Origin of the sequence: Paenibacillus xylanilyticus (assembly GCF_047246825.1) — a bacterium.
In the GTDB taxonomy this organism is placed as follows: domain Bacteria; phylum Bacillota; class Bacilli; order Paenibacillales; family Paenibacillaceae; genus Paenibacillus; species Paenibacillus xylanilyticus_B.
Genome location: NZ_JBFOLB010000009.1, coordinates 1 through 57,671, shown reverse-complemented (window position 1 = coordinate 57,671; position 57,671 = coordinate 1). Strand labels below are relative to the sequence as shown.

Below are 57,671 nucleotides of genomic sequence, written 5' to 3'. Positions count from 1 at the left end.
GGTTTGGCATAGAGAATGTGATCCCCGATGGCCAGGGATATTACATTAGCCAGGTGGCATTTCCGGAGGATAGCTGGCTGTACGGATTCATTCTTGGCTTTGGAGCAGATGCCGAAGTATTGGAGCCTCTTCATATTCGTGACGAGATCCGCCAAATCGCAGAACAAATCGTGCAAAATTATACAGCCCCTCCGCAAACCTGACAGACAGCTGTCCAGTTCCTCCCGTTATACTTCATCTATATTCAAGCTGTACATAACGAGGAGGAATTATTAATGAACGTCACTGTATGCCAGAGCTGCGGAATGCCGCTAACCACCCCTGCCCAATTCGGAACGGAAGCAGATGGAAATGCAACCCGTGAATACTGCATCTATTGTTATAAAGAAGGCGTGTTCCAACAGCCCAACATTACGCTGGAAGGCATGATTGAGATGTGCACCGCGATCCTCAAGGAAGAAGGTACGGACGAGGAATCGGCCCGCTCGATGCTGCGTAATCAGCTTCCTTTTTTGAAACGGTGGAATAGATCCACTTCTGAAAGGAATGAAAAAACGAACTCCGTTCAACCTGTTCGATATGTTACGCTTCCTGGGAAACGCCTGGCTGGTGTTTCGGCCAGAACGACAAATGCCATTGAGATGAGCGGTAAAGGCTGCATTCAGGGACTGTGGAACCGTTACTTCACGTCAGGGCCGCTCCCCGCTCCCGAGGCAGCCCGATATGGATGTTATGCGGATTATACCGATGGTATACACGGGGAATACACCATACTCGTAGGTCATGAGGTGGCTGCAGATGAAACGCTGCCTGAAGGTATGAACTCGGTCGAGCTGCCTCCTGCGACATACGCCGTGTTCACCTCCAGAAAGGGTCCAATGGCAGAAGTTGTAGGTGAAGCCTGGGGCGCCGTATGGGCCTGGAACCATCAGCACGAGCGAACGTTCACCGGTGATTTCGAGTTATACGATGAGCGGAGTATGGACCCTTCCAATGTCCAAGTAGATCTCTATATTGCAGTTAAACAAGCTAAACCAGGTGCAGATCAGTGATAAATATCATTTCTCTTCCTGTTTGATGAGCAATAAGCCGTCCGGTTTTCCGGGCGGCTTATTTGGTGTATCTTCCTTGTCTCACGTGTGAAAACGTGTAAAACATTCCCCTTTGCACCCAAGACAACCGACTATGGTACCAAGTTAGTTAGCTTCAATGATACCTACTCTCCCAGACAATTTGTCTTATTTGAGGGCACAATTGACATTCCTGAAACTGGGACTATTCACTTAACAACCGATTCCATCCTCCCATATCAGACCACTCATATACGGTTCTTTACTCCTGAATTTACCTCAAACCGTTTACATCTTCTCAATACGGGGTAAAATCACTACAATCCAATTGGAATTACGTCATAACTTCCCGATTTCGTCTAACAAGTCACATATACCTATTTGTGCACGGGGAACTGGGCCTATCCGAAATACATAACCTTAAATAAGAAAACAATAATGAGTGCATATTCGAACATGCACCAAAGGAGGAACCAAGATGATCCGCATGCCTATTCAGCAAATGATCCCGTACCACCACCAATATCCGCGCAACACGGCGACCACTGCTCCCAAAAAGGAGAATGAGAACACTCAAGGTCTATCCTTTCATGAGATTTTGCAGCAAAAAATGGCGCAAAAGAATGTATCGCCTTCCATGCGCTAAAATGTACATCTGATCATATTCGAACCTGATTATAGAACCGTCCTTCCGCCGTTTGGCGGGGAGACGGTTATTGGCGTTTGGCATAAACTTCTGTACAGTTTCCAATTGCATTTTTATAATGGGTTAAATATCTGTTGCACTCACAGGTTAAAAGCATTGATAAAGGGGATGTCACCATGATCACGATCGGCTGTTTTCACGCTCACTATTCCAACATCGCACTGATTGAAGAAGCGCTCGCTCCCTATGAAGTAGAACTTGTGCATTATGTCGATCCGGGTCTGGATCGCCGCAAACATGATGCCGACTTCTCTGAAGCTGTCACGCAAGAGAAGGTATCCCAGACGTTACAATGGATTGCCCAATGTCATGCAGATGCCATCCTGGTCACTTGTACCCTATTTGCTGCGGAACTGGCGCAGGCAGCACAGCATGTTTCCATACCCGTCATCGGCATCGATGATCCACTGTTGCAGAAGCTGCAGCAGACTTCCCAAGAATACATCCTTGCTTTTACCAACCCGGCAACCGTTGAAGGAACGATGACGCGGGTGAATAAAGCACTGCAGCAAGGTGAAGTAAACAGGCAGGAAAACGTTGCGGATACATCAAGAATAGAGGCCGTGTTAATTCCCGGTACATTTGAGTTGATCATGCGGGGCGATAAGGAAGGCTATCTTGAGGCAGTGAGTACCGGCTTGCAGCAACTGGCTGCTCAGTCGCCAGTCAAAACGGTAGTTGCCGCTCAGTTGTCCATGGCTCCCGCAGCAGCTCGCGCAACAGCAAATGCAGGTACGGAGATTTACAGTCCCCTGGCATCGCTTGCAACGTATTTGGAGCAGCACCTGAACATCGTTCATCGTTAGTTTTGACATGTAGAGCTTCAGCTGTGAAGTACTTTTATTTCATGATAAAAAGACTCTCGAATGAGAGTCTTTCGAATGGTATAATCCATATGTACAGCCAATTTGTGGTGGGGAATAGGCTTGCCTCCAGTGGGAGGTGATCCTATGAACTTCTCTTTCAACGACGTAATCGTGTTCGCAATGTTAATTATTGCGCTCCTGACATACATCGACCGGAAAAAGAAGTGACCCGCCACAGGTTGACAGGCCTGACGGGTCACTTCATCTGAGCTAAGCTGCACTCGGAGGAATACCTGCCGCAAATGCTGTGCAGGAGTAGCCATTGGCCTGGCTACTCTTATTTGTCTTTACTTATACTCATTTTATTAAACATCTGTGAGACAATCAACCTATAACGGATAGAAATATCCAGTATTTTGACCCTCTATCTACTTCTTCAGCGAAGCAAACTGGTTCCATAACTAAAAGCCGTTCTTCCCCCAATAGCGGAGAGAACGGCTTTTATACATTCTAGACCGCCCAGATTGCGCTGTAACGTCGCCTAGGATCGGGTTCGGTATTCCTCAGCCTTCTCCTGCATTCCAGCCGCCACAGCCTCATTCTCGGACAGCCCTTTGTCTGCGGCAAAGGCACGAATATCCTGGGTGATGCGCATGCTGCAAAACTTCGGACCACACATGGAACAGAAATGGGCTTCCTTGGCCCCTTCAGCTGGCAGCGTCTCATCATGGTAGGACAGCGCACGCTCCGGGTCCAGTGACAGGTTGAACTGGTCCCGCCAGCGGAACTCAAAGCGTGCCTTCGACAGCGCGTCATCCCGGCGCTGGGCACGTGGATGGCCTTTTGCCAGATCGGCTGCATGGGCTGCGATCTTATAGGCAATAACGCCCTCCCGCACATCATCCTTGTTCGGCAAACCCAGATGTTCCTTGGGCGTCACATAGCAGAGCATGGACGTTCCGAACCAGCCGATCATCGCCGCCCCAATGGCTGAGGTAATATGGTCATAGCCCGGTGCGATATCTGTCGTCAGCGGTCCGAGTGTATAGAACGGCGCCTCCTTGCAGATCTCCATCTGGAGGTCGACATTCTCCTTAATCTTGTGCATCGGCACATGTCCCGGCCCTTCAATCATCACCTGCACATCATGCTTCCACGCGATCTGCGTCAGTTCACCGAGCGTAGCAAGTTCAGCCATCTGAGCTTCGTCATTGGCATCATAAATGCTGCCTGGGCGGAGTCCATCTCCGAGAGAGAAGGCCACATCATACCTTTTCATGATTTCACAGATTTCTTCAAAATGGGTGTACAAAAAATTCTCCTGATGATGTGCAAGGCACCATGCCGCCATAATGGAGCCGCCCCTGGAAACAATCCCCGTCATCCGTTTGGCCGTCATCGGGATATAACGCAGCAGCACGCCTGCGTGGATCGTAAAGTAATCCACTCCCTGCTCTGCCTGCTCAATAAGCGTGTCACGATAAAGTTCCCAGGTCAGGGCCTCGGCTTCGCCATTCACCTTCTCCAGCGCCTGATAGAGCGGCACTGTTCCAATCGGTACAGGCGAATTGCGGATGATCCATTCCCGGGTGGTATGAATGTCCTTGCCCGTAGAGAGATCCATCACCGTGTCCGATCCCCAGCGCACCGCCCAGGTCATCTTCTCCACCTCTTCTTCGATCGAAGAAGAAACGGCCGAATTGCCGATATTCGCGTTGATCTTTACGTGAAAATGGCGCCCGATCAGCATCGGCTCACTCTCGGGATGATTAATATTTGACGGCAAAATGGCTCTGCCGCTCGCAAGCTCCTGCCGCACAAATTCCGGTTCGACACCCTCACGAATGGCTGCAAATTCCATCTCCGGTGTAATGATGCCCTTTCTCGCATAGTGCATCTGGGTGACACATCGTCCGGATTGTGCACGCAGCGGTTTGCCGCGCAAGCCCGGGTACTCTTCAGCTCCGGCTCTCTTCCCTCCAGGTTTCAAACCGTTATCCTCCGGTTTGACGGTGCGTCCCTGGTATGCCTCAACGTCACTCCGCTCTATAATCCAGCGTGTACGCAGAGCTGGCAGACCTGCCCGGATATCCGCATGGAATCCGGGATCGGTCATGGGGCCGCTCGTATCGTAGACACGCAGCGGCTCGTTATGCTCCACCCCTTGGGGAGTATTCGTGTCATGAAGGGCAATTTCACGCTCCGGTACAGCAATGTCCGGACGTGAGCCCTGAATGTACACTTTGCGGCTGCCGGGAAACGGCTGAACCCGTCGGGCCGCCCCTGTTTCCTTTTCCAACATATGCTCTGAATGTTTCTGTTCCGTTGTTCTGTTGTCCGTACTCATCGCTACCTTTTCCTCCTCATTGGTGGTCCCATGGATTGGTTAGTCCGTTTGTTTGCTTGCGCACCCAGCCCAATCATCCATGCATAGGTAAGAAAGAGCGACCACACTATGGAAAAGAGGACATTACAGCAGATTAAGCTGACAGGTTATAGAATGATTGGGCTAAACCCCACTCTCGCAGGCCCGCACATCAGGAGATGTACTCCTCCTCTGCAGCGGACGTTCGCCTGTTTACTGTATATAAAAAAGCCGGTTCCCGAGGGAACCGGCTCATGTCCATCACCCGCAACCAACCGGATGCCAAGCTCCCTAAAGGGGAGACATGCCAAAGGCTGTATTATGCAGGTGTTCGTGGGTATATCGCCGATTACTTCCCTACGCTGGTATGATCCAGATCAGGTGCAAAGGGTCCAGAATCTCATGCGATTCCGTCTCAGTCCGGACAATTCGGACTCCCCCAGTAACGTTAACAAGTTGCGGTAATGCAACCGCAGTTCCATATTCAATTCATTCCAGCCCACCGGGCCGTCCATTACAGACTAGCGCAAGCCCGTCAGAAAAACAACCCTTTATCTTCCACTGTATTCAAAATCAGGACAACATGAGGCCCATCTGGGCAGCCGCTTCCTTCAGCACAGGTGCATATTCATGCAAAGTTTCCTGGGACAGACGGCTAACGGGTCCAGATACCGAAAGTGCAGCTGCGATATTTCCCTTACGGTCCATAATCGGCACAGATACTGCAGCCGCTCCAGGCTCCCGTTCCTCATAGCTGGTCGCATATCCATTCTCCCGGATATCTCCCATCTGGGCCAGATAAACCTCAGGATCGATAAATACCGGCCATTCCGGCCCATTCATCAATTCCTCCCGGTCCTCCTCCGTCGCGAATGCCATTAGCACCTTGCTGGATGCTCCTACAGATAAGGGGAGCCGCACGCCGACAGGAGCCACACGGCGGATCGCCTGATCACTCTGGACGGCCTGAATCCGTATCCGTTCACTGCCATCCCGAAGATACAGACTGACTGTCTCTCCCAGACGATCTCTGAGCCGCTCCATCGCAGGAAGCAGCAATATGGCCGGGTCATCACTACGGGACATATGAGCAGACAGTTCCCAGATCCGAATACCGAGTCGGTATTTCTCTGTCTCAGCATCGCGAATGACGAACCCCTTCTCCTCCAGCGTAGCCATCAGACGGTGAACTGTACTTTTGTGCAAACCAATCTGGCTGGCAATTTCCGTGAGTCCCAGATCACTGCGGGTGGTAAAACACAATAATATATCCAGCGCCCGTTCCACAGCACGGACGGTTAATTTGCGGTCTTCCATGGCATAATGCCCTCCTCATGTTTCATCACATGAAACTTGGTTACATAAATTATATGAGAAACAATCTCATCTGTAAACCAAAAAGCGCCAAATCACAACCGGATAAGGTGTAAATATTTTCTTTTTATAAGCCTAAATCCCCTGCAATTTGCACCATCAGGAAATGTTACCCATATATCTTTCGAACTATATAACAATTGCGTAACAAATGCCTCCAATCAATTGACTTTAACTATAGGGAAACATACGATAAAGATATATAAAGACAAGATTTTGCTGCACATGCTTGTAAGGATAAAAAGACATTTTACCCGATCTGAACTCGTTGTTATCTTCAATTGATCTTAATAAGGAGGGGCAATCATGTTTCCGACATCCCAGAGCGAAGCCCCGCTGCAAACGAAAGTGTCCGATCTGCCCTCTTCGTTATCACCGAGGCTGATCCGGTTCAAACATATTATCGTAGCGTTGCTGCTCTCCGTTGTATTTTTTCTGCTCTTTTGTTTTATTGCACTACACGGCTATATCGCCTGGGTCTTATCCAATCCAACCGTAGCCCCTGTATTCTCCAACCCGATGCAGGCCAAGAATATGAAGTACGAAGACATCACGTTCCCGGCAGCAGACGGCAGCCGGACGATGCAGGGCTGGTACATTCCCGCAGACACCGAAGTCAACAAAACCATTATCTTCAGTCACGGATATGGTGCCAACCGGGAGGAAACCTGGGTACCGATGTATGACCTGGCTCATTACGCCCACCAGCTCGGTTTCAATGTAGTGATGTTTGATTACGGATTCGCCTCACAGGTGAACAAGGCGGTCGCCACGGGCGGCAAAGCCGAGTCCCAGCAATTGCTTGGTGCGATTCAGTTTGCCAAGCAGCGCGGTGCTCAGGAGCTTGTCGTCTGGGGCTTCTCCATGGGCGCAGGTACCGCATTACAGACTGGTCTGTTGACGGAGAACGTGGATGCCATGATTCTCGACAGCACCTTCCTGCTGGAGCCGGATACGCTGTATCACAACATCCATAACCAGATCGATCTGCCGCGCCAGCCGACCCTGCAGATCATGAATCTGTTATTCCCGGTTCTGAACGGCACCGGATTGCAGCAAATCCCGTATCAGGAAGTCAAAAAGAAAGACTATCCCTTCCCGATCTTCTTCATTCACGGTACGGAAGATGAGAAGGCTCCCTATCCAATCGCGGAGCTCCTCGCTGCCAACCAAACCAACACCTACTCGGAAGAATGGATTGTGCAGGATGCGCATCATGAGTTGATCTTCCGGGAACATCCGAAGGAGTACATTCGCCGTGTCTCTACGTTCCTGAGTCATGTGACGAAGACAAGCAGCGATGATGTGGAGAATACCAATACCGGAGAATAGTTACCTTCCGGTAATTTAAGAGCCCCTGCGGGGCTCTTTTTTTTGTGTACACATAGGACAACATGGCTGAAGAATATACTTTTGGGACGATTATAAATGGTTTGATCTTGGCATTCCCTTGATGGGCTGATATCTAAAATTTCACTTGAATGGAGGTCCACCGTATATGAATTGGTCTAAATATGGACCCTTGCTGCCTCTGCGTATTCTGGAGGAGATCCGATTCTGGAAAGAGCAGGAGAAAGAGCATACGCTCGTCATTCGGGCACTGGTTCCCGAACTTGAGCCCTCTTATGTAAAGCTGCTTGAGGAATGGGCGGCGACTTTTGAAAATAGTGAGAAAGTGGCCAATCAGCTGTTGAAACAGCTTTTGCCCGGAACCCACCCACCTGCCCCTTATATGATCCGCTGTGTGGAACAGCTTGTGGCCTCTGCACGTTCCCAATCGCGGGAGTTCATCAGACAGTTGTATGTGCTGCTCGAACAAAGTGCTGCTGTGCAGGCTGTGCCGATTGCCAAGGCGGTCATTCTGCACTTTATCCGCGAATCGGAGTATTTCCTCGGCGTGCTGGATACGTTGAATCAGCCAGGTGTCATTCGGGATGCGGCAAATGATGAGACCTTCTCGCTGGAAAAGCATCTTCAATGGACAGGACGCTCCGAGGAAGAAACAGCGGAAGAGCCGGCTTCCGCAGCCGGTAAAACCAATCCCTCGTCGCCTGCATCACAGGTGCAGTCTTCAGCCGTCCCTGTTCAATCGCCTTCTTCCGGTACCACAGAGAGCATGACTTTACCATCTGCCCCTCCTGTGAAAGAGAAGCCTGTCCCCATTGGAGGACACACCCTGCCGCCTCTTCCCTATGCATATAATGCACTCGAGCCGCATATTGACGAGATGACGATGCGCATTCATCATGACAAGCACCATCAATCCTATGTGGACGGACTTAATGTGGCCGAGAAGAAACTGGCAGAATCGCGGAAAAAGAATAACTTTGAACTCGTCAAACATTGGGAACGCGAACTCGCCTTCAACGGTGCAGGTCATTACCTTCATACCATCTTTTGGACGATCATGAATCCTAGGGGCGGCGGCAAACCTTCAGGTATGCTAGCGGAACAGATCAAACGGGATTTCGGCAGTTACGAGGCGTTCAAAAATCAATTCACCGAAGCCGCCAACAAAGTGGAGGGCGGTGGCTGGGCCTTGCTTGTCTGGAGCCCGCGGGCACATCGTTTGGAGATCTTACAGGCGGAGAAGCATCAGAACCTGTCTCAGTCCGACATTGTGCCACTCCTGCCGCTCGATGTGTGGGAGCATGCTTACTATCTGAAACATCAGAATGAGCGCAAAAAATATATTGAGGACTGGTGGAATGTGGTCTACTGGCCTGCTGTGGCCGAGCGTTACGAAACGGCGCGCAAGCTGTTATGGCCGCCCTACTAAATCGAGCCTGGAAAGATGAAAAAAGAGATATCTCCAGCCGGAAGACGGCCAGATATCTCTTTGATCTGCACAAAAAAAGCAAGCCTCTCTACTCAAGAAGACTTGCTTGTATTTGGAAAGGTTACTGACGCGCTCTACTAGGAAGCACAGCCCTCGCATGCAACATAGTTGTCCCCAACCTGTTTGCTGATGGCGATCAGATCGCCCAGCTTGATATCTTCTTCGCCTGTGAACTCCAGGTCGGCAATCCGTGCAACGATCAGCGCTGCAGCCTCTTCCTTGCTTGTTGCCATTTGGCTGAATTCAGACTTTTCGCCAGAAGATACAACCTCATATTCGAATGTATATCTTAATGTTTCCATCTTGGCACTCTCCTTCCGAAATCACATCATATCATCTCTATTAACCAATTCCAAGTCTTCTCGCACGATACTAATCGTAGCGGAGCTTCATCTGTTCTGCCGTCTGCCTTACTGTCTCACGGTCCACGGACAACACGCGGCCGGTCTCCGCCAGAGGATACCTATTCCGAAGTGTACGAACCAGGGAAGCGGTATAAGTCGCGGCAGAAGGTACGCCTGCCAGCTCCTGCAGACTAGCCATCGCACCCGGCCGAACATCGGGATAACCTTCTTTCAAATCGCCTGCAGCATCCTGGTAGAACTTGCGCACATCCGCTGCCAGTTCATCTCCGTGTCCTTCCACAATGATAAAGGCCGTAATGATATAAGCCTTCGCCTGCCTGCGCTGGGCAATACCGCAAAATTTAAGTCCGCAGACACTGACATCATAATCTCCCGGGCAGAATGCGCCCTCGATCTCTCCGGTCTGTGCCTTACTCGACCATGGCGTTAACGACTCGGCAATAAGCGAGGCCATCTCGCGAAAATCATCGTGAATATTGATAGCCCGACCCGGATTAGGCAAAATCAAAGAAACGTTAACCACGCCAGGATGAAGAGGAACAGCAGCACCACCGGAGGGACGAACACAGACAGCTGTTCCCCGCCTTCTCATGCGTTCCATCGCCTCCACGGCCTCTGGCAGCCGGCGATCCCGCAGACCCACTACAAAGGCGTCCGGATGGCGCCAAATATGAGCTACCGGCAAATGGCCTTCGCCCACACGGCGGCACATCACCTCTTCCCATGCAAATGCTTCAAGCACACTGCTTCCGTGCCGCAATAATGGCGTTTCCCAGATCTGTAAACGATGCAGCCCAAATGACGGATCGGAATGAATCGGTTGCACTGCTCCCGACTGTCCAGGTTGTTCTGAATTGAACGGTACACTCATATAAGATAGCCTCCGACTAAACGAATCTGAAACAGGATGAGATCAAACCATCGTTGTCATGCGTATGTACTTCTCTTCTGCCATATATATTTAATTACATTTACTATATCAGCATACTGCAAGATTCGTTTCAACTCATTGAATATGTAGCAAACTCATATAAATAAGCCGGTTCCCAGGGAACACGGCTTATTCGTAAACCATTTTCAATGATTGGACATCGCTTGTCCAGTTTGAATCTTAGTCCTTAACCAGTGACAGAAACTCGGCACGCTGTGCCGTATTGTCCCGGAAAGAGCCACGGACCGCGGATGTTACCGTTTTGCTGCCAGGCTTCTTCACGCCGCGGGAACACATGCACAAGTGCTCACCTTCCACGACAACCATGACGCCATGCGGTTCAACGGCCTCGTTCAAAATGTCGGCAATCTGTGAAGTAATACGCTCCTGTACCTGGAGGCGACGGGTAACTGCCTCCACCAAACGGGCCATTTTGCTCAAACCGACAATCTTCCCACTGGGTACATACCCAATGTGTACTTTGCCGAAGAAAGGTGCCATGTGATGTTCACACTGGCTGTAATAGACAATGTCCTTCACAATGACTAGTTCTTCATGATTCTCGTCAAACGTCACACCGAGTACATCGCGCGGGTCCACTTCATACCCGCCAAAAATCTCTTCATACATCCGGGTTACGCGTGCAGGCGTCTCAAGCAGCCCTTCCCGCGTACTATCTTCTCCGATTAGCTTGAGGATCTGTTCTACATGGTACTCGATCTTCTCCCGATTGTCGGATACTTTTGAATTCAAATAATCTTTAACGCCAGCCACTGCCGAACGCCTCCTTTCGAACCCCTTGGTGTAAGCATTCTACACCACAGCATTATGCATAATTCGATTATGCAAATTGCTTGCTTACAACTATTATTTTCGGCGGCCCGAGTTTTTACGCGCAGGATGTTGCCCCGGCTGAGGCATCTTCGCGCCAGGCTGCTGGTTCTTCATCATCTGCTGGGCGCGCTGCATTTGCTTGCCATTCAGGTTATAACCCATTTGCTTCGCCATTTTCTGAAGCATATCGGGATCACTTTGCATTTTCTCGAGCTGTTTACGCAAGTAGTACACCCCGATGAAGAATCCCCCGACCAGACCTACAATCAATGTAATAATCGGTATTGCTATTGCCATCTCTTAGACACCTCTGTATGCAATCTAAAAAGCCTAATAATCCGTGTCAGCACCTGATGTTCACTTGCCTGGTTGTACACGTGTCACGGACCGGATTTCCTGAAAATTATCATAGCATTTCCGCACGAATGGAGCAAACGGATTTTCCAGCTAATAGTTAAATTGGTGTTGACAAAATTTTAGCTCAACATGGATTATGCCTTTCAGGAAGATCCATGGACACCTAGCTCATTACAGTCTCGATGAAAACGGTTGTTTCCTTGGCAAGATCCACTTCAATAACATCCAGATCATAACGCGTACTGCCGCGGGCAACCCGAATGACAGGCCTGCCCGGTAATCCCCGATGCTGCCGAACAATTACGCCTGTCTCTTTGGTGGACAGCCGCACGGCTGTTCCATTCGGATACACGGACACGCTCCGGTTGAATTCAATCAGAATTTCCCGATCCAGCTTCGTACCGGACATCGCCATCATCTCTTCACAAGCCTCATGCGGCAGCATGCTTCGTCCGGATGAGCCGTTGATCAGATTGTCATATATATTGGCGGCGGCAACAATTTTGGCAAATAAATGAATGTCCTTGCCCATAATACCTCTTGGCAGACCTGTGCCGTCCACATGCTCGTGATGCTGAAGGGCGGTATGCGCCACCAAAAGACTGAATTCCCGTTTGGACTTAATCACTTCAAACCCCCGCCACGTATGGTGAAGAGAAGCATTGGCTGCAGATACACTGCCCGGAGGCTCTCCAACTTTGCCGATATCATGAAGCAGTGCACCCACCGCCAGATCCTTCAGCTGATTGTAGTTCAAACCCAAATTCAGCCCTATGACAGAGGACAGCAAGCATACATTCATGGCATGTACATACTGGGCGTTATCCTTGGTTCGAATATCCGTCAGTTGGACAAGCAGTTCCCGCCCGTTTAAAACATCGCTCAGCAGCTTGTCTATGCTAAGGGTAACCTTTTTCGGGCTCCAGTCCTTCCCGGAACGTACCGCTTCCAGCGTCACGCTCATTTCGTTGATAATGGCCCGCTTCGTGGCTTCATCCAGAATGTCTTCTGTCTCCACATCTTTATACGTTTCATCCTGGATGTACAGCATGGTTACGCCAATACGCTTCAACGTATTAACCATAAATACGGTGAGCTGGACTCCCGCAGACAACAAGACTGTTCCATTGCCTGAATACACGGTTTTGCCCAGACACTCACCCGCCTCCACACTTTCCACGTTTACATACTTCATGAACGTCCCCCGCTCTTACGATTGCTGCTCCAATGCGAGCAATTGCTCCTTGGTTTGCAGACCGCCTACATAACCTACCAGGGTTCCGTCTTTGCCGCTGATGCGGTGACAGGGAATAATAATCGGAATCGGATTTTTGCTAATGGCATCCAGAACTGCGCGAACAGCTTTGGGCCTTCCGATCGTTTCCGCAACCTGCTGGTGTGATGAGGCCTCTCCATAAGATATATCGGACAGGACTTGCCAGACTTGTAGCTGGAACGGCGTTCCAAGCAAATCCAGCTGTAATTCGAAGGATTTTCGTTCTCCGGCAAAATACTGCTGCAGCTGCTTCGCAGCTTCGCTCAGCTTCTCTTCATTTTTCTCATACCGATACTCGCCAATCCAGGTTCGGGCCCATTGCTGCAGGTGAGCCTCACGCACATGGAATGCTCCAAAATCAATATGACACAGGCCTTTATCCGTAGCACACAGGGTAAGTGTACCAATCGGTGTCAGCACTTCATCATAATATACTGGCGTGCCATGAAGTCCGGTTACGGCTGAAGGCTTCCACGCAGCGGCCTCCTGTTTCTCCGGTTGCCCGGACGGATTGGAATCCGTATCAGCCGGTTCATTCTTCTGTTCTTCTTGCTGCTTGTCACTTACTAGCCCAGCTTGGGGCTTATCGGGTAAGGACCCGGACGAACGGAGTCGCTCCTTGGCCTTCTGCAGCATGCTTAGCACGTTCCCATCTTGTTCGTTAGCGGCAGCTTCCCCAATTGCTCTCATTGCGTCTTCTCCTCCAATTCTGCTCAGCGCCCAGGCTGCGGTTCCCCGCAGCTCAGGACGCGGATCACGCTTCAGTACCTCCGTCAGCTTCGGCACAGCGCTTTTGTCTTTGAAATTGCCCAGTGCGATGACTGCGTTGCGTTGAATCGGCTTCTTGCCCCGCCAGGCGGCGGAGCTCTGACCGAATCGTTCCTTGAACTCCCGGTTGCCGATATCCAGCAATGGCAGCAGCAGCGGCTTCACAATCTCCGGATCGGGCTGCAGATCGGGATGGTGATCCCAGTTTTTGCCCCGATTCTTCGGACAGACGATCTGACATGTATCACAACCGTACAGACGGTTGCCTATTTTTAACATAAACTCTTCATCCACGAACCCTTTCGTCTGGGTTACAAAAGAAATACACCGCTGTGCATTCAATTGCCCCGGACCCACCAACGCTCCAGTCGGACAGGCATCGATGCATTTCGTACATTCCCCGCAATCTTCCGTCACCGGTGTATCCGGCTGGAAGGGAATGTTGGTCACCAGTTCACCAAGATAGATCCATGACCCAAACTTGGGTGAAATGATGGAGCAGTTTTTGGCGCTGAAACCAATGCCCGCTCGCTGGGAGACTGCACGGTCAACTAGTGCCCCTGTATCCACCATGCTCTCAATCATGGCCTCCGGTACCCGTTCACGTATAAAGTTCACCAGCTTGTCCATCGCTTCGCGCAGCACATGGTGATAATCCCGGCCCCATGCCGAACGGGCCAAAATGCCACGATATGCGCCAGGCTCCGACTTCGGTGGATTGACCATCTTCGATGGATATGCCACGGCTATCGCAATGAGTGAAGCCGGCTCACCTTCCTTCAAAGCAGGACGCACCCTTTTCTCAATATCCGGCTCTTCGAATCCAGACTCATAACCGTTAGCCCGATGCTGCTCCAGCAGTGATTTTAATGATACAAAGGGCTCTGCTGAAGCAAAACCGACATCATCAATGCCCAGTCCGGGGGCAGCTGCCTTGATCTCCTGTTTCAACTGTTCCCACACAGAACCAGCCTGGGCCGCCCCGGTCTGTACGCTCGTCATGTTCTCTTCCCTCTCTTCTTCTCCACTCTTATTTACTAAACAGTGAACGCCCGCCTCACTCGGGAGGACAGGCGTTTATATCGATATACGATCCGCGTATACCGCATTTAAATGGATAAGGGGCATTATATTTGACGCAAAATGCAGTCCAAAGTTTCCTCACCCCAACATTTTACAGTTTCTTGATTTCGGAAAATGGCCAGAAAATAAACTCGGCTCTGCCAACAATCTCACTGGACGTGATGCTCCCAAATACACGACTGTCCTTGCTTTTGCCTTCATGACGGTTATCCCCCATCACAAAATAATGATCATCCTCAAGCGTGATCGGTCCAAAATCAGGGTCCTGCACCTCAGTATCCGTATACGTCTCTGCCTGCTGTTCTCCGTTCACGTATAAATGGTGATCACGCACTTCAACCGTATCCCCCGGAAGTCCAACAATTCGTTTGACCAAAAAATCCTTTTTCTCCACACCCTCACTGGGGTCCCGCAGTACAATGACATCAAACCGGGATGGTTTTCCAAAGTCATATACAATCTTGTTCACAAACAAACGGTCACGCTCGACCAGTGTCGGCTGCATAGACTGACCCTTGACCATCGACAGATTAAACACAAACAGGTTGAGCAGCATCATAATCACAAAAGCAATAACGATGGTCTTCACCCAGTCCCACAGCTCTGCTGCCCATGACTTGCCCGGCTGTCCAGACCCTGTCTTATCGCTGCGGTCTTCGGCATTCATATGCTCTGTAGTAGGTATATTGGAGTTCAAAAGGGACACCTCGTTTATCAATTTTGTTCCAAATAAGTCGAAAATACTCCCTTTAAGTCTATCTTATTTGCGAGAGTGAAACAATTGGTTATGAACACCAATACCTGAGTCATAATTGGCAGAGTGCCATCATACAAATAGAAAGGCATATCCCCACGTGGTTACGTTGAAGGGATATGCCTAATATAAAATGAAAATCTGTTTTATTTCTTTTTTTAATCATTCAAACCTAAGCTTTGGACAAAATACTAAGCTTCTGAAAAGCACTTAATATCTTATTGGCACCGTAACCCATAGCTTCATACAGAGGCATGGCTGCTTTGTTGTGCTCATCACCCGCGACCCATATTTGGCTGACTTTCCGTTGCTGGAAACGCTGCTCCATGGCCTCGACAAGTGTTTTACCGACTCCACGGCGACGATAGTCTGGATGGACCGCAATACGGTAGATGCATCCCTGGTTGTGATCTATCGTACCGATTAAGGCGCCGACGAGGTCTCCCTCTTCTTCCGCAACCATAATCAGGTCAGAATCCCATGACAATTGACGGGCAAACGGGCCCATCGTGTTCTCATAACACTCTTCCGATAGTGCAACCTGGAGAAGCTCCGTCATCTGGCTTGCATCACTCAACTGAAAGGAACGAACGTGCATGTCTTAAATCTCCCTTTTCGTTAGCTTAGATGAGGTTTTACAAAAAGGGGAACCCCTTTTTACCAAAAACCCAATGTTCGAATAATGACAAAAAACGAGAAAATACCGCTTCTCCGTCAATTAAACCATACTTTCCGCCATAAAACACGCATTTTCTTTTGAAAGCGCTTAATTGTAACCGTTTACATCCGAATATTAATCTTTTTGCCTATTAATTCACTGAAAACCACATAAATATATTCATAATGGGTAAAATATGTTTGTTATCCCGAGTCATGCATTTGATCAACGCCTCAGGGGACTTAATAAACAAAAATGTTGCTTAATTAGCCCGAATGCGGTTTAATATTAGTGGCAAGGGTATTATTACATATGTACCTGGGCAATTTGCATAAATCTAAATGAGCGACTTCCAATCAGCAAGATATAGATCGAAATGATTCTATTCGTCTACCTCTTGTACCCGGGAGCGGTTTGAAACGAATTATGCAAAATGCTGACTTAAAAATTCAAAATCTCAGGAGGTATTTTCACTATGGCTTTTCAATTACCGGCACTTCCTTACGCTAACGACGCTCTGGAACCACATATCGATGCACAAACGATGGAAATCCACCACGATCGCCATCACAATACTTATGTAACTAACCTTAACGCAGCTCTGGAAAGCGCTCCTGAACTGCAAGAAAAAAGCTTGGAAGATCTGATTGCTAACCTCGACAGCGTACCAGAAAGCATCCGCACAGCGGTTCGCAACAATGGTGGTGGACATGCTAACCACAGCCTGTTCTGGGAAATCATCGGACCTAACGGTGGCGGCGCTCCTACTGGCGAGATCGCAGCTGCAATTGACAGCGAACTGGGCGGCTTTGACAAATTCAAAGAAGACTTTGCAAAAGCAGCTACAACTCGTTTCGGTTCCGGTTGGGCTTGGCTCGTTGTTGGTAAAGACGGCAAACTGTCCATCACCAGCACACCTAACCAAGACAGCCCGCTCTTCGAAGGTCTGACTCCGGTTCTGGGTCTGGACGTATGGGAGCACGCTTACTACCTGAAATATCAAAACAAACGCCCTGACTACATTGGCGCTTTCTGGAATGTAATCAACTGGGATGAAGTAAACAAACGTTACGCTGCAGCGAAATAAGACTGCCTGCCTATAAGAAGAGCCTGATTCAGTCAATGCGACTGAATCAGGCTCTTTCTTTTGCCTTGTGGTTGAGTTTATAGTTCACGATCTATATGTTTCTTGTTGCAATTGAGGCAAGGCAAGTCAAGTTAAGTTAAGTTAAGTTAAGGAATCATTCACTCACTTCATCATAGGCGCCAGCAAAATAACTGCTGAGCAGCTTCAGAAAGACATTAGGAAATGCCAGCTTCTCCATATCCTTGGGCCCGATCCAGCGATAGATGAGCCCGTCCCCCTTGCCTGTCTGAGTCAGGACAGAGTTAATGGATGCATCTACAGCTTCCGGAAGCATTTCCCCCTCCAGACCCGATGCTGAACAAGCAGCATCAAGCACGGAAGACATCTCCTTGGTTGCCGCCTGTACTTCGTAGGCGGCTCTGGCTTCCGCAGCGATCAGCGGAAGCTCGTCACTGCCCTGGTCCTGCTCGGTGCACTTGTACACCTGCAGGTTCCATACAATGTGGCTGAACACATGCTCCGCATGGGTAGCCAGCCCCTCCGGGCGGGCGGCGAAGCCCTCCGCCCACAGACTGCCGGCCAGCAATGCCATGGCCGGCTCATCGGCCAGCGGCCCCGCCGCCTTGCCGGCTGCGGCGGGCGCAGCCAGCACATGCGGCAGCTCCCACATGCGGGCTAACAAGCCCGTCGCTGGGCGCTGCCTCACAAGCACTTGGCCGCGATGGGCACCGCGGCCCTCCACCAGGGCGACCAGCCGCTGCTCAGGGCGCGGCGGCTTCGCCTTGGTCTTGACCGGCAGCGTAAGCTCCCGTCCGGCGATGCGGCCGGAACATTGCTCCATGACCGGGCAAGTCAGGCAGTGCGGCGCTTTCGGCGTGCATACCAGCGCACCAAGTTCCATCAGCGCCTGATTGAAATCACGCGCCCGCCCTTCCGGAATGAGCTCTCCTGCGAGCTCTTCCATCAGCACCCGGGTGCTGCCCTTCATAATGTCCTCATCAATGAGGAAGTATCGGGACAGCACCCGCATGACATTGCCATCTACCGCAGGCTGCGGCTGGTTAAAGGCAATGCTGAGAATGGCCCCGGCTGTATACGGGCCCACCCCTTTTAAAGCAAATACCGCCTGTTTGTCCTGCGGCATTTCTCCCCCATGCAGCTCCATTACCTGACGGGCAGCCGCCTGAAGATTGCGTGCACGGGAATAATAGCCAAGGCCCTCCCAGTTTTTCAATACATCCTCTTCCGGCGCTTCTGCCAATGCCTGCACTGTCGGGAAATTGGCGATAAAACGGTTGAAGTACGGTATAACTGTATCCACCCGAGTCTGCTGAAGCATAATTTCCGATACCCACGTAAAATAGGGATTATTATGACGACGCCACGGCAAGTCCCGTCTATTAATCATGTACCAATCCAGCAAATTCACACTGAAATGTTGCTTTTGTTCCATTAAACCCATATTTCCGTCCTCTCCTGTTACCTACCTATTCATGATATTACCGTCTTCCGGTCTACTTGTCCGTCTTCTCCACAATTGCAAACGCCGCTGCAAGCTCTGTCTGATGTGTAATGCTGAGATGAATGTCATACTGTTGGTCATACGGCAACTGAAGCCGTTCCCATGCCTGGCTTGACAACGTGGCAACCGGACGGCCCTTTTCGTCAGGCAGCACTTCAATGTCCGTAAAACTCATAACACTACCGATGCCGCAGCCAAACGCCTTGGATACGGCTTCTTTTGCTGCAAACCGGCCAGACACAAATTCAGTTATCCTTTTCCCGCGTTCAGCTGCCAGTTTCCGCTCTGCCGGAGTCAAAATTCGGTTCATAAACGCTTCGGCGTGACGACCGGACAGCAGCTTGTGCATACGTCCAATCTCCAGCACATCGTTTCCAATTCCATATATCATTAACGATTCACCCGCTTAATCTTTTATGCTGTATTGAATCTTTAATTGTTTCTATGATCCGCTGCTAATCCGAACACGTATTCTATTGTAGCAGGAGGTGCATCCAGAAGCGAGTACTCGCCGACATTACCATTTATGTTAAAATAAGAATCCGGAGCACATAGTGTATGAATTACGTTTATAATACAGCAAAAAGAGTCGCTGCCTGACGCAGTGACTCTTTTTCGTTCACATACTTAACCATTCATCATGTAAATTTAGCAACCACATTTTAGATGCCTGGGATGGCATTACGTTTGTGGTGAGTGCGTGTATAGAATCCTTCAAGACGTTCCTGTGCAGCAGGGTTAATTTGCTTGCCTTCCAGATAGTCACTGTTATCGTCATAGGAGATGCCCAGTTCCTTCTCATCTGTTTGGCCTTCCCATAATCCTGCCGATGGTGCTTTGTCCAAAATCTCCTGTGGCACACCTAAATAAGAAGCAAGCTGACGAACCTGACGTTTGTTCAGGCTGCTGAGCGGTGTAATGTCAACGGCTCCATCGCCCCACTTCGTATAAAAGCCAGTGATTGCTTCAGATGCATGATCCGTGCCCACTACCAAGAGGTTTTCTTCAAAAGAAAGCGCATATTGCATCACCATGCGTGTTCTTGCTTTGACGTTCCCTTTACCCTGCGGAGTCATATGACGGGGGCTGCCCATCGATTTGAAACCCTGTTCCACTTCCAGTGCGATCTCGTTAACCGCATCTTCAATGTTGGTTTCCACCACATGTTTCAGGTCGAACGCTTTTGCTACCGCATAGCTGTGATCAATATCGGATTGTTCACCGTATGGCTGGAACACACCCAGTGTTTTGTATTCCTGGTTATTCTCGGCCGTAAGCTCGTCTGTTGCCTTTTTGCACAGCGCTGCAGCTACCGCACTATCAATTCCGCCACTGATGGCAATGAGCAGTCCCTTAGTGCCGGAGTTTTTCACATACGATTTCAGAAAGTCAACGCGTTTGCGGACTTCCTCTTCTTCATTAATGCTTGGCTTAACTTTCAACTCAGCGATGATCTGTTGTTGCAAACTCATCGTTCAACACACCCCGTTTCTAATAATAATGAAATTTGATGTCCAGCTTGAAAGGTCCGAATGGTTCAATAACCTTATTTTTTCAAAATGAAACGCCCCGGCATCGGTCATCCGAAGGGCGGGGCGCTCTTTGAGCTGCTTAACGGCAGTAACGGTCAAACGCACTGGTGAGCTCAGCCGCGATTTCCTCCGCAGAACGATCTTCCACTTGGTGACGCTCGATAAAGTGAACGAGTTCACCGTCTTTCATCAGAGCGATGGAAGGTGAAGATGGAGGATACGGTGCAAAATACTCACGCGCTTTTGCTGTAGCTTCTTTGTCCTGTCCGGCAAATACCGTGTACAGGTGATCCGGTGTAATATCGTGCTGAAGTGCTTGGGATACACCTGGACGACATTGCCCTGCTGCGCATCCGCACACTGAGTTAATGACGACTAGTGCTGTACCTTTTGCATCTGGCAGACTTGCCTCAACTTCCTCAGGGGTACGCAATTCCTGAATACCCAGACGAGTCAGCTCATCCCGCATCGGTTGAACCATATCTTTCATGTATTGATCAAATGACATCGACATTTGTTTCACTCCTTATGAATGGTTGTTCTATTATTCCGGGGAAAATGTAAAGACATAGGTAATCCGCATTCATCATCTCTACCGGCATACCAAACGCGGATTTTGATGATGTGCTATCCCTATTATACATCCCCAAGCAATGAAAGCAAGGATGAGACACCGCATGCGGCAAGGCTTCTTTCATAATAGTATGTCTTGTACCCTGGCAAAATATGCTGAACGCTTATCGCGGAAACGAAACCTTGAAGGTTGTTCCCTCACCTTCTTGTGACTCTACCGTAATGGTTCCGTTGTGCCGTTCCACAATGCTGCGACACATGGATAAGCCCAGCCCGGTTCCCTTGGCCTTGGTCGTATAAAAAGGTTCGAACAGCTTCTCCTGCTTCAAGCGAGGTATGCCTAACCCTGTATCATGCACACACAGCTCTACCTTATCATCCACCATCCGCGTTTCGAGCGTGAGCACACCTTTCTCCGTCATGGCTTCCATACCGTTGCGAGCCAGATTGAGCACCACCTGCTTGATTTCTTTCGAATTCAGGTGCAGCTTCGGCACATTATGGTCCAGCATGAGCTCAATGCTCTGTCCACGCAGATTCGCATCGGCCCATAACAAGGGACTCAGTTCATGGATAATGTCATGCAGCTGGGACTCCTCTTTCTCTGAGATTCGGTTCTGGGCGAGTGAGAGAAAATCATTGATGATACTGTTTGCACGGTCAAGCTCCTCCAGTACGATGCGATAATAGTGATCCAGCGACTGCGGACTCTTCTCTTGCATCAATTGAAGAAATCCACGTACAACGGCCATCGGATTTCGCACTTCGTGGGTTATGCTAGCGGCCATTTGCCCCACCAGACTAAGACGATCCACATTGTCCAGTTCGCTTCGCAGCATTTCCAGCTCAGTAATATCCTGAATAATCAGCATCGCTCCCGTAACCTCTCTTGTCTGGTCGAGTGAAAGCGAGTAGATCGGCACGGTCCGCGATTGAAACACATAGGAGCCGTAGCGTACGGTCATGCCGTTGATTTCCCCGTCGACAATAGCCCTGCGGATACTGTTCTCCAGCTTGTCTGCCTGACCTTGTTCGACAAACTGGCTGGCAGGAAGACCGATCAGATTGGAAGTGGTCGTACAAGGCAATTGATTTCTTGCCGTTTGTTCCATCGTATCATTAACAAACTGCACTGTCCCTTCAGGGTCCACCGTAGCAATGGATAGCGGAACTGCGTTCAGGATCTGATGAAGTTTTTCCGTCTCGGATATGTATCTGTGGTGGACTTCGGACAGATGTTGTTCAAGCCCCTGATGATGATGTATATGCTCAATCCAGAGCATACTAAAACTGCCCGCAAGGATGGCACCGAATGTGTATCCCATTGTGATCGTAAGCCATTGAAATAAGGAGAGTGCAGTACCATCATTCCATAAGGGGATGCATAGCAGACCGGAAACCATCAGTTCCGCTGCAATCAGTGAGATGATGACTCTCGTTTTGCGTGAACGCGTATAATGCTTGAATCGACTGGCCGACAACCATACAATAGGATAGAGAAGAATGCCCGTTTGAAGGAGAAATTCGTACATGTTGTAGGGGTGCGCTAAGAGAAAATAGAATAGCACATGGAGAAGGGTAAGCGTAAGGCCTATGACGGGCCTGCAGTACAGTATGACAAGCGTAAGCGGTACAATCCCCAAGGATATGGGAACATCCACAGGACTTGCATAATGGACAAACAGCAAACAAAGCAGCATGCTCGCTGCACTGGTCAATGCAAGGCTGGTGAGCATTACGCCATTACGTTCAACCTTGGCAGCTGCCTGTCTACTGAGCCCCAGATAAAATAAGGGAATCAGGAATACCGCAGAACCTGCAAGCAGTACCTGTAAAAGAATGTCCTTCAATGCAACCACCATGCCATCTCCCTCCTCGCCCGCACATTCCCTCATGTATTTCTGATTAAAACATAGGCGACAGTATATTACAATATATCCCTTGAGACCGCATAATAGAACAGTTGATTCATCATAAATGGTCAAAAATATGTACCATTTAGGCCATAATCCTGCATATTTCGATTTTATGTACAATATATAGAGAAGCACTATCCTAGGTATCTATATATGGATTATTAAGTCCCATTCGTCAGGGTTGGATGTAGAATAATTAAACAAACAAAATCAATAAAAAAAGAGGGTAATAAAATATGTATGATGTCATTGTAATTGGTGGCGGTTCCGCAGGATTGATGGCCTGTGTTGCTGCTGCCGAGCATGGAGCCTCTGTGCTTCTGCTGGATAAGGGAGATCAACTTGGCCGCAAACTTGGGATTTCCGGTGGTGGTCGCTGCAATGTGACCAATGCCAAAGAAACGGATGAATTGATTAGGCATATTCCCGGTAATGGGCGTTTCTTATATAGCTCCTTTCAAAATCTGGACAATCAGGGCATCATGCGTTTTTTCGAAAACCTGGGAATTGCCCTGAAAGAAGAAGATAACGGAAGAATGTTCCCTGTTACTGATAAAGCCAAAACGGTGGTTGATGCACTGGTAGGCAAGGTGGTTTCCCTGGGTGTGGAGATTCGTACCAAAGAGCCCGTGAAACAGCTTATTCATAATGGGCAGCACGTTCAGGGTGTTAAACTCGCTTCGGGGAAAACCGTTATGGCGCATGCGGTCATTATAGCTACCGGAGGCAAATCCGTACCTCAAACCGGCTCGACCGGGGATGGTTATCCTTGGGCTGAATCAGCCGGACATACGATTACGGAACTGTACCCGACGGAGGTGCCCATTGTTTCCGGTGAAAGCTGGATCCAATCCAGAGAACTACAGGGGTTGTCTTTGCGGGATGTGGGGTTATCTGTACTGGACGCCAAAGGCAAAACCGTGATTTCGCATCGTGGCGACATGATCTTCACGCATTTCGGTGTATCCGGGCCCATAGCGCTGCGCTGCAGTCAGTTCATTCGCAAGGTACAGATGAAATCAGGCAACCCGCAGGTCATGATGAGTATTGATCTGTTTCCTGACCTGTCTCCAGCTGCACTGGAAACACAGGTTCAGCAGGTCCTGGAACAGGAGTCACGCAAGGCGGTTAAGAATATTTTGAAAACATGGGTGCCTGAACGCATGATTCCCTTATTGATGGAACGTGCCGAGATTAGCGAGGACCTGACGTTCCACCATTTTCCCAAAGGCATGCTCAGTACGCTGTGCGGACTAATGAAGGCTTTTACCTTCCGCGTGGATGGAACGCGTTCTCTCAAAGAAGCCTTCGTCACTGGTGGAGGTGTGCACTTAAAGGAAATATACCCAAAAACAATGGAATCCAAGCTGCTGCCAGGTCTATTCTTTTGCGGCGAGGTTCTGGACATTCATGGTTACACGGGAGGATATAACATTACGGCTGCATTCTCTACCGGATACACGGCTGGCATGCACGCTGCTGAGTACAAAAATGCCAGTGTATAGCGTCCGCACCAGACCATAATCAGCAAAAAACCTCGAATCCACGTGATGTGGAACTCGAGGTTTTCTTTTTTTTGATTATGCTTTGACACTGCCGGAAAATCCATCGACTGAATCATCAAATGTAGGGTCGTCATCCCGATTATGCAATCCTTGTTGGAGCCCACCGCCCTGGTTTCCGTTCGCATAACCTTCCTGCCAGTCCTCATTCACAATATGAGCCGGAATGGATATATCCTGGAATTGATCCACCCCGTCTGTTTCGGACAGGAATACGGCGCTTCCTCCGTGTGACTGTACGATCTCCACCGCCGACTGTGTATCCTGGCGATCGGTCGGAATGTAGAGTTCCAGCGGTCCGGATTGATACGGCTTATATCCGAGCTCCTTCAGCGTGTCTTCGGCAGCAAGCAATGCTGAAGCGTCTGAAAAATGTACCTGCAATTCACTATCATCCATCATTCGTTCTCTTCCTCCTCGCTACAACTGATCCCTGGCTTTCTTATCCATGAGATCTATCTTCTATAGCATGGTCAGTTATGAGAAACGATATGCGATTACTCCTGAAAGGAAATACTTCAGGCTGAACGGGTCAAACGAATCCATCCCCCCACGGTAAGGCAAAAGAGTCCAAAAGCCACGACCGCTCCCGCAACAATAACACCAGCCAGCCAGCCGAGCCAGGATACTCCCAATGCAAAACCCATAAGGATACCCAGCGGGATAAACAGCATCCGAACCATCGTCAATCCTGCACGGTGCAAAGCTGTCGGGTCATAGGATACGAGCTGAACATATTCCGAAGTCGCAAAAATATCCCATGCACGGAAGAACAGCAAGGTCAGCATTACGATCAATAAGCCGCAAACAATAACATTGACGGGAAAAGGGGGTAGCATGACTGCTACCGTGGAGAGACTACCGAGCTGCAAATACAATTTCATCGTGGATGAATCTCGAAAGAAAGCCTTGAAAGCTGTTTCGGCCGTCCGATTGGAGATGGAACGATTACGCAGCAGCCTGCGCCGTTTTCGGAAAATCACCGTTCGTGTTCGAGGCGCCTTTGGCTTGGAAACAGACCGACTTAACATAAGTGCTGTAAGTTTCAATCTGCCACGTAAATCCTCTCGTACATCCCCCTCAAATGTCCCTTTCATTATTAACCTCATCTGAGCCAAAGTTACAAGAAGAAGGATTGCGGCAAAGATTCCCGCAAGCTGTCTCCAGATTCCCCCATGCATCCAGGTCGTTGCATGAATTGTAAACAGCCCCATAGCAATTGCGGCAGAGGTTAATTGAATCCAGCGTCTCCATCCGGTATATCGAACCTTGATCATATGAAGCGCCATAGCTTGTAATGAAGCAACCACGCCGAACCAGAGCCCAATGAGCACCATATCGGTGAGCGACATACCGTAAACACGTGACAACAGGGGGGCGATCAAGGCCGTAATCACAATCATTTTGCCCTGATGCTGCAAACAAGCCCGGATAATCCCCTGCCTCATTAGGGTTCGCATCCATATCGGTCTCGATTTTAAAAACAGTACATCCGCTTCCTCCACAAAGATCAGAACACCGCCTGAAAGCATAACGATGTCAATTAGACCTGTCAGCATAGGCAGAGATAGTCCAGTCGCCCATGTTGGCAGCGATTTGGTCCATAAACTCGAATACCACCCGATCAGATACAGCAGGCCTGGAACGAGCAGATACACCCATACTGTCCAGTCGACCGCCAGCTTCAAATTCTTTAACTGCTCGTTAAAATGTTCTCTGCTCCTGCGTCTATATAAACCAAGTGGCGTATATCTATCGGCATTCCCCATGTTCTCTCTCCTCTCCGATCAGGATGTCAATATATCAAAACAGTCGAATAAGGATGCATCGGGGAGTTCGGCCACAGCACGGATCTCGTCCAGTGTCCCTTCAGCGGCGGATCTGCCGGCAGCAATCAATATAAATCGGTCACAGATTCGTTCCGCCGTATCGAGCACATGCGTGGACATTAACACACCCGCCCCGCGCCGACGTTCATCATCGAGCAGCTGCAGAAAATCCTTGGTTGCACGCGGATCCAGTCCTATAAACGGCTCGTCTACAATATAGACATCAGGTGAGGCTAGAAATCCGATCATCAGCATCATTTTCTGACGCATGCCTTTGGAGAAACTGGCTGGAAGATCGTCGCGCACATGATCCATGCCAAATCGAACCAGTAACTCCTCCGCTCTCGCGACAAAGTCCTCTTCCTCCATTTCATACGCAGCTGCGGCCAGATCAAGATGTTCCCATAGAGTCATATATTCGTAAAAGACAGGTTGCTCAGGGATATAGGCATATCTGCCCTTTCCACCGATTTCAATCTCATACTCGGAGTGCTCCAGCAAGCCAAGCATCGTTTTGATGGTTGTGCTTTTGCCCGCACCATTCGGACCAATAATCCCCACCAGTTCACCTGGGTACACCTGGATTCGGATGCTTTGTATCGTCGATTGACCGGATTCATATCCAGCCTCTGTTATATGTACGTCCAATATGGACTGCTTTAACTTCAATGTTGTATCTTTGTTTTCTATCTCCATATCCTTCACTCCCTGTCCGATCAGGTACTTGTTTTGGTTTGTTTCATTTATTGTAATCGAGTTATTGACTGAATTGTTTGATCAATTTGAGCATTTCTATCGAATTATAGATAAGTTTTTAAGGGACCATTTAGAAAGGTACAGAAAACATCTATAACTACACACAAAAAGCAGGGGTTCCGGAGCCCCTGCTTTTTATAATTAGAATGATATATCATTAGTTTTCCCCTCTTCAATCTACAACCAATGAAAATCATTCTCCTGCAGCTACCGTTTCAGTCACCAGCGTTCCTTCAATCTTACTCTGTTTGCGTTTCAATACATAAACCAATCCGAGCAGTGTCAGCAAAATGCCAGAACATACAAAAGCCGGGATAACTCCGAAAGAGGTGACCAGAAAACCACCGACAACCGGGCCCATAATATTGCTTGCTGTCATGACGCTGCCTACAGTCCCAAACACACGTCCAGTCATCGCTTCAGGAGTCCGTTCCTGCAGCAGAATCTGGAAGGGTACCACAGCGAACCCAATTCCAATCCCCGCTAGAGCAAACAGTGACACCAGCAGCAGATTAGCTGCCAGACCAGCATGCGGCCAAAATCCGACAACCATTCCTGCTACGCCAATAACGAGCCCCGTTACAGACGTACCGAGCCCCATTTTCAGCACATGTCCTGCTCTTTTCCATTTCCGCACACTCATCGCAGCGATTAACGTCCCAACACCACTTGCTGCAACGCACCATCCCAGTAAGTCACTTGAAATCCCGGGAAGCTGCCTAAACAGGACAACCGTCTGGGAATCTGCAAACTGCAGGAACAGGATGGCAGATGCAAGCAGAACGAGAGAAGTGCCTACCTGTGGAAGAGAAGCGAGCATACGAATGCCTTCCAATGTGTCGTTTAAAAATGCACCTTTTTTTCGGGTCTCAACATCCCCTTCTGAATCTTCCTTACCTTCTTGTATGATCCGTGTCGCCGATTGGAACACCCGTGAACCAGGAATCCACAGCAAAATAATACCCGAAAGCAGGAACGAGACCGAATCCAGAACAAAACACCAGGTGATCCCAAAGGCTGCTACCAGCAGCCCTCCAAGCGCAGGGCCGATAATTTTGGACATCTGTTCGATAACCGAACTAATGGAAACAGCTTGAGCCAGCTGGCCATGCGGCACAATCTCCTTCAGCTTCCCGTTCTTCGCTGGTGAGAATACAACGTCAAACAAGGATTTGAGAATTAGCAGCACATACACATGCCAGATCTGATCGGCAAAAATAAACCCGGCTACAATAACAATTCGTGCACCGTCCGCAACAATCATCAACCATTTTCGGTTTAGCCGATCCGCCAGCGCACCAGCAAAAGGACCCGTAAGCAATACGGGTAATGCCGCACAAAGTGTGGTAAACGTAATCTCCCATGGCGTTGCATTCCAACGGATGCCAACCAGCGTCAAAATGGCCAACAAATGCAACCAGTCGCCCAAATTGGAGATGGCCTGTGCCACCATCAGTGTTACAAAAGGCCGGTTATGCTTCAGTCCATGGTGTCCCTTCATTGTCATTTCCATTTTGTGTATCCTCCACCCTTGCCGGAATGTTGATATGTATTTAATTATAGAAAGCGTTACTTGTCCCAACCTCCTTCCAGAGACGGAGAAGAGGCAGTATCTGAAGGATGATATTTCCAAAACAGGCTGCCTGGGCCGGAGGGCAAATGATTAAATTTTAAATGCTAAAAATGCAAATCTTGTGACATATCGCATGTTTTTCGTGGAAACAGAGGCTTACAATAAGGACATGGCGACATTCTAAATCGTCAAACGTAACCTAATCATTTCATCCTATATCACTAATCTGAAAAGGCGGGATCAGCATGCTGGAATTACAAGAAATCGGAACCGAACGTTCACTTCATCTGTACCGCACCTTGGCCAAAACATTCAAGAGCGTGAATGAACACGCTGTATCCGGTAGCAAAGTGCATGGCTTCAACCCTACAGCATACGGAGTATTGGAAGTACTGTATATCAAGGGAGCACAGCCGATTCAACAGGTGGGCGCACAGCTTCTGCTGCAGAGCGGGAATGTGACCTATGTCATTGATAAGCTGGAACAAAAAGGACTTTTACATCGCAAACACTGTCCACAGGACAGACGGATTATATTTGTGGAACTGACAGAGGAAGGCCACCGAACCATGGATGATATCTACCCCGGGTATGCACACAAGATCGATCGTGCAGTCAGTGACCTGAGCGAGGGTGACAAAACGTTGCTGTCTGAGTTGTTGGAAAGGCTTGCGCATAGCGCAGACCGTTTATCTGCGAATGGATGAAGAACACCTTGATGAATATGGAAAGTAAAATAACCGGTTCGCCATCCTGCGGCGTAACCGGTTATTACTGTTGAATCAACTGTATAAGATCCACATCAATACAGCGAGGGCCAAAATGACAAGTCCTCCTGCAATCAGCAAATGTACAATGTATCTGGACATGCTGGACTCACTGTGGCCCTCAATTTCCCTAAGCGTCTCTTCGTACTTATGCCTGGCTTCATCTTCCGTGCTTCCGGGGTTTTAATATCCATCCTAAACTGGTTTGCCACACAAGAAAGACAAACGTAGTGATCAGTACATACAAATATGGACCGAAATACTGAAAAGCACCCATCTTATATACAAATATCGAAAATACAAGTCCACATCCCACACCCAGCAGAAAATAAGAGACGATCACATCCATCGTCCTTATCTCCAGTCCCCTCTTCTTTCTTGCAGCGAGCAAACCGTCTACGAACAAGGAGAACGGCATAATCAGGAATAGAATTGTGGCTGCGTTGATAAGCAGGCTTATGACCGATGTATACCACAATGAATAATAATATGTATCTTCAACCCGGTCCGCCAATTTTACATATCTTGAAATTCCAACATACAGGGAAATGGATATTCCGCTCAGCATTGCTGCAAGTATTTTAATGGGAAATGGCACGAACCAAACAGATCGAGTCAATGGCTTATTCAATATACCCGGCCCCCATTCGATAGAAATGAGTATTTTGCATAAATCCATAAATCCATAAATCCATTAATACATAATAACTTCTTGTAATTATATCAAACTCATCTCTGGAAATAACCAAAAAAGCAGCTGATTACCAGCTGCTTTGACGTGAAAATTCATTCTGTTATCTAGATGAGTTAACTAATTAAAGAACTCAATATGTACCGCACGGTGTTGTACGCTCATTTTCCAGCAACCTTGGCCTGTTTTGGCATATTTGCCTCCCCCTCTTCCGGTACAATGAGACGTTTGCGTAATGCTACTGTGGTTAACCACGATACAATTGCGATGACAAACATGATGACAAACAGGGAATGCAGACTGCCCTCCAACACATTTCGGAGCAGTGCCCACTTTTCACCAGACAGGGCGGCATCCGTATGCGGTGCGAGCAGCTCATTCAGGTCACGATCTGAAATACCGGCATCAGCCAAGTTCTGCTCACTGGACAACTTCGAAATTCGGTAGTTCAACCATGTGCCGAAAACAGCTGCACCAATGGTTTGCCCCAGTGTACGCATGAACGTATGCAGTGCTGTTGAAGAACCACGTTCCTGATATCCGACGGAGGACTGTGCAATAATGGTGAATATCGTAAACGCAAACCCAAAGCCAAGCCCATAGATAAAGGTCAAAATAAACAGCACCACCTGAGGCGATGTTCCTCCTACCAGGAAAAGTCCTCCTGAGCCGATGGCAATACCGGTTAATCCAATGAGCGCAGTTAAGCGTGAACCAATCTTCATAAGGAGGCGACCCGCCAGCACGCTTCCGATTAACCAGCCTACGGACATCGGTGCCAGCAGCAGCCCGGATTCAGTTGCATTGCCTCCCCGAACACCCTGCACCCATAGCGGCAAATAACTGGTCAGGCCGATCATCAAAGTACTGGTCAGCAGTCCGGCAATGTTAGCGACACGGATATCCCGAATACGGAACAGATGCAGGGGAACCATCGGAGCCTGGGCCCTTTTTTCCACAACGAAGAATAAGATCATGAACACAACGGCCACCGCACTAAGCCCCATGATGAGCGGGGAACTCCATGCATAATACTGTCCACCTGCCGACAATACAAAGAGCAATGCAGTTATGCCAACAGTAAAAGTTAACGCACCCACATAGTCGATTTTGGCAGTACGTGGAGATACGTCTTCTTTCAAATAACGAAACACGAACCACATGGCAAGCAAGCCAAAGGGCACATTGAATCCAAAAATCCACTGCCAGCCGAGATTATCGACGAAGTAACCGCCAAGCAGCGGCCCTGCCAGGGAAGATATGCCCCATACCGAACTGATCCAGCCTTGAATCTTGCCTCGTTCTTCAATACGGTAGATGTCTCCAATAATCGTAAACGTAACAGGCACAACTGCTCCTGCACCAATCCCCTGAATTGCACGGTAAATAATCAGCTGCTCCATGTTCTGTGACAAACAGCAGAGCAGTGAGCCGAGCAAAAACAGCGCACAGCCAATCAGGAACACAGGCTTTCGACCGTACAGGTCACTGATTTTACCAAAAATCGGCGTGCTGACAGCCATCGTAAGCAGATACGCGGTAAATATCCAGCTGAGCAGCTGAACACTTCCCAGTTCACTGACAATGGTCGGTCCCGCTGGACCAATGACCGTCCCTTCAATCGCTGACAAAAAGGTTGCCAGCAACAACCCCGCCAAGATGAAACTGCGTTTCAAACCTCCGGTTGTATTCACACAAACCCTTCTCTCTTTGTTCTCTGTTTATTTGCTATGCTTGCGAAGCCACTCATCATACAGCAGGGAATACATCACCATATCCTTAAATCCGGTAGACGTATGCTGTACCTGACGAAGTAACCCTTCCCGCGTAAAACCGTTGTTGATCAGGAACTCTCCTGAAGCGGCATTCCGCGGATCGACCAGCGCTTCAATCCGATTGAGCCCCATGGTCTCATATCCGAAGGGCAGCATCACCGAGAAAACCTCTGTCATATAACCATGCCGCCAATAGTCACGGCCCAGTTCATAACCGATCTCCCCGCGGAATGCGCCTTCAAGCTGCCAGGTATTGAACCCACAACTTCCGATGAGTCGGCCTGTTTCCTTAAGTTCAATGCCCCAGCGAATCGCCTCCTCTTCCCCTGCCATATGGTTAAGCAATCCAATCATATCCGCAGCTTCGCTTGTCCCGATCATCGGTGCCAGATTCATATAGCGGGTCACCTCCCGGTCTGACCAGTATGCGAACATCTGAGCCGCATCCCGGCGGCGCATCTTGCGCAAACGGAGACGTGATGTCTCGAGTTCGGGAATTCTCCCTTTGGATTTATACATAAAAAGACACTCCGATCCGATCCATTTCTGCAGACCATAAGATTCAATAGTCATCTAAACATAACCTGCGCCGAATGGCAACCATTCAGTCATCGGTTTGACGTCAAAAAAACCGGGCCGCATTGGGGTCCCGGTCTTGTTGTACGTATGATTCAATCGAGCATGTTCAGCTATAGCCTGTCCTGCCAGAGAATCATCCTCATGCGGTTGAAGCCTTCTCATCCACCGCCAGCAGCTCATCACTAACCCGGCCCAATACAGCCGTAATTTCCTTAAACTCCTCAATGCCTGTCCCGGTCAGGCTCCACTGGTCGCCATGGGCGGTCAGGAAGTTCTCCTGTGTCAGATGCTCAAGCTCCTGCTTGATCTCCCGCTCGCCGACTCGATAGCCGCGCTCTTCCAATAAAGGCAGTGCGTCACCAACGGTTAAATCCTGATTTTGGGCCAAATAGAGAAGATGAATCCGTACAAAAAGATTCTGTACCTCTGCGTGCATAATCCAAGCTCCTTCCAGGGTTATAGCCCTCCGTGATTGCTAAGTAATTACCCCGTGCGAGAAGCTGAGAAACAGGATGTATTTACATGGGTTTTCTTTCATAAATAAAAATTTTGCCGAATTCCTCCGCTTGACTAAAGGGATGCACTGCACTATCTTAAAAAATAAGTACCATTTTTGCTCGGGAGGGTGATTCATCATGTTTCAAGCTGTTTCCTATGAAGGAACACGAAGCGAGCAGCACACCGCCGTCCTGGGACAGTTAAGTGCTCTGATCCGCGATGAACCAAGCGCCATTGCCAATCTGGCAAACGCTGCGGCGCTGCTCAACGTATTTTTGACCGATACCAATTGGGTCGGCTTCTATCTGTATGATGGAAAAGAACTTGTACTTGGTCCGTTCCAGGGACTGCCTGCCTGCATCCGTATTCCGCTTGGACGCGGAGTATGCGGCACTTCTGCTGCGGAGCGGCGTACGCTCGTTGTTGACGATGTTCATGCCTTCCCAGGCCATATCGCCTGTGATGCCGCATCGAACAGTGAAATTGTCGTGCCCATTATCAAAAACGGCGAATTGTACGGGGTGCTCGATATCGACAGCCCGATCAAAAACCGTTTCGATGACGAAGACCGCCTCTTCCTGGAACAGGCAGTGAAACTGCTCACAGAACAGCTATAAACGCTTGCCAGAGGTTTCGTATCCAAATAAGCAGGACGTTACAACAGTTTGGGCATGCTTATAAACGAAAAGCACAGACCTAATAGGTCTGTGCTTTTCGTTATGCCATACACATCCATGTTCTGCTCGCCCAAGGTTACTCTATGCAATTAGGCTAAATCCTGTTCCGCTTTGATCATCATCCCGTCTCGCAGAAATTCGGCCAGCTTCGGATGGTAACCATCGTACATCTGGCGAAAATTTTGATGCTCAACATACAGATTGCCCAAATCCCGATAAATCTCGGCAGTAGGCGTGTAATAATCCTTAATCCATTCCAGATGTCTGCCAATAATCTGCTGAACCTCCGGACTTTCAGGTCGCAGGCCATCTTCAATCGCCTGCTGCAAGTCACGGTTGATTCGGTCTATTTTCTCCTGAGAATCCAGGTAATCTTCTTTTGTTTTGATTTCACCCTCATAAGACATGGCTGACTCGGCTTCTGCACGATGCCGCCCTTGGGTGGCAACCGACTCATTGGTTGGTGACTCCGGCAGCATGCTGTGATGTCCTTTTTTAACAAAACCTTGATATAAATCGCGAACCTCAAGCTCCTGCTCTCCCTGCAGGTGGGAGATCGTTTTGTCCAGAGTCTGGATCAAACCATGAAGATAGAGCGTCTTCTCCAGCAATTGAATGCGCTGCTGCTGCATCATATGAATGATATCATGAGGATCCTCCTGAAGCATTGAACCGATTTCTTCCTGCTCTACCCCCAGTTCCTTACAGAACAAAATCTGCTGGAGTTTCAACAGTTCCGGTTGCTCAACATAAACGTCATTCGGGTCTTTACCCACAAATGCAGGCGTCAGCCAACCCGATTTCACATACTGGCCCAGCTCATTCAAGCTTATACCGGACATGCCGGATACATCAGCCATTGTATACGCCATTCGAAACACCTCCTGTCTGGCCTGCTAAGATTCAATCCAGGCTTATTCATACTGCTTTTTATGTGAAATAAGTTAGTGACAATATACTTTCAGCAATGCTATGCCCCTTCGTCTAAGGGAGAAGGAGACACATGCTTTTGTACTATAAACAGCAATGTTGGTTAGATTTGCGGTATGTAAAGTATTTATACCCTTCTCATCCAAAGTGAACCTGGGGTCAGTAGAGAATTTGAAGACATTCCTTCAATTTTTTTTGATAATGATAAGAAAGAATCCTGCACCAATTTTTATTGGTACAGGACCTTTTTTGATTGTTACATGTTAGATCTAATATCAGCTGACCTTCAGGAACAACTTTAATTTTTGTTAAACATAACAAACTTGAGTTCCGTCATTTCTTCGACTGCATATTTAACACCTTCGCGGCCCATTCCGCTCTGCTTCACGCCACCGTACGGCATATGATCCACACGGAACGTGGGAATGTCGTTAATCATTACGCCTCCGGCTTCAATGTGATCAGCTGCATGGAGTGCCGTATGAATATCGTTCGTAAACACACCCGCCTGAAGGCCGTAGATAGAATCATTCACGCGCTCAATGCCTTCTTGGGCCGAATCTACGGTGTTAATCACGACGATGGGAGCAAAGACCTCCTGACAAGACACCTTGGCATCATGCGGCACGTTAACGAGCACGGTTGGACGCAGCACGCCTCCTTCTGCTTCTCCGCCTGCTGCCACCGCAGCGCCTGACTGCTTTGCTTCATCAATCCACTCCAGTGTCCGCTGTACATCCTTGGCTGTAATGAGTGCAGAAACAACGGTTTCCGGGTTCATTGGATCTCCTGTCACAACCTGTTTTGCGGCTTCAGCGAAGCGGCGTGTAAACTCATCTGCAATGGCGCTGTGCACATAAATACGCTGCAGAGAGATACATACCTGTCCCTGGTACGTAAATGCTCCGGTCACACACCGAGGGATCACTTTGTCGAGGTCCGCATCCCGGTCCACAATAACGGCAGCATTCGATCCGAGTTCCAAGGTCACCCGTTTTAATCCGGCCTGACTGCGAATGCTCGTCCCTACTGCCGGACTGCCCGTGAATGTAATATGGGCTACGCGCGGATCAGCCACAAGCACATCACCAATCGTTTTGCCATCCCCGCTCACCACGTTCAATGCACCATCCGGTAATCCGGCTTCCTGAAGCAGACTGGCAATAAAGTAAGCAGACAATGGTGTCTGCTCAGCCGGTTTCAGAACAATGGTATTGCCTGCTGCCAGCGCAGGTCCAACCTTATGGGCCACCAGATTCATCGGGAAATTAAATGGAGTAATCGCCCCAATGACGCCCAGAGGCTGGCGCATGGTATAACCGATGCGTCCCTCTCCACCCTTGGCTGCGTCCAGGGGAACAGTCTCCCCGGTCAATCGCTTCGCTTCTTCTGCGGCAAAACGGTACGTTTCCACGGTACGATCCACTTCCGCAAGTGCAGCCGTAATCGGCTTCGCCGCCTCCAGCGCAATGACTCGCGCTGCTTCTTCCTTCCGCTCTTCCAGCAGGGCAGAAAGCTTATACAGAATGTCTGCTCGCCGGTGAGCAGGCATGAAGCGCATCTCCTTGCCAGCCTGAACGGCAGCTTCAATTGCAGTCTCGGCTTCCTCTGCTGAAGCGGATGACACGTCTGCCAATATTTCTCCGGAGTACGGTGCATGAAGGGCTTTATATTCTACTGATGCTGTGGGTTTGCCACCGATAAACAGATGCTGTTTTTTCATTATTGATCCTCCATTCCACAATTGCTGCGAGATTGACTAATGAATTCAATGGGTCACGGGCGATGACCGAACGATCTTCCAATCGCTTTCATCCCTCATCTAGTTATACACTACAGTGATGTCATCAACCCAGTCCATATTCGTGTAGAGTCCTTATTTAACCGTTAATACTGGGCACTCTGCATGTTTCAATACACCATGGCTGACACTGCCCACGACGATTTCCGCCAGCATGCTTTTACCGCCTGTCCCCATGACAATCAGGTTGCATTTCCTGTCCCGTGAGACGCGGCAGATCTCATTCACCGGATCTCCTGCAATCAACAGTGTCTCATAAGGGATTGAACGTCCGGACATCAGCTCTGCTACGGGTGCGATAATATGCTGCCCTTCTTCTGCAATTCTTGCATCGAGATCTACTCCCAGAGCCGGCTCATTCAATGATACGGAAGGATTCACATGCACGATAACTAACTTGGCGGAATGCTTCAAACTTTCAGCTAATTCAACAGCGGTTTGCAGCGCCTTATGTGCATGATCCGACCCATCGACAGCGACTAGTATTTGTTCCAGCATTTTAATTCCCCCATATATTAATGTGTAATGGCTGCATCGATATCACGCAAATGTCTTCGACGTACCAACAGAACGACAACACCAATGAGTACCATCAATGCGCCAAAATAAAACGGGGTTTCCGGCAGGAACCATTCCGATAATTTACCTGCAAGCCACGGTGCCAGTGCGCCGCCAAGGAAACGAACGAAGCTGTATGCCGCCGAAGCTACTGAGCGCTCTACAGGCGTAGCTTCCATGACGGCTGTCGTAATTAACGTGTTGTTGATTCCGAGGAATATCCCTGCAACGATAACTGCAACAATGACCGTAGTGGATGATCCCATCACTGTACCCACAGCCATGACAACCAGGTCAATAGCAAACAGAGTAAGCATAACACTCATGGACGGCACTGATCCGAACCGGCGCTGCAGTCTTGGAGCGACGAATACGGACGTAATCGCCAGCATCAAACCCCAGCCGAAGAACACATACCCAAGTCCATGTTCATCCAAATTCATGACATAAGGTGAATAAGCCATTAATGTAAAGAAACCAAAGTTATACAGGAAGGCGGTAATCGCCAACGTTTTCAGGGATGGATAACTAAGCGCCTTGAACGGATCGGACAAGGAACTGCGCGTTTTCGGTTTGGCCATCTTGGGCAGCATAAACGTAATGCTGATAAAAGCAATCGTCATCAGGACCGCAACGCCATAGAACGGGCCGCGCCACGAGATCGAGCCCAGCTCACCGCCGAGCAGTGGACCTACAGCGATACCAAGGCCAAGTGCAGCTTCGTACAAAATAATTGCTTTGGCTGTCCCTGAGGTGGACAGACCGACAATCGCAGATAATGCTGTTGCGATGAACAGGGCATTACCCAGCCCCCAACCACCACGGTATCCGACCAGCGCACCAACTGTATCGGATGTTCCGCCAAGGGCGGAGAAGATCACAATAAGCAATATCCCGCTTAACAAGGTCCATTTGACACCGATCCGGCTGGATACAACGCCTGTAATCAACATGGCAATCCCCGTCACGGCGTTATAGCTTGTAAACAGCAGTGAAACCTGGCTTTTGGATGCATGCAGCTGATCTGCAATGGCTGGCAGGATGGGGTCAACCAATCCCAGTCCCATAAACGAAATAATACACGCGAAGGCTACAGCCCATACGGCTCTTGGTTGGGACAACAAGCCTCCACGTGATGACGGCAGTTCTTCAGGTAATGATGGTTCTCTTTTCATACATGATACCTCCTGGTTATTTATCAGATTGAAATGTAAATAATGAAATTTTCATCCCATTTTCAAAAGTGGATGAAACAAAACGGCACAAAATGACACCGGGTCGCCGGTGCATGTACGATTTGTTTTATTGAGTTATACGCTGACCAGCTTACTTATCCGCCTTCCGGTTGGCCTGCAGCTTCATGACTCTGTAATCGCTGAATCCCGCTCTGTACCCGTTCACGCAGTTCTTTCAGTTCCTCCTGTACGGCGTGAATGCTCTGGAGTTTCTGTTCGATCAGCTGAAGCTGACCATCCAGCGTGTCTTCCATCCTGGTGAGTTTCTCAATCCGTTCCCTCACTTCGGTTGTCTGCTGGTAATCAAACCGCTGCTCATTCAGTACATCTGCCGTTGCAATATACGTATGCAGTTCCTGAAGCGAGAAGCCAAGTACTTCCTTGGCACGCACGACCTTTTTCAGATAATCAATATCCTCTCTCGTATACAGCCGCGTGCCACCGTCCGTCCGCTGAGGTGAAGGCATGACACCAATCTCCTCGTAATACCGAATGGTGCGCTTCGTCAAACCACATTCCTTGGCCACGTCGTCGATTTTGTACAAACTCATTTCCTTCACCTCACTTTATATGTCTATAATGTTATGTACATAATTATATATAATTATAACGTTAACGTCAACGTTAGATTTCATTCATGGAAATCAAAACATTTTACCCGAACGCAAAAAGACCCGCTTGCGCGGATCTTCAGTTCAGATCATATAAAATATGTGGGCATCCCTTTACGCGCCTTGCTCATTCTGCTTCCGCTGCTGAGCGTGCTGCAATTCCTTGAGGCGTCCTTCAACTTTGGTAAACAGTCTGATGGTATAGAATGCCACTGCAAACAGACTGAGTACCAGTGCCTGCACATCCGTAAACCAGAACCCGAGAATCCCAAACACCGTAATAATGACACCAAACTGCATCATCAGATTGGCACTATAACGCTGTGCTTCGTCCCATAATTCAGGATCACTCATTGCGCGCGGGGTACGATAACCATATATGCCATTAATCTTTTTCGGTGGTTTCTTAAACAACATGATGCCCAGCACGAAATAGCATACTCCGCAAATTAATCCTACAATTGCTCCTGCCAAAATGTTCTCCCCTTCTCGTCAAACTTCCCTGTAAACCTCATGCAGCCATAAACATAAAAAAACGGCTCTACGTATATACGAAGAGCCGTGTCGTTCGTTTCGGAAACTTAGATGTTCTTCACACGCAGCACACGCATGGCGTTCAGGACAGCCAGAACCGTAACGCCCACATCGGAGAATACCGCTTCCCACATGGTAGCGATGCCGAACACACCCAGCAGCAGGAAGATGGCTTTGACACCCAATGCGAACCCGATATTTTGCCATACAATTCTTCGTGTACGCTTCGCAATGCGTATCGCACTTGCCAGTCTGGATGGTTCATCCGTCATAATGACCACATCTGCTGCTTCAATAGCAGCATCCGAACCGAGTGCACCCATTGCGACACCAACATCTGCACGAGCCAGCACGGGGGTATCATTAATGCCATCCCCGACAAAGATCATCTTCTCCTTCGGAGACTTGGCAGCTTCCAATTGTTCCAGCCGTTCGACTTTGTGCTGCGGCAGTAGTTCAGCGTAGACTTCATCCACTCCAAGCTCGCGGCCTACAGCTTCACCAACAGCTTTGGCATCCCCTGTTAACATCACTGTTTTGCGGATGCCGAGTTTCTTCAGTGCCTGAATGGCTGCTGCTGCGTCTTCCTTCACTTCATCCGAAATGATCAGATGACCGGCGTATACACCTGCTTCAGCAACATGTATGACAGTGCCCACCGTTTCTGGCTTGGTATAAGGAAGACCCGCCTGATCCATCAGTTTGGCATTACCTGCAAGTATCTCACGGCCATCCACAGAGACTCTGATCCCGTGTCCGGCAACTTCGTCATAACCTTCTACACCCTGTGTACGAATATCTTTCGCCCAAGCTGACCGAATGGATTCAGCAATTGGATGATTGGACTGGGCTTCCGCCATTGCGGCAAGCTCCATCAATTCATCTTCCGTACGACCGCCTTCAGGGCGAATAGCTGTGACTTTAAATACACCTTTGGTTAGTGTACCCGTTTTATCGAAAACAACCACTTTCACATCATTCAATGCTTCAAGGTAGTTGCTGCCCTTCACGAGAATCCCGTTACGCGAAGCTGCTCCGATCCCGCCGAAGAATCCAAGTGGAATGGAGACCACCAGCGCACACGGACAGGAGATGACCAGAAAGACAAGTGCACGATAGATCCAATCAGCAAACGTTGCACCACTAAGCACCAGCGGCGGAACGAATGCAATTAATGCTGCAAGAATAACAACAACCGGCGTGTAGTAACGGGCGAACTTACTGATAAAATGCTCCGTTTTTGCCTTGCGGCTGCTTGCATTTTGCACCAGGTCCAGAATTTTGGATACCGTCGATTCACCAAATGTTTTGGTCACTTCAATCGTCAGCATACCGTTCTTGTTCACAGACCCGCTCAGTACATCGCTTCCAGGTTCCAATTCACGAGGCACGGATTCACCCGTCAGAGCAGACGTGTCCACCATGGACCGGCCTACCTTCACGATTCCATCGAGTGGAACCTTCTCGCCCGCTCGGACTACGATCTGATCACCGATACGTACTTCTTCCGGAGAGACGCGCTTGGTCTCGTCGCCAGATCCGGTCAGAATATTGGCATAGTCCGGACGAATATCCATAAGCGATTGAATCGACTTGCGTGAGCGGTTAACCGCCATACCCTGAAACAGCTCCCCGAGCTGATAAAAGAGCATTACCGCTACCCCTTCCGGATATTCACCAATGGCAAAAGCACCAATCGTGGCAACCGACATCAGGAAGTATTCATCAAATACCTGGCCTCGGATAATATTTTTAAACGCCTGGAGGACGATATCTCCACCTGCGATCAGGTAAGCGACCACATAGAGCGCGAGCTGCGCCCAACCTTCCAGCGGCGACCAGATCGCAGCAGCAACCAGTGCGGAACCCGCAGCAAGCCGTGCAAGCAGTACCTTTGTCTGTCCTGCACCATGTTCATGCGAATGCCCTGCATGCGCGTCGTGTTCATGACCGTGTGAATGGCTGTGATTATAACTCTTATGTTTGCCATGGTCATGCTCCTGATCATGAACGCCATGATGATGTGTTCCATGATGATGATCATGGTCATGAGATTGACCCGCATGATCGTGATCATCTCCATCGGCTTCGATTTCGGTGCCTGCGTGTGCTTGCCTATGGCCGTTTAAGCGGCTTCCCGGCTCGGTAGAAGCATGATTGCCAAGCGATGGTTTCCCCTTTTCTGAGATGCGAATATGCGGCTCAAGCCGCAGGACCTTGCGTTTCGCTTCTTCCACAACCTGCTCATCCAGATCGGAAGTTGTATGCATCGACAAGGTTTTGGTTACAAAATTAACGGAGCAATCCGTGATTCCCTTGATTTTTTTAACACCATTTTCAATCTTCAGTGCACAATTGGCACAGTCCAATCCATCCAGCAGCAGTTCCCTTTTCACTTGTTCCTGTCCGGTTCCCATGTGAATTCTCCCCTTTGCAGTACGAAAACAAGATTATAACTGACTCTTATTGGATAAAGTTAATATATGAGCATTCATTCATATGTTTGGTTACCCCTATTATATGCACCTTAAAACTTTAGTGTCAACAATGGATGGTGATATTTTTCATACAGAATATGCTAATAGTAATCATTTCGCTTTAGACGGTTTTTGGATATAATAGGCGTATAGTTGCAATCATGTATCAATTCCTGAACAAATGAATTATGCAAAAAAATGTTGAGTTAACATAGGCGGTGATAGGAAATGGAACAACCGGTTAAAGCGCCAGGTGAATGTGATGCAGCCTGCTCGGGATCGGAAGCGGACGTGCAGTCCATTCGCACTTCACTTATAGATCGGGAGACTTCTTCCGAGATGGCAGATTGGTTCAAGGCATTCAGCGACCCAACACGTCTACGTATTATTGATGCGCTGCTGCAAAAGGAATTATGTGTTCATGATCTGACGGTGCTGCTCGATATGGGACAGTCGGCCATTTCACACCAGCTGCGATCACTTCGTAACATGCGGATCGTCAAGCGGCGCAAGGAAGGCAAGACGGTGTATTACTCCCTGGATGATACGCATATTGAGCAGATCTTCCTGCAAACGCTCCAGCATATTAAACATGGCTAGGCTATTGCCAGCCTGTTCATCAAACAAAACCCCCGTCCCATCGGCTTCTAGCCGATAGGCGGGGGTTTTGTTTGAATAAGGGCACCGTTTACCATGCATAAGCGCACCTAAAGCAGGTTGTTGTTATTCGGATCATACAGGCCGGAACGGCTTTTGAACCAGTTGAAGATATGGGATACGCAAACCTTGAGCACCGCATAACCCGGAACGGCCAGTAGAATGCCCACCACACCAAACAGATTCCCTGATGTCAGAATGACAAAGATAATGGTGATCGGATGGATTTTGAGCGTTTTGCCCATAATCTGCGGAGAGATGAATTTGCCCTCAATCAGCTGTACAATCGTCCATACGGCCACCATTTTCAGCAGCATAACTGGAGAAGTGACCAGAGCCACAATCAGTGCAGGCGTAATGGCGATAGCAGGCCCCAAATACGGTACCACGCTGGTAAAGGATGCGATAATCGCCAGAATCAGTGCATAATCCAAACCGATGATCATATAACCGATATAGAGCAGGATACCAATACAGAAGCTCACAATAATTTGTCCACGGATGAACGAGCTGATCTGGTGGTTAATATCGTGAAGAACGTCCATGGCACCGGTACGGCTCTTGATCGGCAAAAACGACAGGATTTTCTCCGGAAGCTTCTTGCCGTCCTTAAGCAGGTAAAACAGAATAAACGGAACCGTTACAATGGATAACACCGTCTCGGTAAAGGCACCAAGAAAACCGCCTAGTTTGTTCCAGGTGGTATTCAGAATTTCCGTTGCTTTCTCGGAGATCGTTCCCCACCAATCCTGCCAGTTCAGGTTCACCGTTTCCTGGACCTGACCGAACAGCTGACTGCCTGTCAGCTCCTCGAACTGCTGTCTGACATTCTCACTGTACATCGGGAAGTTGGCGATAAGTCCCATAATCTGATTGCGAAGCACCGGAATGACTGCCAGTACCACAACCGTCAAAATGCCGCCAATCGCGAGGTAAAGGATCAGTATCGACCACCCGCGCTTGATCTTCCACTTTTCCATTACATCCACCAGCGGATTCAGCAGGTAGTACAGGATACCGGACAGGATGATCGGCAGCACTATGGTCTTGATAAGCACCGCTAACGGATGCAGAACAAAGGATATCTTCGTTAGCACCATCACATTCAATCCGACCAGCAGCAGTATGAGTAAAAACAGGACAAACTTGTTGTTTAGAAAAAACCGCTTAAACCGATCCGGCCAAATGCGGGGTTGTTCGGGTTGCTCCATGGCATGTCTTCCTCTCTTATGTATCATGATCAGGATAAAAAATAAGCAGTCCAACTGCCTGCCTCATTCGTATGGCGAATAAAGCAGCTTGTACAGCCAACATATGTATAATGCTCTTGGTTTATACGTACGGCTCTTTTAACCGTTTCAAAATAGACCGTAATGTCATTTTACCCTAAAAAATCAGAACTGCCTCATATATCCATTGGAATGTACCCACTATATATAAAAACGGCCCGCCTCCTTGCGAGACGAACCGTTCATGAATCCGTTATTTCAGCTTTTGTACAGATGCTGCCAAACTTAAGCTTTGCCCGCCAATTGCGCGATCAATTCGTAAGAATGCAGACGTGCCTGATGGTCATAGATCATGGATGTAATAATAAGCTCATCCGCTTGTGTCTGGGCAATGAACGATTCAAGCTGTCTACGTACCGTTTCAGGCGAGCCCTTGACGGCTGCTTTCAGCGTCTGCTCCACTCCGGCTTTCTCCCGGTCAGTCCATTTGCCTTCCATGTCGGCTGGTGGCTGCACCAGTCCTGTCGTCCCGCGGATGATGTTCAGGAACTGCTGCTGCATGGTTGTACCCAGCCATGCGGCTTCTTCGTCCGTATCTGCAACAACCGCGTTCACACCCACAATAACATGCGGCTCCTTCAGCGTGTCAGAAGGCTGGAAACTGCTTCGATATGTTTCAAGCGCTATGCGGGTGTAATCCGGCGAGAAATGACTGGCAAAAGCAAACGGCAATCCAAGCTGTCCTGCCAGACGTGCACTAAAATCACTCGAACCAAGCAGGTAAATCGGAACATTAAGACCTTCACCTGGTACCGCACGAACGGGTGCATGATAAGAGGTGGCGGAAGCATCAAAGTAAGCTCTAAGCTCAGCCAGCAATTCCGGGAAATCTTCTCCGCTGTTGAGGTCTTTGCGCAATGCTAGTGATGTCCGGCGATCACTCCCTGGTGCGCGCCCCAGTCCCAGATCGATGCGGCCCGGGTACAGCGATTCCAGTGTACCGAACTGCTCGGCAATAACGAGTGGGGCATGGTTGGGAAGCATGATGCCACCTGAACCAAGACGAATGGTGTTCGTGCCACTTGCCAGGTATCCAATGACTACCGATGTAGCGGAAGAGGCAATACCGGGCATATTATGATGCTCAGCTACCCAGTAGCGATGGTATCCCCAACGCTCCGCATGCTGTGCCAGATCCAGACTGTTCCGGAGCGCATCGGCAGGCGTTGCACCTACAACGACAGGAGCCAGATCCAGAATGGACAGCTTAACGTCGCCAATATGTTGTTTAGGGGATGGGACTTGGTTGTCAGTAGTCATAATAAAAAGTTCTCCTTTGATGAAATATATTTTTGTATATCCAGATATATAGATGTAAAGAAGCAAAAAATAGGAGTCACAGCAATGTTATTTGCCGTTTACATCCGGACGGAATTCCTGCCTGCAACTGCATTCTTGCTTCCGCCCTGGCGTCCGGCTTATAACTCGTGCTGTACATACTCGGCAAATTGACGAATCGTTTCTTCGTTGCGGCGATAATATGTCCACTGGCCTCTGCGCTCGGACAGCAGCAGACCGGCTTTGAGCATGGTCAGCAAGTAGCTTGATATGACGGATTGAGCGAGCCCGGCCTTCATCTGAATGGTTCCGACACAGATTCCGCTCTTCCCTCCATCGGGATGCTGGGACAATTCCATAGGTGAGAAATGCTGCTCCGGATCTTTGAGCCATGACAATATCTGCCTGCGTGTCTCGTTGGACAAAGCTTTAAATATGAGTAAAGGTTCCATGGGTACGATTATACCCCCTTTCTTCTATTTTGCAAACCAAACAGGTCGATTCATCACGCGAATCGACCTGCCAATTAATGCATGGTTACCCTTTAGAACTTGGTGCTTACCGTTTGCTTCACTTGCTCCAGCATGGACTGATAAGCCGCATCATCCAGATATCCGATACTGCCAAAGAACAAATGATCCACGGACTCAATTCCTACGAAATCAAAGATTCCGACATCGGAAGTCATTTTCATACCAGCAGTCATGCCAATCTGGTCATATATGTCACTAGGTGTACCGTGTGTATTGATGATCAGTCCTTTTTTGCCTTTCAACAACTTCTCGATCCCCGCTTCACCCGCAGCATAAGCAAAGCCATATGCAAACACCCGGTCAACGTATCCTTTCATAATCGCCGGCAGACCTGTCCACCAGATCGGATAAATAAACGTAATGGCATCGGCATCCGTGACATACTGCTGTTCAGCAGCAATATCCTGTGGAATCTGTCCCGCACGCATGGAAGCCGTATCGGCTGCGCTTAATACAGGCTGAAATTCCATGGCGTACAGATCACGAACAACAACATCATGGCCTTGGCCTTCAAGTGCCTCTACTGCTGTATTCAGAATAGCGCGATTGAAGCTGTCTGCGTGTGGATGTGCATATACGATAAGATGTTTCATGAATAAAATCCCTCCAGATTGGTGTTATATTATGTTGCTTCATATGGACTCCAATGGTACACAACTTTATACATAGATATCTATGTTTTTACCCAAAAAAATTTTTTCTCTTTTTTTATAGTCTATGGACGATTCCAATCAATAGACTCTCCAGCTGTTCTGCTTGCTCATCCGTCATATCGCCATAGACCATGTCACGAATCGTCTCCGATACTTGTTCAAAAATGGGCTTTAACTGCCGTCCTTGCTCTGTGAGACGAATAAACGTCACCCGGCTGTCTTCGGGACTTTTGCTTCGTTCCACATAGCCGAGCTTCTCCAGCTTGTTCACCAGGACAGTCACCGTTGGCTGTGTGCGATGAACACGTTCAGCCAGCATCTTAATGGATAGTGAATCTTCAAGGTACAGGAACATCAGAATATCTCCGTGGGATGGAACAATGCCTGTAATATCGTGTTGCTCCAGTTCCTGAATAATTCGTTTGTTCACATGATCCCTGATCCTTGCGATTAGTGCGAATGCATTGTATTTTGGCATGCCCTCATTATACATAGACATCTATGTATATGCAAGATATTTTTAAGTGTAGAGTTTAATCTAATCGTAGGCCATTACAAAAGTGGCCCCTGATACCTCCTTGACGTGACGGGAGATAACAGAGGCCTACTTTATACGAAGTTATTTACTCAATCCATTGTGCAATCTTGTCCATGGGCTGCCGAGACTTCTCACGTTTGGGGTCCTCTGCCCGATAACCGAAGGCTGCCATCATGGAGATATCCCATGCTCCATCTTCCAGCAAACCTTCCTCTTCCAGAATGCGATGTACACCCTGGTAGCTGAATCCTTCGATCGGGCAAGAGTCAATACCAATTAGCGCTGCTGAGGTCATCATGTTGCCGAGGGCAATGTAAGTCTGTTTGGATGCCCAATCGAACAGGGTTCTTGGGTTTTCAAGCAGACGCTGGTTATTTTGAAAATTACCATATGCCGCACTTGTTAACTCAAATACGTCATCCGGCATGCCCTTGATTTCCTTGAGCATGTACTCCGCATAGGGGGAATTATAACTTGCGTCCGAACGGGCCAGGATAATCACAAAGTGGCTTGCCGTCGCCAATTGCTTCTGAGCCCCGGAGGATACTTCAGACAAGCGCTGACGAAGTTCCTGTTTTTGCACAATCAAAAACTTCCATGGTTCGAATCCGATTGAACTTGGTGATAATCTTCCTGTTTCCAAAATAAACTCAAAATCCTCATCCGAAATTTTGCGTGAATCATCAAATACCTTTGTTGCATGCCGGAAATGATACGCTTTTAAGATGTCTTCCTTTGTCATTGCTTTTGTTGTAGGTTCCATGAAACTCCACACCCTTCTCTTCTATTTTGGGGTTGTATGCTGCACCGACGGGGGCTGCTTTATTTTTCATTTGCTTGAGTATTAGTTTAGTATCTATATCCATAAATTAAAAGTACGCACATTATTGTTTCTCAGTTTCTAAAAGTAAGTAAAGTGTAGTTATAAAGAAAATAGCCGCTTGAGAAACTGAATGTTCTGGCTAAGCGGCATGGTAAATCCGTGAATGCTTTATAATTGTTCCATGAATTCATTTTCCGAAATGACTTCATACCCCTCTTGCCGAAGCAAGGCTGCAGTAACACCCTCACCCTGTATTTTATGGTTGGCAAAGTTCCCATCATAGATCGCCTGCGTACCGCAGGAAGGGCTGAATTCCTTCAACACAACGCAAGACACATCCAGTTTTTTGGCCCATTCGAGCGTTTGATAGGCTCCCTTGATATAGAGATCTGTGACATCCTTGCCACTTTTTTCGATCACCTTCGCAATGCCTGCCAGCACATCCTTGCCTGTGCCACCGGCAATCTCTGCCGGCTCCCGTGGGGTGGAGAACCCGCCGAGCAGCTCCGGACAAACCATCATGGCCTGCTCTTGCTCTACGAGCTCCTGAATCTTCTCATCCAGACTCGCTGTTCCGTTGTAACGGCAAGCTACTCCTGCCAGACATGAACTCACCAAATATTTCATTATGCTCTCCTTATGTTCAATTCCTCAGCTATTAGGATTGTACCATACGGATTAAACTTATAGATCTGATATTGTAATCATGGTAATGCGTGCATCTTCTTCATAACGAACTTGAATCGTATTGGCCATCTCTTCCAAGTGGAATGTTGCCATGCCAATATTGTTTGTATTCCGCTCAAAGACATATTTATCAAGATCAATACCGAACATTTTTTGGATTATGGGTTCTGCATTCTGCCTGATTATTTTTTCGTCCAAGGTAAGTAATTTCTCAATATATTGCTCTTGATCCTCTATGGTGACGAGTTCTGGAACGCCCCTCTGAAAATCCATTACAGTATATTCATTGCTATATCTCCCACCAACACTCCTTACCAAATACCGATCACCAAAATAGAGGGCCGTTGTTTCTTCAAGCTGCTTATCATTTTGAGTAAACGTTACACTTTTCAAAGCTGGTGCTGGCTCACCAGACAAGGCTTCAATCGAGCTTCTCGCATTGGTTATCAGATCTGTGGATACTGTGTCGCTACTCACCGTACCAGAAACCGAAACTGCTTCATCCCGTGTCCACTCAATGCTGCCACTGCCCTTCCCGTTCTCCAAAAATAATGTGGTGAACCATACAGGCTTCTCCTGACCCTGCTTCATCTTCACATAACGTCTGGCTGAGATCGGCTTCAACGTTGGATCACTGTTAATTCCTTTAAGAAGACCAGGGACTTGACGCAAAAATCGGTGCTCCAGCTCGTTGCCAGACATCTCACTTCGCATATCGGCTTCCACCAGTGCTCCAGTCTTCCCATCCAGCCACATCTTGGCATACTCTGATTTATTCACGTCGCCAGCCTCGATATATACCCAGCCGGTAATTGGCCCTTTCTTAGCATAATGGACTTCCAGTTGTTTACCTAGATAGTCTCTCATCGACATAGCCACAGTTTGCTTCATCTCACTTGTTAGCAGGTTCATGCTAGGGTCATCCGAGAGCTGCAGAGCAGATACAGGATACACCCTCTCTACAATGGGTTCCAGAACCTGTCCATTCCATAAGATAGCTGCTGCAGCTACTGCCGCAACTGTCGTCACTACAACAACTTTCCGGGGACGTGAACGAGCAGTGCGACGGTTCCGCTTCATAATATGTTGTTTCTGTTTGTGATCTGGAGCATCATTGACATGTTCCTCACCCGTTTTCATCCATTCCACCTGACGAAGTACATTCTGCTTGTGCTGGTCTTGAAAAGGAGACGATGCAAATGGCTCCTTGCGGATTTCTTTTTCCCAGTCCTCATCCTTGAACCTCATCTATTTCTCTCCTCCCATTGCTTCCGCACTTTATCTTTGCCCCGTGATAACCTCGATTTCACCGTGCCTGCACTGATTCTCAGCATTTCAGCAATTTCGTTCATGGTGAGCTCGTATTTTAGATGCAGCAACAAGATCTCACGAAACTTATCCGGCAGAGCCATGACGATGTCCCATATTTCATGTACATGCTCCCTACTTATTACCTCGGCTTCAGCTGAGGGATGGGCATATTGTGCAGGCGTCATCTCACGAATATGTGAAGGACCCTGTTCTGATTCAATCGGTAGTGTCTCCCCCCATAAACTGCTGCGAAAAAACCTCGATTTCCGGTATGTAAATGTCGTATTTCTGGTAATGGTGAGCAACCAGGTTTTCAGGGAACACTCCCCGCGAAAGTGTTTAATCCCGGAATATGCCTGAATAAATACTTGCTGTGATATTTCGTCTGCCTGCTCTGTACTTCTGGTCAAAAAGTAAGCATAGTTCCACACATCATTCCCATAGTCATCCATCATGCTGCTGAGTGTGTAATTGTCGATCGTCTGGGCCTGGGCCAGAAATTGATATTCCAACGGATGTTCACCTCACTTAATAAGACTGTATCCATTCTGGTTTGGTTCCCGATCCGATTATTTTCTCATTTCCTTTTCTAAAATTAAATAAAATAAACCAGCAGGGTTCCAACGATCTGAACCTACTGGTTAAGCCCTATCCAGGCTATGCCGCCTAATACTAACCATTCTAGTCAACTTTACAGATAGCTCATGCTTTAACTGCAGCAATCATGAGAAACATGGGACGACGATTCTCGTCTCGCATACCCGGGATTTGATCCATCATCTCAGGCGAAGGTTTGGACTCAGCCACCTGCTGAATCACAAATCCCGCCTGGATCAGTTCATTCAGATGGGTTGCCAATGTCCGGTGGTACTTAACTACGTCCTGATTCAGAAAATTGGTAACACGCTTTCCCTCCTGATGATAGTCATCCACAGGCCAATGCATAATCTCACCTTGAGGCCCATAGTGCCAATCCTGCGCAGCACGAGCCGTGAAGATCGGATGTTCCACTGAACATACAAATGTACCACCCTGGACGAGGGATGTATTGATTCGAGCATATACCTGTTCCAAATGTTCAATGTAGTGCAGCGCAAGCGAGCTAATGACCACATCGAATTGTTCAGGGGAAAATTCAATATCTTCAATGGCCATATGCCTGTACTCAATTCGTGAATCATCCGTCATCTCCCGTGCACGCTGCAGCATATTCTCAGATAAGTCCACGCCAATAACTGATCTGGCCTGCTGCTCTCGTGCGTACCGACAGTGCCATCCGAAGCCGCATCCCAGATCCAACACGTTTTTGTTCTTCAGCTCGGGCAGCATCATTTGAAGCTCATGCCACTCACCTGCAGCCTTGAGCCCTTGAGTGGAACGAGCCATCTGGCTATATTCGCTGAAAAACTCAGCTTCATCATATTTATTTTGTTTCATATCACAGTTCCCTCTTTTCTTTATCGATAAAACTGCATTAACGCTGATTAACTCTATTATCTAAACGATGTTTCTCAGGAAAAGTTGCCAAGCAAATTCAACCCGTGTTATTATACAGAACGAACGTTCAGTATTATTTATTATAAAACGAACATTCAGTTTACTAAACGGAGGTCATTATGAATACGAATTGGACGCATCCCCTGGAAAAGCAATCCGTTGGAAAAGCTTTTGTAAGTTATCTTGTGCCATCCATACTGGGGATGCTGGTAGTAGCTTTTAACTTTATTATTGATGGAATCATGGTTGGACACAAACTTGGATCTACAGCGCTCGCCGGAATTGGTATTGCTTCACCGGTATATACCCTCTTCGTTGCCATGTCGCTGTGGATTGGCATGGGCGGGGCAACCCTGTATTCAACCTATATGGGCAAAAGGGATATCACCACGGCCAAACAAATATTTACGAAATCCATAACGATTATTCTGCTGATTACGATAGCTATAGGATATACTGCGTTTACCTTCAAGGATCAGTTGGTCTATGCCTTGGGCGCCAATGCCGAAACATTCCCATATGCCGCTGACTATATGAACATCATGCTGCTGTTCGGGTTTGTCTTCACCATTGAAAATGCCCTTACCATCTTTGTCCGTAACGACGGTGATCCCAATACCTCCATGTACGCGCAGATTACCTTTGCCGTAGCCAATATCGTTCTCAATTATGTGACTCTATATGTGCTCGAATGGGGTGTGCAAGGTGTTGCCATCGGTACAATCGTCTCGGCGTCTCTTGCCCTGCTTGTCCTGCTGTCTCACTTTTTCAAAAAATCGAATAACCTTACCTTCACCCGGTTCAAATGGAATACCAAACTGCTGGGCACCATTGTTCTTATTGGTTTTCCCAGCTTTCTTGCCGAACTCGGCATGTCTGTCTTCTCCGTTTCACACAACATTTCACTGGATCGCATTGCGGGTACGGATGGCGTGGCATCCTTTACAGTACTGAATTATATCCACGGAGTAGTGTTGCTGGCATTTCTGGGTCTGGCATCTGCTGCACAGCCGCTGATCAGTTACTATCACGGGGCGAAACAGCTGGTGCGAGAAAAACAAACGATTCGCATAGCCTCTAGAACGGCTCTGGCCTGTGGTGTAATTCTGCTGCTTGTGGTCCAATGGGGAGCGCCTTATTTTGTGCAAATCTTTGGAAACTTTAGTACCAGTGTCACCGATAGCGCTGTATACGGGTTAAGAATATTTACTTTTGCCTACTTGTTTATGGGGATTAACTTTGTTATGAGCACCTACTTCCAATCGGTTGGAAATGCTAAGATGGCAATCTGGATTACAGCTGCACGTGAAATGATCATCATGATTGCATTGATCTCAGTCCTTCCATCATTTTGGGGTGTAACTGGTGTATGGCTTGCTGTACCGCTCTCTGAGATGCTTGTCCTTGCGACTATTGCTGTCTACTATAGAAAACGTGCCGTTTCGGAGAGGATACATGGTTTAACCCTTCAATAAAGCTTTGCATCAACAACCTAAAAAACCTGCTGGCCCCCTTGATAAGGATCCGGCAGGTTTTTTTATATCCCCTCATTTTGTGAAAGGAAATGATCAGACAAAGACAATACCAACCATTAAATTCGAATATCGATCGGCCAATACTGTCCGTCGTTGCGTTGGCAATTTCCTTTCGCGTGGCAACGTTCATAACGTTATATTCAACTGAAAGGTTGCTGAATGCAAAACGTGTTTTCATAAAGGTTTTTCGGGAAATTTGTCGAATATGAGAAGTTATGAAAAGGACAACATTTGTTTTAAAACCGAAAAGTATAATGCTCCTGATTGCTTTTATCGTTATCCTCACCGCCCTTAGACTAGTGTGGTTTGATTACTCACAGCCCGCTGAGCGGCCGATGATTGATAAAGGCGTTCTGGATCTGTCTTCACTGGATCTTAGTTCTTCGAAGCCTATTACCCTGGATGGAGAATGGGATTTTTATCCGGGACAAGAGGACATAGGAACCTCCCCGGATTTATTCAACAAACCGCAATCCATACAAGTACCAGGGGACTGGAAAAAGCAAGATGTCTACAAGGAAGGAAGTGCCTCCGAGCCAGGTACTTATAGATTGCGAATGCTTGTTAATCTTAAGCCAGATGAGGTATACACATTTTGGTTCAACAAGATTCAATCAGCCTCCCGGGTCACCATTAACGGCAAGGTAGCCGCCGAATTTGGGGAGTTTGATCCTGCCTATGTCCCACGCTCCTTTGGTCATCCGGAGTTCAGTACATATACAGCCTCCTACGTTGCGCCTGAGAACGTTCACGGCATTTCAGAAATTGAACTTTACGTGGAGATCCGTCCTTTTGCAGAGCAGGTCCATGGAGGAATCGTCTCTTCTGTTCAGTTCGGTACTCAGGCTGCGATAGATACCAAACGCTGGTATTCCATTGGGTTCCAGTTGTTTACAATCGTCATTATGCTGCTGCACATGATATATGCCTTTATTCTTTTCCTATTCAAACCAGGCCAAAGAGAATTCCTGAAATTCGCGCTGCTGCTGCTTGTCGCAGCCATATCAATCTCAACAGACAATGATAACCTGTTTGCTCAGTGGCTGCCGTTCAGCTACGCCTGGACAGTCAAAATCAGGCTAACTTCATATATTCTTCTGTCCACGTTGATTCTTAGCCTGACACACAGCTTCTTCAAACAGCATACCAAAGTTTGCAGGGTACTCTACGGGGTCGGTGCTGTATATATTGTCAGTCTGTTTCTTATGCCTTTCCCGGCAGTAACGCAATCGGCATGGTTGTTTTACGCCATATTCAACCTGCAGTTGGCAGTAGCCTTATGGATGATTATCAAAATAAAAATTCAAAAGCTGCCAGATGGCCTATTTCTGATTTTGGCCGCTCTGGCCATACTGTCCAGCTGCCTCTGGGGCATCGTACAGCATGCAACCGGATTGCCTGCGACATTTTATCCTATGGATATGATTGCAGCCATCATCTGCTTTTCATCCTACTGGTTCAAAAAGTACTTCCGCCATACCATGGAAAATGAACGCTATGCTCTACAGTTGGAACTTAGTGACAAGATGAAGGATGAATTCCTGGCCAATACCTCCCATGAGCTGCGTACACCACTGCATGGCATTATCAATATTGCAGAAACCATTATCAGCAACGAGAAGGCAACCCTTCAGGAGACCAGTGTGCAGGATATGAAATTGTTGGTCCAGATCGGCAGACGCATGTCCACATTGCTGAATGATCTGATGGATATTGCCCGGCTCCAGGAAAAACGTATTGTTCTCCATCCAGAGTCCGTTCGGCTGCAGTCCCTTGCTTTTGGTGTAGTCGATATGCTGAGGTTTATGATCAAAGGCAAACCGCTCACGATCCGGGTGGACATCCCGGAAGAGCTGCCTGCGGTCTGGGCAGATGAGAAGAGATTGATTCAAGTCATATTCAATCTGATGCATAATGCGATCAAATATACTCCCCAAGGAGAAGTGATCATTCAAGCCATTCATTATGGCAATACCGTTTCAGTACATGTGAAGGACACCGGTGTTGGTATGGATGAGGACACATCTCACCGGGTATTGGGAAGATATGAGCAAGGTGCTGAAGGCATGAAGGAGAGCGGTGGATTTGGGCTGGGGCTGAGTATCTCTACTCAATTGCTTCAACTCCATGGATCTGAACTTCAAGTAGATTCCGTGCCAGGCAGAGGATCAGATTTCTATTTTAATTTGCCGTTATCGAGCCAGCAGGTACAATCAGTTAACCCTACCAATGATGATCAAGCCAAAGTGAAGGAATCCCGCTTGGATTGGCCGACGGATATGCTACAGGTCTATGACCTGGCTGCTGCTGCGGAGCAGAGCGATTCTTACCCGGCAACCAAAATGAGCATTCTGGCAGTCGATGATGATCCGGTGAACCTGGAAGTACTCACGCGAATTCTATCCCGGGATATGTACGAAATAGTCCCTGCTCTATCCGGCCAGGAAGCATTGGAGCTGCTATCCTCAAGGCCTTGGAATCTGGTTATAGCAGACGTGATGATGCCCCATATGTCGGGATACGAACTAACACGCAGGATAAGAGACCGATTCACTCTGGCTGAGCTCCCTGTTCTCTTGCTTACGGCCCGAAGCCAGCCTGAGGATATCTATAACGGCTTTGCCGCAGGCGCAAGCGACTATGTGAGCAAGCCGGTAAACGCGCTTGAGCTTCGATATCGTGTAGGTGCGCTCACGACGCTTAAGCAATCGTTCACAGAGCATCTTCGGATGGAAGCGGCCTATCTGCAAGCGCAGATACAGCCTCACTTTTTGTTTAATACACTTAATTCGTTAATGGCACTTAGCGAAATAGATACCGAGAAAATGAGACACTTGGGTGATGCCTTTTCGACATATCTAAGATACAGTTTCCAATTCATTAATTTGCAGCAGCTTGTGCCTCTGTCTCATGAGCTGGATCTCGTGAATGCCTATCTGTATATTGAGAAAGAACGATTTGGTCCAAGAATCGATATCAAGCGCAACATGGATACCAACTTAAACACCATTATGCTGCCTCCGCTGACACTACAGCCCCTTGTGGAAAATGCGATTCGTCATGGATTACTGAGCAAGAGAAGTGGCGGCACGCTCACCATAGATGTAAAACGTCAAGATGGAGGAGTTCACTTTCGTGTCTCTGACAACGGAAAGGGAATGAGTCCGGAAGAAGCCGACAAAGTGCTTGGCCTTCGATTTGGCTCTTCCCTGGGGGGAATTGGACTGCGAAATACCAATCGTCGGCTCCTGCAGCTGTATGATTCAGGATTAACCATCTCCAGCATGACTGGGATTGGTACGACTGTTTCCTTCTTCATTCCCGATGAGGTTCAGCCACCTTTCAACAAGTAGACGTCATGTCCAATCAAACTAAGAAAGGAGATCATTTAACCATGTTTCGTGCCGTGTTAATTGATGATGAACACCTGGCCCTCATTCATTTGGAAAACTTACTCAAAAAGCTGGTACCTATCACTATTGCCGGCGTATTTATGGATGCTGAAAGCGCGATAGAACAGATTACGGACTTACGTCCCGATATCATTTTTCTTGATATACAGATGCCTGAGATGAATGGCCTGGAAGCAGCGGAAAGGCTGGTCTCCCTGTGTCCTTCGGCTGAGATCGTTTTCGTTACAGCATATGATAACCATGCTCTGGAAGCATTCGAGCTTAATGCACTGGATTATGTTCTTAAGCCACTGAACATGGATCGGCTCTCCAAAACGGTAAATCGCATACAGAAACGTTTAAGTTATTCTGCTGCCAATGAAGAACCCACAGAGGTAACCATAAGCATGTTTGGTTCATTGAAAATAAGCAGAGGTTCCGAGGAACTGCCGATTAAGTGGCGCACTCAAAAATCTCAAGTATTGTTTGCACTGCTTTTTCATCACGTCAACGAATTTGTCAGCAATCATACCCTTATTGAACAAATTTGGCCGGATACAGATATTGAGAAAGCCCGAAGCTACTTATATACAACGGTCTATCATATACGCCGCTGTCTCAAACAGGTCAACGTGGATCTTCCCATTGAGAAAACAAGTGGAGCAGAAGGATACTGTATGCGGCTGGAGAGCAACATTAACCTCACGAAAAAGTGGGAACAGTCCATTCGTAGCTTGGATGGAATCACACCTGATAACGAACAAGAGGCAAGAGAGATCATTGATGCATACAAAGATGATTACTTGAAAGAATTTGATTATCTATGGACCTTGTCTGAACGGGAGCGACTGCGTAACCTTTTTATACACCATGCACTCAAGTTGGCTGCTTATTATACAGAAAAGGAAAACTGGATGGAAGCTCTGGCGTTATACCAGCGCCTCAGTTATATACATCCATACTATGAAGAAGCCTATTTGAGACAAATGGAGATCTATGATTACTTGGGGGACTACGCCTCCGTAGAGGCACGGTACCAAACCATCCAATGCATGCTTCAGCAAGATCTGGATACTGCGCCAACAGCTGAAATTCGGAGTTGGTATGAGCGGTGGAAAGCCAGAGCTTAGTTTTCTGAGTCATAAGATTGCTAATCTGAACTTGCTTCTCATGAGTTTACGATTTTATGTTCCATTGTTTTTAATCTATTACTCTAGTTTCTCTGGTCTGTTACATCTGATTGAAGCCGCAGTTGTTCAGAATTTGTTAAGTTCACTATGATACTGTTGAATCATTAACATGATTGGATGGTGTACGAACGAATGAACAAAGCGTATTTCGAAGAGATGCATAAGTTGGGACATGATGATGAATTGAGATATCGGCTTCTGATCAGAGGCGTCAAGCAATTACTGGAAGATCAGAAAAAGCAACGAGTCAAACGCACCCGACGACTAAATATTCACAAGAAAAAAGTACCACAGGCCGCTAACTGGTCTTAATTATATTGAAATGTTATCTTATTTAAGAATTAGAGCTAGGATAGATCAATATTTCAACGGGGATTCTCCCCTATATATATTCATCGCTCGGAACCTGCTTCCGATTCCATAAAAATAAGAGAAGGCTCTGTTTAATTAACAGAGCCTTCTCTTTGATCTATGTTCAACTTTATTTTTACTGTGTTTGCTCTACGCTTAAATATAAACAAATAAAAACCACCACCGAATATCATCGGCAGTGGTTCTTTGCTTGGCAACGTCCTACTCTCCCAGGACCCTTCGGTCCAAGTACCATCGGCGCTAGAGG

General features: G+C 48.2%; 54 protein-coding genes and 1 riboswitch (1 of these 55 running past the window's edge). Of the genes, 14 read left to right on the top strand and 40 right to left on the bottom strand.

All coding sequences use genetic code 11. The features are described from left to right. From AB3N00_RS28375 to AB3N00_RS28360, 4 genes are all read left to right on the top strand, one after another. A protein-coding gene (locus AB3N00_RS28375) for a helix-turn-helix transcriptional regulator (protein WP_413037505.1) crosses the window boundary here: on the top strand, positions 1-203 show its 3' end. Its footprint begins 748 nt before the window's first position; the window shows 203 of its 951 coding nt (coding positions 749-951); the start codon falls outside the window, past its left edge; its stop codon occupies positions 201-203. Between the two features lie 72 nt (positions 204-275). Continuing rightward, on the top strand, positions 276-1,052 hold the full coding sequence (locus tag AB3N00_RS28370) for a zinc ribbon domain-containing protein (RefSeq protein ID WP_413037504.1): 777 nt from the start codon (positions 276-278) through the stop codon (positions 1,050-1,052). Between the two features lie 496 nt (positions 1,053-1,548). Further along, complete coding sequence (locus AB3N00_RS28365) at positions 1,549-1,716, top strand: hypothetical protein (RefSeq protein ID WP_176476234.1); 168 nt, start codon at positions 1,549-1,551, stop codon at positions 1,714-1,716. Positions 1,717-1,892: 176 nt separating this feature from the next. Beyond that, positions 1,893-2,582, top strand: a complete 690-nt coding sequence (locus AB3N00_RS28360; protein WP_413037503.1) for an aspartate/glutamate racemase family protein — start codon at positions 1,893-1,895, stop codon at positions 2,580-2,582. A gap of 541 nt (positions 2,583-3,123) precedes the next feature. On the opposite strand, the gene thiC is transcribed toward AB3N00_RS28360, so the two are convergent. Both thiC and AB3N00_RS28350 read right to left on the bottom strand, forming a co-directional pair. Next, positions 3,124-4,884: a phosphomethylpyrimidine synthase ThiC gene (thiC, locus tag AB3N00_RS28355; protein ID WP_413037550.1), complete on the bottom strand. Its 1,761-nt coding sequence runs from the start codon at positions 4,882-4,884 to the stop codon at positions 3,124-3,126. 400 nt (positions 4,885-5,284) lie between these two features. After that, positions 5,285-5,398, bottom strand: a riboswitch (TPP riboswitch). A 122-nt stretch (positions 5,399-5,520) separates the two neighbouring features. After that, positions 5,521-6,264 carry an IclR family transcriptional regulator gene (locus AB3N00_RS28350; RefSeq protein WP_413037502.1) on the bottom strand — a complete coding sequence of 248 codons (744 nt, stop codon included), beginning with the start codon at positions 6,262-6,264 and terminating at the stop codon, positions 5,521-5,523. Positions 6,265-6,627: 363 nt separating this feature from the next. On the opposite strand from AB3N00_RS28350, the gene AB3N00_RS28345 reads away from it, so the two are divergent. Both AB3N00_RS28345 and AB3N00_RS28340 read left to right on the top strand, forming a co-directional pair. Beyond that, positions 6,628-7,653, top strand: coding sequence for an alpha/beta hydrolase (locus AB3N00_RS28345; protein WP_413037501.1), 1,026 nt, complete (start codon positions 6,628-6,630; stop codon positions 7,651-7,653). A gap of 166 nt (positions 7,654-7,819) precedes the next feature. Further along, positions 7,820-9,100, top strand: a complete 1,281-nt coding sequence (locus tag AB3N00_RS28340) for a Fe-Mn family superoxide dismutase (protein WP_413037500.1) — start codon at positions 7,820-7,822, stop codon at positions 9,098-9,100. Between the two features lie 137 nt (positions 9,101-9,237). On the opposite strand, the gene AB3N00_RS28335 is transcribed toward AB3N00_RS28340, so the two are convergent. The 8 genes from AB3N00_RS28335 to AB3N00_RS28300 all read right to left on the bottom strand — a co-directional run bounded on the left by AB3N00_RS28335 (position 9,238) and on the right by AB3N00_RS28300 (position 16,126). Beyond that, complete coding sequence (locus tag AB3N00_RS28335; RefSeq protein WP_095293207.1) at positions 9,238-9,462, bottom strand: hypothetical protein; 225 nt, start codon at positions 9,460-9,462, stop codon at positions 9,238-9,240. Between the two features lie 70 nt (positions 9,463-9,532). After that, positions 9,533-10,396, bottom strand: coding sequence for a biotin/lipoate A/B protein ligase family protein (locus AB3N00_RS28330; RefSeq protein ID WP_413037499.1), 864 nt, complete (start codon positions 10,394-10,396; stop codon positions 9,533-9,535). 240 nt (positions 10,397-10,636) lie between these two features. Continuing rightward, positions 10,637-11,230, bottom strand: a complete 594-nt coding sequence (gene folE / locus AB3N00_RS28325) for a GTP cyclohydrolase I FolE (RefSeq protein WP_095293209.1) — start codon at positions 11,228-11,230, stop codon at positions 10,637-10,639. 93 nt (positions 11,231-11,323) lie between these two features. Continuing rightward, positions 11,324-11,587 (bottom strand): YneF family protein, encoded by a 264-nt coding sequence (locus AB3N00_RS28320; protein WP_024633000.1) that lies wholly within the window; start codon positions 11,585-11,587, stop codon positions 11,324-11,326. A gap of 223 nt (positions 11,588-11,810) precedes the next feature. After that, the gene (locus tag AB3N00_RS28315; RefSeq protein WP_413037498.1) at positions 11,811-12,842 is read right to left on the bottom strand and encodes an HD-GYP domain-containing protein; all 1,032 of its coding nucleotides are present in this window, start codon (positions 12,840-12,842) and stop codon (positions 11,811-11,813) included. Positions 12,843-12,857: 15 nt separating this feature from the next. After that, complete coding sequence (gene queG / locus AB3N00_RS28310; protein ID WP_413037497.1) at positions 12,858-14,693, bottom strand: tRNA epoxyqueuosine(34) reductase QueG; 1,836 nt, start codon at positions 14,691-14,693, stop codon at positions 12,858-12,860. 172 nt (positions 14,694-14,865) lie between these two features. Beyond that, entirely contained in the window at positions 14,866-15,441 is a 576-nt protein-coding gene (gene lepB / locus AB3N00_RS28305) for a signal peptidase I (protein ID WP_413037549.1), read from the bottom strand. 259 nt (positions 15,442-15,700) lie between these two features. Next, entirely contained in the window at positions 15,701-16,126 is a 426-nt protein-coding gene (locus tag AB3N00_RS28300; protein ID WP_095293213.1) for a GNAT family N-acetyltransferase, read from the bottom strand. A gap of 535 nt (positions 16,127-16,661) precedes the next feature. On the opposite strand from AB3N00_RS28300, the gene AB3N00_RS28295 reads away from it, so the two are divergent. Then, a complete protein-coding gene (locus AB3N00_RS28295; protein ID WP_175395438.1) occupies positions 16,662-17,273 on the top strand; it encodes a superoxide dismutase in 612 nt (203 codons plus the stop codon). Between the two features lie 154 nt (positions 17,274-17,427). On the opposite strand, the gene mutY is transcribed toward AB3N00_RS28295, so the two are convergent. From mutY to AB3N00_RS28270, 5 genes are all read right to left on the bottom strand, one after another. Further along, positions 17,428-18,735: an A/G-specific adenine glycosylase gene (gene mutY, locus AB3N00_RS28290; protein WP_413037496.1), complete on the bottom strand. Its 1,308-nt coding sequence runs from the start codon at positions 18,733-18,735 to the stop codon at positions 17,428-17,430. Between the two features lie 52 nt (positions 18,736-18,787). Further along, positions 18,788-19,186 carry a holo-ACP synthase gene (gene acpS / locus AB3N00_RS28285; protein WP_413037495.1) on the bottom strand — a complete coding sequence of 133 codons (399 nt, stop codon included), beginning with the start codon at positions 19,184-19,186 and terminating at the stop codon, positions 18,788-18,790. A gap of 271 nt (positions 19,187-19,457) precedes the next feature. Next, positions 19,458-20,267, bottom strand: coding sequence for an ammonia-dependent NAD(+) synthetase (gene nadE, locus AB3N00_RS28280; RefSeq protein WP_413037494.1), 810 nt, complete (start codon positions 20,265-20,267; stop codon positions 19,458-19,460). Between the two features lie 139 nt (positions 20,268-20,406). After that, positions 20,407-20,841: a BrxA/BrxB family bacilliredoxin gene (locus AB3N00_RS28275; RefSeq protein ID WP_347382883.1), complete on the bottom strand. Its 435-nt coding sequence runs from the start codon at positions 20,839-20,841 to the stop codon at positions 20,407-20,409. Positions 20,842-21,064: 223 nt separating this feature from the next. Beyond that, positions 21,065-22,762 (bottom strand): two-component system sensor histidine kinase NtrB, encoded by a 1,698-nt coding sequence (locus AB3N00_RS28270; RefSeq protein WP_413037493.1) that lies wholly within the window; start codon positions 22,760-22,762, stop codon positions 21,065-21,067. A 290-nt stretch (positions 22,763-23,052) separates the two neighbouring features. Between AB3N00_RS28270 and AB3N00_RS28265 the strand changes: the two genes are divergently transcribed. Further along, on the top strand, positions 23,053-24,321 hold the full coding sequence (locus AB3N00_RS28265) for an NAD(P)/FAD-dependent oxidoreductase (RefSeq protein WP_413037492.1): 1,269 nt from the start codon (positions 23,053-23,055) through the stop codon (positions 24,319-24,321). A gap of 75 nt (positions 24,322-24,396) precedes the next feature. Here AB3N00_RS28265 and AB3N00_RS28260 read toward each other — a convergent pair whose 3' ends face one another. The 4 genes from AB3N00_RS28260 to AB3N00_RS28245 all read right to left on the bottom strand — a co-directional run bounded on the left by AB3N00_RS28260 (position 24,397) and on the right by AB3N00_RS28245 (position 28,476). Then, the gene (locus tag AB3N00_RS28260; protein ID WP_413037491.1) at positions 24,397-24,780 is read right to left on the bottom strand and encodes a hypothetical protein; all 384 of its coding nucleotides are present in this window, start codon (positions 24,778-24,780) and stop codon (positions 24,397-24,399) included. A gap of 116 nt (positions 24,781-24,896) precedes the next feature. Beyond that, positions 24,897-26,147, bottom strand: coding sequence for an ABC transporter permease (locus AB3N00_RS28255; protein ID WP_413037490.1), 1,251 nt, complete (start codon positions 26,145-26,147; stop codon positions 24,897-24,899). Positions 26,148-26,165: 18 nt separating this feature from the next. After that, positions 26,166-26,903, bottom strand: a complete 738-nt coding sequence (locus AB3N00_RS28250) for an ATP-binding cassette domain-containing protein (RefSeq protein WP_413037489.1) — start codon at positions 26,901-26,903, stop codon at positions 26,166-26,168. 253 nt (positions 26,904-27,156) lie between these two features. Beyond that, positions 27,157-28,476, bottom strand: coding sequence for an MFS transporter (locus AB3N00_RS28245; RefSeq protein ID WP_413037488.1), 1,320 nt, complete (start codon positions 28,474-28,476; stop codon positions 27,157-27,159). Positions 28,477-28,781: 305 nt separating this feature from the next. On the opposite strand from AB3N00_RS28245, the gene AB3N00_RS28240 reads away from it, so the two are divergent. Continuing rightward, positions 28,782-29,243 carry a MarR family winged helix-turn-helix transcriptional regulator gene (locus AB3N00_RS28240; protein WP_175395449.1) on the top strand — a complete coding sequence of 154 codons (462 nt, stop codon included), beginning with the start codon at positions 28,782-28,784 and terminating at the stop codon, positions 29,241-29,243. 220 nt (positions 29,244-29,463) lie between these two features. On the opposite strand, the gene AB3N00_RS28235 is transcribed toward AB3N00_RS28240, so the two are convergent. From AB3N00_RS28235 to AB3N00_RS28220, 4 genes are all read right to left on the bottom strand, one after another. After that, positions 29,464-29,934 (bottom strand): hypothetical protein, encoded by a 471-nt coding sequence (locus AB3N00_RS28235; RefSeq protein ID WP_413037487.1) that lies wholly within the window; start codon positions 29,932-29,934, stop codon positions 29,464-29,466. A 221-nt stretch (positions 29,935-30,155) separates the two neighbouring features. Further along, positions 30,156-31,670, bottom strand: a complete 1,515-nt coding sequence (locus AB3N00_RS28230; protein WP_413037548.1) for an MDR family MFS transporter — start codon at positions 31,668-31,670, stop codon at positions 30,156-30,158. A gap of 45 nt (positions 31,671-31,715) precedes the next feature. Continuing rightward, the gene (locus AB3N00_RS28225) at positions 31,716-32,288 is read right to left on the bottom strand and encodes a GNAT family N-acetyltransferase (protein ID WP_413037547.1); all 573 of its coding nucleotides are present in this window, start codon (positions 32,286-32,288) and stop codon (positions 31,716-31,718) included. Between the two features lie 199 nt (positions 32,289-32,487). Continuing rightward, complete coding sequence (locus AB3N00_RS28220; RefSeq protein WP_175395454.1) at positions 32,488-32,784, bottom strand: hypothetical protein; 297 nt, start codon at positions 32,782-32,784, stop codon at positions 32,488-32,490. A 199-nt stretch (positions 32,785-32,983) separates the two neighbouring features. On the opposite strand from AB3N00_RS28220, the gene AB3N00_RS28215 reads away from it, so the two are divergent. After that, on the top strand, positions 32,984-33,463 hold the full coding sequence (locus AB3N00_RS28215) for a GAF domain-containing protein (RefSeq protein ID WP_175395455.1): 480 nt from the start codon (positions 32,984-32,986) through the stop codon (positions 33,461-33,463). A gap of 149 nt (positions 33,464-33,612) precedes the next feature. On the opposite strand, the gene AB3N00_RS28210 is transcribed toward AB3N00_RS28215, so the two are convergent. The 7 genes from AB3N00_RS28210 to AB3N00_RS28180 form a co-directional block, all read right to left on the bottom strand. Continuing rightward, positions 33,613-34,395 carry a MerR family transcriptional regulator gene (locus AB3N00_RS28210; RefSeq protein WP_413037486.1) on the bottom strand — a complete coding sequence of 261 codons (783 nt, stop codon included), beginning with the start codon at positions 34,393-34,395 and terminating at the stop codon, positions 33,613-33,615. A gap of 356 nt (positions 34,396-34,751) precedes the next feature. Continuing rightward, complete coding sequence (locus tag AB3N00_RS28205) at positions 34,752-36,176, bottom strand: aldehyde dehydrogenase family protein (protein WP_413037485.1); 1,425 nt, start codon at positions 36,174-36,176, stop codon at positions 34,752-34,754. Positions 36,177-36,329: 153 nt separating this feature from the next. Then, on the bottom strand, positions 36,330-36,752 hold the full coding sequence (locus AB3N00_RS28200) for a universal stress protein (protein WP_413037484.1): 423 nt from the start codon (positions 36,750-36,752) through the stop codon (positions 36,330-36,332). Positions 36,753-36,769: 17 nt separating this feature from the next. Further along, positions 36,770-37,987: an MFS transporter gene (locus AB3N00_RS28195; RefSeq protein WP_413037483.1), complete on the bottom strand. Its 1,218-nt coding sequence runs from the start codon at positions 37,985-37,987 to the stop codon at positions 36,770-36,772. A gap of 155 nt (positions 37,988-38,142) precedes the next feature. Continuing rightward, the gene (locus AB3N00_RS28190; RefSeq protein WP_175395460.1) at positions 38,143-38,598 is read right to left on the bottom strand and encodes a MerR family transcriptional regulator; all 456 of its coding nucleotides are present in this window, start codon (positions 38,596-38,598) and stop codon (positions 38,143-38,145) included. A gap of 174 nt (positions 38,599-38,772) precedes the next feature. Further along, positions 38,773-39,132, bottom strand: coding sequence for an SdpI family protein (locus AB3N00_RS28185; protein ID WP_413037482.1), 360 nt, complete (start codon positions 39,130-39,132; stop codon positions 38,773-38,775). 107 nt (positions 39,133-39,239) lie between these two features. Beyond that, a complete protein-coding gene (locus AB3N00_RS28180) occupies positions 39,240-41,609 on the bottom strand; it encodes a heavy metal translocating P-type ATPase (RefSeq protein WP_413037481.1) in 2,370 nt (789 codons plus the stop codon). A gap of 288 nt (positions 41,610-41,897) precedes the next feature. Here AB3N00_RS28180 and AB3N00_RS28175 point away from each other — a divergent pair, with 288 nt between their 5' ends. Continuing rightward, a complete protein-coding gene (locus AB3N00_RS28175) occupies positions 41,898-42,269 on the top strand; it encodes an ArsR/SmtB family transcription factor (RefSeq protein ID WP_413037480.1) in 372 nt (123 codons plus the stop codon). Positions 42,270-42,376: 107 nt separating this feature from the next. On the opposite strand, the gene AB3N00_RS28170 is transcribed toward AB3N00_RS28175, so the two are convergent. The 10 genes from AB3N00_RS28170 to AB3N00_RS28125 form a co-directional block, all read right to left on the bottom strand. Continuing rightward, positions 42,377-43,537: an AI-2E family transporter gene (locus AB3N00_RS28170; protein WP_175395464.1), complete on the bottom strand. Its 1,161-nt coding sequence runs from the start codon at positions 43,535-43,537 to the stop codon at positions 42,377-42,379. A 303-nt stretch (positions 43,538-43,840) separates the two neighbouring features. After that, on the bottom strand, positions 43,841-44,875 hold the full coding sequence (locus AB3N00_RS28165) for an LLM class flavin-dependent oxidoreductase (RefSeq protein ID WP_413037479.1): 1,035 nt from the start codon (positions 44,873-44,875) through the stop codon (positions 43,841-43,843). 158 nt (positions 44,876-45,033) lie between these two features. Further along, complete coding sequence (locus AB3N00_RS28160; RefSeq protein ID WP_413037478.1) at positions 45,034-45,345, bottom strand: ArsR/SmtB family transcription factor; 312 nt, start codon at positions 45,343-45,345, stop codon at positions 45,034-45,036. Between the two features lie 92 nt (positions 45,346-45,437). Next, positions 45,438-46,019, bottom strand: a complete 582-nt coding sequence (locus AB3N00_RS28155) for an NAD(P)H-dependent oxidoreductase (protein WP_413037477.1) — start codon at positions 46,017-46,019, stop codon at positions 45,438-45,440. 115 nt (positions 46,020-46,134) lie between these two features. Next, complete coding sequence (locus AB3N00_RS28150) at positions 46,135-46,557, bottom strand: MarR family winged helix-turn-helix transcriptional regulator (protein WP_413037476.1); 423 nt, start codon at positions 46,555-46,557, stop codon at positions 46,135-46,137. A 145-nt stretch (positions 46,558-46,702) separates the two neighbouring features. After that, on the bottom strand, positions 46,703-47,380 hold the full coding sequence (locus tag AB3N00_RS28145) for an NAD(P)H-dependent oxidoreductase (RefSeq protein ID WP_413037475.1): 678 nt from the start codon (positions 47,378-47,380) through the stop codon (positions 46,703-46,705). Positions 47,381-47,608: 228 nt separating this feature from the next. Next, positions 47,609-48,067, bottom strand: coding sequence for a DUF523 domain-containing protein (locus AB3N00_RS28140; RefSeq protein WP_413037474.1), 459 nt, complete (start codon positions 48,065-48,067; stop codon positions 47,609-47,611). A 57-nt stretch (positions 48,068-48,124) separates the two neighbouring features. Next, positions 48,125-49,375 carry a hypothetical protein gene (locus AB3N00_RS28135; RefSeq protein ID WP_413037473.1) on the bottom strand — a complete coding sequence of 417 codons (1,251 nt, stop codon included), beginning with the start codon at positions 49,373-49,375 and terminating at the stop codon, positions 48,125-48,127. Further along, on the bottom strand, positions 49,372-49,950 hold the full coding sequence (locus tag AB3N00_RS28130) for an RNA polymerase sigma factor (RefSeq protein WP_413037472.1): 579 nt from the start codon (positions 49,948-49,950) through the stop codon (positions 49,372-49,374). Before AB3N00_RS28130 ends, AB3N00_RS28135 begins: the two co-directional genes overlap by 4 nt. A gap of 190 nt (positions 49,951-50,140) precedes the next feature. Further along, entirely contained in the window at positions 50,141-50,875 is a 735-nt protein-coding gene (locus tag AB3N00_RS28125; RefSeq protein ID WP_413037471.1) for a class I SAM-dependent methyltransferase, read from the bottom strand. Positions 50,876-51,054: 179 nt separating this feature from the next. Here AB3N00_RS28125 and AB3N00_RS28120 point away from each other — a divergent pair, with 179 nt between their 5' ends. The 3 genes from AB3N00_RS28120 to AB3N00_RS28110 all read left to right on the top strand — a co-directional run bounded on the left by AB3N00_RS28120 (position 51,055) and on the right by AB3N00_RS28110 (position 56,992). After that, positions 51,055-52,410: an MATE family efflux transporter gene (locus AB3N00_RS28120; protein ID WP_413037470.1), complete on the top strand. Its 1,356-nt coding sequence runs from the start codon at positions 51,055-51,057 to the stop codon at positions 52,408-52,410. A 359-nt stretch (positions 52,411-52,769) separates the two neighbouring features. After that, a complete protein-coding gene (locus tag AB3N00_RS28115; protein WP_413037469.1) occupies positions 52,770-55,823 on the top strand; it encodes an ATP-binding protein in 3,054 nt (1,017 codons plus the stop codon). A 41-nt stretch (positions 55,824-55,864) separates the two neighbouring features. Next, positions 55,865-56,992 carry a response regulator gene (locus tag AB3N00_RS28110; protein ID WP_413037468.1) on the top strand — a complete coding sequence of 376 codons (1,128 nt, stop codon included), beginning with the start codon at positions 55,865-55,867 and terminating at the stop codon, positions 56,990-56,992. Positions 56,993-57,671 lie beyond the last annotated feature (679 nt).

Excerpts from the sequence above, each read along its gene's own strand:
- acpS (WP_413037495.1), bottom strand. The coding sequence starts at position 19,186 with ATGATATATGGAATTGGAAACGATGTGCTGGAGATTGGACGTATGCAC.
- AB3N00_RS28270 (WP_413037493.1), bottom strand. The coding sequence starts at position 22,762 with ATGGTGGTTGCATTGAAGGACATTCTTTTACAGGTACTGCTTGCAGGT.
- AB3N00_RS28220 (WP_175395454.1), bottom strand. The coding sequence starts at position 32,784 with ATGCACGCAGAGGTACAGAATCTTTTTGTACGGATTCATCTTCTCTAT.
- AB3N00_RS28300 (WP_095293213.1), bottom strand. The coding sequence starts at position 16,126 with ATGCACGTTCGTTCCTTTCAGTTGAGTGATGCAAGCCAGATGACGGAG.
- AB3N00_RS28205 (WP_413037485.1), bottom strand. The coding sequence starts at position 36,176 with ATGAAAAAACAGCATCTGTTTATCGGTGGCAAACCCACAGCATCAGTA.
- AB3N00_RS28360 (WP_413037503.1), top strand. The coding sequence starts at position 1,893 with ATGATCACGATCGGCTGTTTTCACGCTCACTATTCCAACATCGCACTG.
- AB3N00_RS28140 (WP_413037474.1), bottom strand. The coding sequence starts at position 48,067 with ATGAAATATTTGGTGAGTTCATGTCTGGCAGGAGTAGCTTGCCGTTAC.
- AB3N00_RS28320 (WP_024633000.1), bottom strand. The coding sequence starts at position 11,587 with ATGGCAATAGCAATACCGATTATTACATTGATTGTAGGTCTGGTCGGG.
- AB3N00_RS28120 (WP_413037470.1), top strand. The coding sequence starts at position 51,055 with ATGAATACGAATTGGACGCATCCCCTGGAAAAGCAATCCGTTGGAAAA.
- AB3N00_RS28240 (WP_175395449.1), top strand. The coding sequence starts at position 28,782 with ATGCTGGAATTACAAGAAATCGGAACCGAACGTTCACTTCATCTGTAC.
- AB3N00_RS28200 (WP_413037484.1), bottom strand. The coding sequence starts at position 36,752 with ATGCTGGAACAAATACTAGTCGCTGTCGATGGGTCGGATCATGCACAT.
- AB3N00_RS28170 (WP_175395464.1), bottom strand. The coding sequence starts at position 43,537 with ATGGAGCAACCCGAACAACCCCGCATTTGGCCGGATCGGTTTAAGCGG.
- AB3N00_RS28160 (WP_413037478.1), bottom strand. The coding sequence starts at position 45,345 with ATGGAACCTTTACTCATATTTAAAGCTTTGTCCAACGAGACACGCAGG.
- AB3N00_RS28265 (WP_413037492.1), top strand. The coding sequence starts at position 23,053 with ATGTATGATGTCATTGTAATTGGTGGCGGTTCCGCAGGATTGATGGCC.
- mutY (WP_413037496.1), bottom strand. The coding sequence starts at position 18,735 with ATGGGTTTAATGGAACAAAAGCAACATTTCAGTGTGAATTTGCTGGAT.
- AB3N00_RS28345 (WP_413037501.1), top strand. The coding sequence starts at position 6,628 with ATGTTTCCGACATCCCAGAGCGAAGCCCCGCTGCAAACGAAAGTGTCC.
- AB3N00_RS28195 (WP_413037483.1), bottom strand. The coding sequence starts at position 37,987 with ATGAAAAGAGAACCATCATTACCTGAAGAACTGCCGTCATCACGTGGA.
- AB3N00_RS28365 (WP_176476234.1), top strand. The coding sequence starts at position 1,549 with ATGATCCGCATGCCTATTCAGCAAATGATCCCGTACCACCACCAATAT.
- AB3N00_RS28245 (WP_413037488.1), bottom strand. The coding sequence starts at position 28,476 with ATGGAAATGACAATGAAGGGACACCATGGACTGAAGCATAACCGGCCT.
- AB3N00_RS28330 (WP_413037499.1), bottom strand. The coding sequence starts at position 10,396 with ATGAGTGTACCGTTCAATTCAGAACAACCTGGACAGTCGGGAGCAGTG.
- AB3N00_RS28340 (WP_413037500.1), top strand. The coding sequence starts at position 7,820 with ATGAATTGGTCTAAATATGGACCCTTGCTGCCTCTGCGTATTCTGGAG.
- AB3N00_RS28250 (WP_413037489.1), bottom strand. The coding sequence starts at position 26,903 with ATGGAGATAGAAAACAAAGATACAACATTGAAGTTAAAGCAGTCCATA.
- AB3N00_RS28255 (WP_413037490.1), bottom strand. The coding sequence starts at position 26,147 with ATGGGGAATGCCGATAGATATACGCCACTTGGTTTATATAGACGCAGG.
- AB3N00_RS28260 (WP_413037491.1), bottom strand. The coding sequence starts at position 24,780 with ATGATGGATGATAGTGAATTGCAGGTACATTTTTCAGACGCTTCAGCA.
- AB3N00_RS28370 (WP_413037504.1), top strand. The coding sequence starts at position 276 with ATGAACGTCACTGTATGCCAGAGCTGCGGAATGCCGCTAACCACCCCT.
- AB3N00_RS28180 (WP_413037481.1), bottom strand. The coding sequence starts at position 41,609 with ATGGGAACCGGACAGGAACAAGTGAAAAGGGAACTGCTGCTGGATGGA.
- thiC (WP_413037550.1), bottom strand. The coding sequence starts at position 4,884 with ATGTTGGAAAAGGAAACAGGGGCGGCCCGACGGGTTCAGCCGTTTCCC.
- AB3N00_RS28125 (WP_413037471.1), bottom strand. The coding sequence starts at position 50,875 with ATGAAACAAAATAAATATGATGAAGCTGAGTTTTTCAGCGAATATAGC.
- AB3N00_RS28350 (WP_413037502.1), bottom strand. The coding sequence starts at position 6,264 with ATGGAAGACCGCAAATTAACCGTCCGTGCTGTGGAACGGGCGCTGGAT.
- AB3N00_RS28335 (WP_095293207.1), bottom strand. The coding sequence starts at position 9,462 with ATGGAAACATTAAGATATACATTCGAATATGAGGTTGTATCTTCTGGC.
- lepB (WP_413037549.1), bottom strand. The coding sequence starts at position 15,441 with ATGAATGCCGAAGACCGCAGCGATAAGACAGGGTCTGGACAGCCGGGC.
- nadE (WP_413037494.1), bottom strand. The coding sequence starts at position 20,267 with ATGAGTTTGCAACAACAGATCATCGCTGAGTTGAAAGTTAAGCCAAGC.
- AB3N00_RS28150 (WP_413037476.1), bottom strand. The coding sequence starts at position 46,557 with ATGCCAAAATACAATGCATTCGCACTAATCGCAAGGATCAGGGATCAT.
- queG (WP_413037497.1), bottom strand. The coding sequence starts at position 14,693 with ATGACGAGCGTACAGACCGGGGCGGCCCAGGCTGGTTCTGTGTGGGAA.
- AB3N00_RS28175 (WP_413037480.1), top strand. The coding sequence starts at position 41,898 with ATGGAACAACCGGTTAAAGCGCCAGGTGAATGTGATGCAGCCTGCTCG.
- AB3N00_RS28275 (WP_347382883.1), bottom strand. The coding sequence starts at position 20,841 with ATGTCGATGTCATTTGATCAATACATGAAAGATATGGTTCAACCGATG.
- AB3N00_RS28225 (WP_413037547.1), bottom strand. The coding sequence starts at position 32,288 with ATGTATAAATCCAAAGGGAGAATTCCCGAACTCGAGACATCACGTCTC.
- AB3N00_RS28215 (WP_175395455.1), top strand. The coding sequence starts at position 32,984 with ATGTTTCAAGCTGTTTCCTATGAAGGAACACGAAGCGAGCAGCACACC.
- AB3N00_RS28155 (WP_413037477.1), bottom strand. The coding sequence starts at position 46,019 with ATGAAACATCTTATCGTATATGCACATCCACACGCAGACAGCTTCAAT.
- AB3N00_RS28315 (WP_413037498.1), bottom strand. The coding sequence starts at position 12,842 with ATGAAGTATGTAAACGTGGAAAGTGTGGAGGCGGGTGAGTGTCTGGGC.
- AB3N00_RS28295 (WP_175395438.1), top strand. The coding sequence starts at position 16,662 with ATGGCTTTTCAATTACCGGCACTTCCTTACGCTAACGACGCTCTGGAA.
- AB3N00_RS28210 (WP_413037486.1), bottom strand. The coding sequence starts at position 34,395 with ATGGCGTATACAATGGCTGATGTATCCGGCATGTCCGGTATAAGCTTG.
- AB3N00_RS28145 (WP_413037475.1), bottom strand. The coding sequence starts at position 47,380 with ATGGAACCTACAACAAAAGCAATGACAAAGGAAGACATCTTAAAAGCG.
- AB3N00_RS28135 (WP_413037473.1), bottom strand. The coding sequence starts at position 49,375 with ATGAGGTTCAAGGATGAGGACTGGGAAAAAGAAATCCGCAAGGAGCCA.
- AB3N00_RS28165 (WP_413037479.1), bottom strand. The coding sequence starts at position 44,875 with ATGACTACTGACAACCAAGTCCCATCCCCTAAACAACATATTGGCGAC.
- AB3N00_RS28110 (WP_413037468.1), top strand. The coding sequence starts at position 55,865 with ATGTTTCGTGCCGTGTTAATTGATGATGAACACCTGGCCCTCATTCAT.
- AB3N00_RS28190 (WP_175395460.1), bottom strand. The coding sequence starts at position 38,598 with ATGAGTTTGTACAAAATCGACGACGTGGCCAAGGAATGTGGTTTGACG.